This window comes from Brevibacillus brevis (assembly GCF_031583145.1).
Classification (GTDB): Bacteria; Bacillota; Bacilli; order Brevibacillales; family Brevibacillaceae; genus Brevibacillus; species Brevibacillus brevis_E.
The window spans coordinates 4498187-4555434 of record NZ_CP134050.1; the positions used below are offsets into that span (position 1 = coordinate 4498187).

Consider the following 57248-nt stretch of genomic DNA (forward strand, 5'->3'; position numbering starts at 1 on the left):
TCCTCCTTTCTGCGGTAATACTTCGTGGAACGCTGATTCTCATGCTGCCTGTAGTAATACAAAGCCTCAGGCAAATTCTCAATGTTCGCTCTGGCGTTCAAGCTTTTGGCAATAAATTCGTAATCCTCCGCACCCTCGATCCGCCTGGTCGGACCCCCGATCTGGTCGAACAGCCGCGCCCGGAACAGAATCGTCCCGTGACAGACGCAATGTCCTCCGTTTCCGTACACTTTTCGAATGTCGCTGCCGTATTTGATCCAGGTGGACAGCTCTCGCTTCGTAGGCGTCTCGGAAGGAAACGCGTAGTAATTAGTGCCGACCAGCTCGATCTGCGGATTTTCCTGCAAAAATGCGACCTGCCTCTCCAAGCGGCGGACATGCGAGTAATCATCCGAATCCTGGACGGCGATGTACTCGCCTCTTGCCAGATAAAACCCGACATTGATCGCACCTGCAAAACCGATATTGCGGGGCAGGACATGGAGAATGACCTGATTTTGTCCCTCCGTTAATGACGCTTGATGGCGCCTGAGCCACTCGTTTACGATCGCGACGGAATCATCGGTGGAAGCATCGTCGATGAAGATCAGCTCCCACTTCCGATACGTTTGGGCCAGAATGCTGTCCAAGCATTCGAGCAGGTAATCGGCGCGATTATAGTTGGTGACCACTACGCTCACCAAGCCTGCTTCTCGATTTCCTTTCATTTGTTCTCACTGCTTTCTTTTCCGTTTTGTTTGGCATTGATCTGCTCGGCCAGCCATTGCAGTGCCTCAATGTGGTCACCCAGGATCTGCTCGACGGCGGGTGAGAGGCCCGACTGGTCGAGATGTTTCTGTGGCCGAAACCGGTTCATCGCAAAGCTGTCTACCTGATGGGCCACCTGCAGGGATAGTCCCGCAAACACAGCAGCCGCTTGCGCTTTTGGCGGGCAGGCGAGCAGAGGCCATCCGAGCGGCGCGAACGATTCCCGGCGCATCGCATATGGGACGGCCAGGATGGATGCGCTGCCCAGATCCTGGCGATCTGCCGCGAGATTCAGTGCCAGTCTGGCAGCTGAAACGACATCGTCGGCACGCTGGGCTTGCAGATTGACAGATGGATCGTTCAAAGCGACATCGGTACCCTGCTGGCAAGCAAGGACGAACGGAAACAAATCCATCGCCGGGATGACGAAATCCGCATCCACGAACAGCAGGATGTCTCCATGGGCCAGACTTGCCCCCAGAGCCCGTCCCGTATCGACTCCCAGCGGCGAAGCCAGTTCGATGGTCGTCGCCCCACTCTCCCTTGCGATTTGTGCCGTTCGGTCACGGGAACCGTTGGCCACGACAATGATTTCCGCGGGCTCCAAAAGAAGCGTCTCTTCGATGACGGACCCGATCGTACGCTCCTCATTGCACGCGGGAATGATGACGGATAGTCGTTGCCCCTCGTACAGAGAAGAGGGGCTCAGCGGCCTGACCTCCGTGCATTTCCACGGAGCCAGACCGCCAGATTCGTCTCTTCCCCCGGCAATGTCCCTCCTCCTGCCGCCATCGCTAAGCCCTCCTCTCGATGGAAGGCTGGCGATGGCGGATAGCTGCTCAGATATGACGACACGATCCCAGTCAGACAACTGGGACACCGAAGCGCTAGCAAGCTGCGGCTGAAACGGCCGGCTGTCCGACACTGGCTGCACATACTCGGCACGAATCTGCATTCCGCTTTTCAGCAGTTTGAGAAAAGCTCTCCCCGGGTGCGTCAGTTCATCGATGCCGATCTTGTGCACGGCCTGTCGCGTCAGCGCAAAAGGGGTGTCAAGCAAGCTTGCTGCCCCCAGCTCCCGGCGTCTGCACACTTCGTTGAGCAAGCGCGCGAATACCTGGACGGGCCTAGCCCGTCTTTTGACCGCGTCAACCACTCTCGGAGCCTCACGCGGGAGCACAGCCTGAACATTCTCGTACAGCACCGGAAACAAAAACCGCTGCAAGCCAGATGCAGAATAGTAGCGATCCTCGCCGAGAAACAGGAGAATCTCTCCCTTCGCCTGCATCGCTCCGGCAGTCTGTCCCGAAAAAGGGGGTTGCTCGCGATCCCCTGCGATGACACGGCAAAGGGGTGATCGGGCTGCCCGGGGCAGAGACGGAAGCAGCCGTGGCGACACAACCAGAAGGATCTCCAGCGGTCGCAAATTCCGGCACTGGGCAATCAATCCAGGCAAATGATTGGTGGTGAAAGTAGCGGGGATAATCACGGACAATGCTCGCGGACGCCGCTCTCCCCTCCGTACATTCACGGTCAGACAACCCTTACATACGTGATACGGTCGAGTGGGTACACGATGGTTTGCCCGCCCCCGTACCCGGACGATCCCGTCGACAGAAGGGTAGCCGTGCTGTCCGATACCTGAACCAGTACCCCTGTATCGACCTGCATACCTGTGACAATCTCTACGGTCTCTCCTTGAAGCGAACGCAGTTTATCCCGAAAGTCCATGAAAATTCCTCCTTATGTCGTGTGCACAAAATTGATCTGCGTAAACGGAATTACAACGCGAGTACCGGCAGACTCCGCGATTTGCGCGTAATCTGCGCCGACCTCCTGCAGGATGCCGGAGACGTTCCCCGCATCCGTTCCGATGACCACAGGCTGATTGATGTAGCGAAGCAGTACCTTGCGGATTTCCGGTTCTGCCGGACAATCAGAATCTTGCGGCGGATTCGGTCGATCACTCCCCCGCACGAGCTTTTTCAGTCCTTCAAAATACGCTTTCAGCTCTTTCTCATTGACGATGAGCCACATGCTTGTCACTCTCCCTCTTTCTACCTATCCAGTGGATGATCTCCACTCGTACAAGGTATACGAGCGGCAGCAAAGGTGATACAAGTCATTTGCGCATTTTCGCAGGAATTGGTGCATCTCTCCGAGCGTTTTTGTCCCAAAAAGGAAAAAACCCGGCGATAGCCGAGCCTTTCGATGCGGGATCGTTCGGAGTCTCCTTACTCCCCTTTCATTTTGCTTCCGGCCTCCGTCAGCCGGTACTGGCCTCGTCCAGTTGGACTTTTTTCAGCCAGCCCTTTGCGGATCAATGCCTTGAGCGGTTGATTGACGTACAGCGAGTGAAAGCGCCGGGCCTTCTCCATGGGCCCGATCGGCAGTTTTCCGGCGATGACAGTCGGCGTCCTCCACTCTTCTTTGGACAGTGCCAGCAGCACATTCCACTGTTTTTCGGTCAAGGAATGCCTGGTTGATATTGTTTGCGCTTCGTCCGCCGCTTCCGGCCTGCAGCGGAAGTAGAGCCTGCCCCTTTCCTTTTTCTGCTCGCACCAGCTACCTTCATACAGCAGCAGCGCTTTCGCCAGCGACGAACGCGGGCTGGCGTAGTGCGTCTCGCAATGGGCGAGGATTTCACCCAACGTCCTCCACTCTTGCTCCCGGCTCAAAAACCTCCGAATGTGGTTCATCGTGATCCGGTAAGGGGTGATGTAGCCTCCACCGCTCTGTCCGCCCTTCACTTCGGCCGACTGGTGGTAGGCCGTGAGGGAGTCCTTGAGGTGCGGCAGGGTACGACGAACGAGCTGCGGCAGTTTGTCGGGCCACACGCTCCCTTGTTTGCTCACGGTCAGCACACCGATCCCGTAATCTTTCAGCACCATGGACACAAACTTCTTGTACGACTGGGGTCTGTACGGAATGGCGATCCAGATGTAGTGAGCGTAGCCGCGCCATCGGAGCGCCTGCTCGATCAAGTCCAGGCTGAGGGATTGCTTCATTTCCACGACCCCGACTAGAGGCCCGCTCGTCACGACGACATCGGCGCGACCCCCGAGATGCCGGCACTCCACTTCCGGATAGACCGTGAATCCCCGCTCCTCCATCCACGCCTTGACCGGCTCGTACATGTCCTCTTCTCTCATACGTTTTTCTTCCCCACCTGTCACAATACGTTTCTCCCTATCACTTTACCACGTCCCGATCAAGCAGACGATGAGGCTGTCGCGATCGGACACGCTCCTCGTCTCCTTTCCCTGTGCGGTCGTTTCGCGTACAATAAACGAGATGAGCAAGATGACGTTTCGAAATGGGAGGTAACCTACGTGGAAGAGAAAAAAGAAGCGCTTGTCCCGGAACTGGAGGAGCTGCTGTACAAATTTACGGAGCTGCTGACGGGAGAGGCAACACCCGAGCGCGTGGAGATGGTGAAAGTGTGGTGCCTGTACACCCACATGAGCAAGGCGATGCCGCCGCTTGTACAGCACTGGGCCAGCGAGCCGCAGCACCAGGACGCACGCAATCAGATCAGGGAAATCATCGAGCAGATCAAATCGTGGAATCAGGCGAAGAACCAGAAGCATTGATGTTGCCGACGAAAAGGAGCCTTTCGCTTGTACGCAAGCAGAAGGCTCCTGTTTGATTTTTTCCCGCCAAAGCCGAAGCCCGACATCCGGGAGACAGTCAGGAAGGCGAGTGGTTTTTTTCCTCCATAAAATGGATGTTATAGATTTCCTTGATCTCTTTTTCATGCAGCAATTCCGAAACCGTAACAAATCGATACCCTCGCTTTTGCAATTCAGGCAGAATCCGTTTCAAGGCTCGGACAGTTTGGCTCCGGTTGCCTCCGTGGTCGTGGAGCAGCACGATATCGCCCCGTCGAGCGGAATGTACTACCTTGTTCACGATCTTGGATACTCCCGGACGTTTCCAATCCTGTGTATCTTGGTGAAAGGACCAGAGAACAGTGGTATAACCCGCCTGCCTTGCCCCTGTGACCAGAACCGGATCAAGGTACCCGCCTGGTGGCCGGAACAGCCGTGGAGGTTGCTTTCCCGTCGCAGCAACGATGGCCTGCTCCGTACGGATGAGCTCTTTCACAATTTGCTGAGCCCCCAGAGCCGACATTTTCGGGTGCCCATACGTATGATTGCCGAGTTCGTGCCCTTCCAGAACTTGCCGTTTTGCGATCTGTGGGTATTTTTTCACTTGCGTCCCGGTCACGAAGAAGGTCGCCCTGGCCTGGTATTCCTTGAGCAGATCCAGGATTTTCGGAGTGTAATTCGGATTGGGACCGTCGTCAAATGTCAGCGCGATCACTTTGCGGTCGGTGCGGACATCCCAGACAACCCCTTGTTTCTCGTAGGAGCGTCGATTGATCGGCGATTCGTTTGCTTTCCCCGGATAAGAACAAACCGTGACGACTGCGACCAAAGCGATTAGCATCAACAGATTTGTTCTGCCCATAGTCTCACCCTAGGTTCCTGTAGTAGTGAAGCACTCATGCCTGACCGTATTTTTTACCGGAATGCCCCCTATCATCCGTCATTTTGGCAACTCATCACCCAGCCAGGTGAAGCGTTGAAGACGTCGTGCGGTTTTTCCCGGGTTTCTTGTGCCATACTCTTGATATTCCGGACGAATCACTGGGGGAAGCTCGCATGAGAGGGAAACGCATCAGTTCGCCTGCAAAGCGGTATCTGTTTCAAGCCTCATTGCTCCTGTTTCTTTTCGTTTTCATTTTTGAACGGTTTGCGGACGAGATGATCGAGCAAGATTTGTACCAATTCGACTCCGGCATCATCCATTGGGTACAGGGATCGATTACACCACCGCTCACCGGCTTGATGAAGTTCTTTACCTTTCTCGGCTCAACAACCGCCATGATATTCCTCGTCATTCTTACCGTGGCAATCATGATTTGGCGAAAGAAGCGATGGGAAGCTCTGTTCTTCGTCATTGCCACAGGGGGAGGAGCTCTTTTCAACCAGTTGCTGAAATGGATCTTCCAACGTCAAAGGCCTACGCTGCATCGCATCATCGAGGAAACCGGATACAGTTTTCCAAGCGGGCACTCGATGGTTTCCTTTATCTGTTACGGGATGCTGTGGATGTTTCTCTTTCTGTTTTTCCGTGCGGTATGGCCCAAAGTGATGCTTACGTTGCTGGCCGTCGCCCTGATCCTTCTGATCGGCATCAGCCGGATTTATCTGGGCGTTCATTATCCCAGCGACGTGCTCGCCGGTTTTGCCGCAGGAGGGGCGTGGCTCGTGATCTGTTTGATGGGGCTCAGGCTTGTCCTCGAATACAGAAGAGCAAATCCCCAAGAGGACCCGCTCCCTCCTGTTCATTGACGTACCAAAAAAGCGTGCTCCCCGATGGAGGGGACGCACGCCTCTTCGTTATGTTTTCTCGCGTATCCGGTCATACGTGTCGCTCATCGATTCCACCATCTTTTCAGGGTGATGGGACTGACACGTGCGGGTATTCGGAAGTCCTGCTTCTAGCGAACGAGCGCACCACCGGAAATCTTCACGGCTTCACCGACGATGTTGCCTGCTGCATCCGAAAGCAGGAATGCGATGGTATTGGCCACCTCTTCCGGCTGGGTGATGCGGCCGGATGGTATGCTCGCGTTTACCTGCTGCCATCGCTGCTCCAAGCTGACGTTCCCCGCTGCGGCAGTGGCACTGACCACGTCATGCCCCATGTTGGTATCTACGAAACCGGGACAGACGGCATTGACCCGGATTCCATGCCCAATCGCCTCCAGTGCAAGCGCATGCGTGAATCCAATCAGCGCAAATTTGCTTGCGGAGTAAGAAATAGTTCCAGGCAATCCCCTCATACCCGAGAGCGAAGAGACCGTAACAATGCTCCCGTGCCCCGACGCTTTCATGCCTTCATAAACGAGTTGGGTCAAGAGAACCGTGCTCGTGAAGTTAATGCCTATCAACGAATCCATGCTCTCTTGAGTCAGCTCTTCCATCGGCTCGTACTGAAAGGCTCCTGCATTGTTGACCAGAAAGGAAATGGGGCCTCCTTGCCGCACAGCTCCCTCTACCAGTTTCCTCCGTTCGCTTTGATGGGTCAAATCAGCGCGTATCACGTGGACCGTCGACTCCGGAAATTGCTGACGGATTTCTTTGCTCACCGATTCCAGCCTCGATTCATTGCGTCCGCTCAAAGTGATAGCCGCTCCCATGCTCGCCAGCAATTTGGCAGTTGCCGATCCGATGCCACCCGTCGCCCCGGTGATGAGCGCATGCTTCCCTCGAAATGCCGTATTCGAAAAAATCGTCATGGATTGCTCTCCCTTCTACTCCATTTCCGCTAACGCCCGCAAGGCCAGATTGCGGATCACGTTTTCATCCATCGGCGGATTGTGCAATCCAGCACGTACATCGCGATACATCCGCTCCAGCGGCAAAGAACGGGACAGGCTGGCCCCGCCCACGATCCGCATTGCCTTGTCCACGATTGAAATCGCATGGTTCGTCGCCACGTATTTCACCAACCCCAGCTCTGGAATCAGCTTCAGCCGCCCTGCCGGATCGGTATCCCAGCGGTCGGCTATGGCATACATCAGATGACGGGCAACCAGCAGCTCCGATTCCAGGAGGCCAATTTGCTGCTGGACCGTCGGCAGATCGGCGATGGGAGACGGCAGACTGGCAGGATGGTACTGTTTGGCAAAGGAGACGGCGAAATCGCGCGCAGCATGCGCAATCCCCAAATAACAGGCAGGGATATGGAGAAGCCATGCGCTGGCATCACCGGACTCTTTCGGTTTTTGTCCTGCCGCATAGGAACGGATCAAGGCATCGTCCGGAACAAAAGCATTTTCCAAAATCACATCATGACTTCCTGTTGCTCGCATCCCTAGCGTGTTCCATGTCTCCTCGATACGGATGCGATCCGAGGAACGAACCAGAAACTCCCCTATCTGTCCGCTTTCCGCCATGCTGGCCGAGACCAGAAACGTATCGAGGACCGGACTCAGTGTGCTGAAGGTCTTTCTGCCGGAGATGAGCCAGCCTCCGTCCGTTCTCACCGCTGTCGTCTGCGGTATTCCGCCGCGACTCGGACTGCCTGACGACCGCTCTGTCGAGAAATGGTTCAAGAGTGTTCCCTTTTCCACCACCTCTAGGCAAAACGATCGGAACAGTTCCTCAGGCCATGAACGAATCGTCCGGTAGTGCAGCACAAGGCCCATGTGCCAGCCGATCGACAAAGCGGTAGAACCGTCACCGCGTCCCAGTTGCTCTTGGATTAAAAGCAGTTCGTAGAGGGATATCTCGTCACCCCCATACTCGCGGGGGACTGTCAGCTTTACGTACCCCGAGTCCTTCAAATCCTTGAAATTCTCAAAAGGAAAGCTGCCATCCCGATCATGCAGAGGAGCCCTCTTGGCAAAACGCGCTGCCAGTTCAGCTGCTCTATCCACCAATTGCGCTTCCCTTTCGTTGCGAACAAATAAATCATCCCTTTTTTGTATCGTCACATTGTGCCACCTCCTATCTTTTCTTTCCAGCTGCCTGACCTCTCTAGCTGCGTACTTTTGCTCCGAGATAAGCATCCATCAGATTGCCGTTTTGACGAAGCTCCTCCGGGGTTCCCTGCATGACCACCTGCCCGGATTGAATAATATAAGCGCGATGGACATGGCGAAGTGCCAACTCCACGTTTTGTTCGACCAAGAGGATCGTCACGCCATTCTCGTGAATCTCACGGATCAAGCGGAACACGCTTTGCACCATCAGCGGCGCCAAACCCAGCGAGGGCTCATCGAGGATGAGAAAGCTGGGACGTGACATGAGCGCCCGGCCCAAGGCAAGCATTTGCTGCTCGCCCCCGCTCATCAGCCCGGCCCGCTGTTTTTTCCGCTCCCGCAAAATCGGAAAGAGTTGGTAGACTCTCTCAAAATCCGCAGACAAATCCTGGTTCCTATGACGATATCCGCCCAGATGCAGGTTTTCTTCGACAGTGAGATCCCCGAAGACTCTGCGTCCTTCGGGGACGTGGCTAATGCCAATATGCGGAATGCGATCCGGTGCGGTCCTCGTGATGTCCTGACCATGAAACAGGATCTGGCCTTGCCGCGAAGGAACGAGTCCGGATATGCTTTTCATCATGGTAGATTTGCCCGCCCCATTGGCACCGATCAGACCGACAATCTCCCCTTGGTTCACGGTCAGATTGACTCCTCGCACGACATCGCCCGATTCATAGGCGACATGCAAATTTCGCAGTTCAAGCATGGACCTCACCTCCCAGATAAGCTTCCCGGACCAAATCGCTTTGTCGCACTTCATCAGGCGTCCCGTCAAACAGCAATTTGCCATAGTCCAGCACATAGATATGCTCGCACAAGCGCATGATGACATCCATGTCATGCTCGATCAAAAAGACCGTCAGCTGATGCCTTTCCCATACCTGTTCGATCAGGTCGACCAGTTCGTGGCTCTCCTGCGGATTCATCCCCGCTGCCGGTTCATCGAGAAAGAGAATCTGCGGATCTGTCGCGAGGGCGCGCACGATTTCCAGGCGACGTTGATCGCCGTACGAGAGGTGCACCGCCTGACGATCCCGCTGCTCATACAGGGAGAAATCGCGCAATAGCTCGCTGGCCCTCTCCTTTATCCTCTTTTCCGCTGCGCGGTAACGGGATGAACCAAAGATACTCGTCAACAAACCGGTGTCCGCTTGACGATGCAGCCCAGCCATGACGTTTTCCATGACAGTCATCCCTTTGAAAAGGCGAATGTTTTGAAAGGTTCGCGCCACACCGCTGAGTGAAAAATCTTCCGGTTTTTTGCCGGTGAGAGGCTGTCCATTGATCTCAATCGTCCCTTTGGTCGGCTGAATCGCGCCGCTCAGCAAATTGAACAGCGTTGACTTTCCTGCGCCATTGGGACCGATCAGTCCGATGCGCTCTCCTTTTTTCAGCGTGAGAGAGACCTCGTCGACCGCACGAACCCCGCCATAATATTTGCTGATCTGGGACGCTCTCAAAATGATGTCACGTTCCATACCTATATCCCCTCTCGTCGGTGGTTACGCCCTTATCAGGATGCCTTTTTGCCAAGAATCCCTTGCGGACGAAGCAGCAGGATCAGCACCAAAATGACACCGTACAGAAGCATCCGATAATCGGACAGGTCGCGCAGCAGCTCCGGCAGCGTAGAAAGGATAAAGGCGCCGAGCACCGGTCCCATCAGCGTAGACATGCCGCCAACCACGACCATCGCCAAAACCATGAAGGATTCCATCGGACTAAAGGTATCGTAGTTGATAAACGCCATGTAATGAGCAAAGAGGCTTCCAGCCAAACCAGCCAGGCCCGCAGAGAGCGTGAAGCCGAGCACCTTGTAACGCACCACCCGAATCCCGATAGTGGACGCCGCCACTTCGTCTTCGCGAATATAGTTGAATGCCCGCCCGATTGGTGATCGGTACAGACGGGAAAGTCCGAGCAAAACCAGCACCAGGAGAACCAGCACAAAATAATACATCTTCACGTCGCTATCCAGTTCCGCGCCAAACAGGGAAGGGAACGGTACGCCGGGGACGCCATTGGGCCCATTCGTGACGCTCTCCCAGTTCAGCATGATGACTTGCACGACAATTCCGAAGGCGAGCGTCCCCACGGACAAATAGTGCCCTTTTAATTTGAGGATGGGGATCGAGAACAAAAAGCCGATCAAGGCCGTCAGCAAAATAGCCGAGACAAGCCCTCCCAAAAACGGAAGCTCGACGCGAGTCGTCAAGAGAGCTGAAGTATACGCCCCGATCCCGAAGAAAGCGGCATGGCCAGCCGAGACCAGCTTGATTTGTCCGACGAGCATCCCCAGGCTAAGCGCCAAAATCGAAAAGATGCAGGAAATGACCCCGATACGGATCACATACGAGCTGGTAATCACGAAAGGCAGCAAAAGAAAGAGCAGCAGCAGAAGAGCAAGCGCGAGTTTTTTCTTCATAGTTTCTCCTCCACCGACTTCCCGAGAATTCCATTGGGACGAATCAACAGCACACCGATAAGAATCGTCATCGCAATCGCATCTTGATAGGCTACATTCACATACCCTGCGGTAAAGACCTCCAGCACGCCCAGAATCAGTCCGCCAAGGACAGCTCCGGTCATATTGCCTAAGCCGCCCAGCATGGAAGCAGCGAATGCCTTGAGCCCCATCGAAAATCCGAAAGACGGATAGATCGCACCGTACAGAGCGCCCACCAATACGGTCGCTGCCCCTGCAAGCGCGGACCCTACCGCAAAGGTAATCAGAATGATCATGGTCGGCCTGATTCCCATCATGCTGGCGGTTTCCGGATCGATCGCCGTCGCCCGAACCGCACGGCCAGTCCTTGTTTTATACAGCCAGTAGTTAAACAAAAAAACGATGACGACGCACGCAAGCAAAATGACGATGCGCACCCCGCTCATTTGGATCGAGCCCAGCTTGAAGTCGCCGATTCCGCTCTCCAAATGGTAGTTGATTTGCCCTGGCCCCCAGATGAGGATCGCCAGGTTTTGCAGGATCAATGACATTCCGATTCCGCTGATCAAAGGGATAATCTCGTTTGATTTGCGGTACGGACGAAATGCCACTCGTTCCACCCCCATCCCGATAACGGCCGCAATCGCCATCCCGAGCAGGATGGCGATTGGCAGCGGCAGGGACCCGAAACCGAATACAGCAACGGAAATCACGAGATAACCGGAAAACATGAACACATCGCCGTGCGACATATGAAACAGGCGGAGTACGCCGAAAATGAGCGTAAAGCCTAAAGCGATGAGGGCGTAAACCCCTCCGAGCGCAAGCCCGTTTATCAGCTGTTCAAGCACAATCATCTGTAACGCCCCAATCTGCCGTGCGGGCTCTTATTTCGCGATGACAAACTTGCCGTTTTCCACTACCAGGTTGTAGTACGGTTTGTTGATGTCATCCCGTTTGTCGTCAAATTTGATTTCGCCCGTGACAACAGGCAATCCATTGATTTTGGCCATCGCATCGCGGATGCCCTGGCGGGTTGGGCCGCCGTTCTTTATCCCTTCGAGAACAGCCGTGGTGGCATCATACGCAAGTGCATTGAAATAGCCGCCATCGTGAGCATACTTCTGTTTGAAATCGGCAACAAACTTTTTCACGCGCTCGTTATCCGCTTCCGGATAGAACAGGGAGTCCAAGCGAACACCTTCCACCACATCTTTCGCTTGCAGGAAACCGTCGGATGCGAATGGAGACGCGCCCATGAATTCTGCCTGGATGCCCATTTCCTTCGCTTGCTTGATGATGAGGACGCCTTCGTTGTACAGGCTGCCCAGGTAAATCAGATCAGGGTTCAAGCCCTTCACTTTTGTCAGAGCCGCTGTGTAGTCAATGCTTTGTCCAGGCGGGTACGACTCATAGCCGACCACGTTTGCCCCGAATTCCTCCGCGTATTTTTTAAAGCTGGTCGCATTTGATTTGCCCCAATCCGAATTTACATAGAGCACTGCAATGTTTTTGTGCTTCAGCTTGTTGACTGCGTAATCCGCGAGGTTTTTCCCTTCGAGATCCTGGGTGGTGGAGCTGCGGAAAATCCACTCGTTCTCTTTCTTCGTGATATCAGGGTGCGATGCCGTCGGCGTGATCATCGGCACCTTGCTGCGGTTGTAAATCGGGATCCCGGCAAAGGTAGCAGAACTGCTCCAATGTCCGATCACCGCCACGACACTTTCATCCGATGAAAGCTTTTGGGCTACGTTTGCCGCTTCCTTGGGGTCGTTTTTGTCATCGCCCAGGACAATCTTGACTTTCCGGCCCTCATATCCGCCTTTTTCATTGAACTGTGAAACAGCCAGCTCAGCACCTTCTTGGAAGGCTTTGCCGTATTCGGCGCCGTCACCGCTCATGGGACCCGCAACGGCAATGACAATGTCGCCTTTATCGCTGCTGCCTCCCTGTCCGCTTCCGGTATCGCTTGCTGCTTTCTGTGAGCCGCATCCTGCCAGCACCAGCAGAGACAATGCGACGAGTGCAGACGATGCAAAAGGCCATTTCTTTTTCATTGGTTTCTCCCCCAGATGGTTGTAAATAGTTTGATGGTTGGATTAAATTCGTCGGCTTACTGCGTGCTGTATAGCGCTCTGCCCACCGCTATTTTTTGTCCCGCATCATTTTCCACCACAATGTCGCTGATGCCCAGCGTACGGCCATTTTTGACGATGGTTGCCGTCGCGATGAGGTCCTCCTTGCGCCCCGGACGCAAGTAATCGACCCGCAAATCCACCGTCGGAAGTCCTCTTCCATGTACGCTGATGAGGGCAAAGTCACCGGCAATATCGATCAGTGAGGCAATCACGCCGCCGTGGATATAGCTGTCCGCCTCATCTCCCAAGAGCTCTTCGCGGAATGGCAGCCTGAGCTTGACATACCCTTCCTCCACTGCCTCCAGTGAAAGTTGGAGAAATTGATGGTAACGCGGACGCTGCAAGATCTGGAGAAATCGTTCACGATCCACTGACATGGCGGTCCCCCCTTTCTTCTGCGATCATCTCTACGAGTGCTGCCTTGTTGATCTTGCCTGTGCCATTGAGCGGCATTTCGTCGAGAAACACCACTTGGCGGGGATGGCTGTATGCCGGACCGTTCCGGATGTAATACTCTTTAACGGACTGTTCCGTTAAAGTAGACAGTCGTACCGTTTTTACAAAGGCGACCGGCACCTTCCCTTTCATCTCATGGGCAATGGCCACTACGCATACGTCCTCAATTTCGGGGTGGCGCAGCAAAATGTTTTCGATTTCCTTGGGGTACGCGTTTTCCCCGCCGATGATCATCATGTCGTCTTTGCGGCCCACGATGTAGCCGTATCCATCCTCGTCCAATCGCACCAGATCGCCGGTTTTCAGCCAGCCATCCTCTGAAATGCGCTCCCTGGACAACTGAGGCAAATTCCAATACCCTTTCGCTACCCCAGGGTTTTTGACCCAGAGCTCTCCCACTTCGCCGGCTGGCAGCACCCGGTTAGACCCATCCGTGCTGACGACCCTGACTTCGCTATCCGGAAGCGGCAACCCGGCGGAGCCTTGCTTGTGGATGCCCCATCTCGGCGATACAAGTACCTGTGGTCCGCCCTCCGTCAAGCCGTATGCCTCCAGGATCGCGACACCCAATCGCTCCCGCAGCTCGGATACGAGCTCAGGTGGCACTTCCGAGGAACCGCAAATGATGAAACGCAGGGACGATAAATCGTAACGCGGCTCTTCCTTTACATGGGCGAGCAGCATCTTGTACATGGCCGGAACGCCTGTCGTATAAGTGCATCGGTGTTGATGAATTGCGGCCGCCACCTCCGCCGGTTCAAATCGAGGGAGAATCACCATGGACGCCCCGGCCATCAGGACTGGTTTCACCGCGTTGATCATGGCGTTTTTGTGGTACATCGGCACGGCTACCAGTGCACGGTCATCCCGGTCCAGCATGATCACTTTGCGATTGGTATCGGCATTCCACCATTGCCCGCCGTGTGTCAGCATGCAGCCCTTGGGGTTCCCCGTCGAACCGGATGTGTAAATCAACAGGCACAGATCGTCGCTTGCCATTGGTACGATCGAAAGCGAGACGGGCATGTGTGCCACCAATCGGTCATAGCTGTGAGCAAAGGGAAACGACCGGGTATCGCTAGCTGCAAACAAATGATCGAGCGCTGTCGCATCCGTCAATTCTGCCGCTTTTTCCGCCATCGTCTCATGGAATACGAGGACCTTTGCTCCGCTATCACGCAGAATATAGGTCAAAGCTTCATTTCCCAGCTTGATGTTCAACGGCAATGGCACAGCGCCGATTCGCATCAAGCCGAAGCAGATTTCCAGGTAGCGAATATCGTTTGGGAACAGAATCGCGACACGATCTCCCTTTCGGACGCCATATCGCTGAAACAGCTGTCCCGCTTGATTCATTCGTTGATCAAGCTGGCGGTAGGTCAATTCGATCCCTTCCGAAATGACTGCTGTCTTGTCAGGGGACAAAAGCATGGCCTCGTACGTCAGTTCTCCAAAGTTTCCAGAAGGGGTACTCACGGCGTGACAATCACCTTCCCAAAGATTTCACGCTCTTCGATGACGCGATGCGCTTCCCGAATCTCTTCCAAAGGAAGGATGCGGTCGATTACAGGGATCAGTTTTTTGGAGCGTACGAGGGAGAGCAGCTGTTCCAAATCGCTTCTTTCCCACCCGTTAGAGCCCAGAAGCGCCAGCTCACGGACCCATACGTAGCGCAGGTCGGTCGCTGCTTCAAATCCGGTGGTCGCCCCGCACGTCAGGACGCGACCGCCCTTTTTCGTCGCCAGTATGCTTTTGGGCCATGTGTCTTTTCCGGTGTAATCGACGACCACGTCGACCCCTTTCTTGCCGCTGATCCGCCACGCTTCCTTCGAGAAATCTTCTTTGTTGTAGTTGATCACGTAATCCGCGCCGAGCTGCTTCAATTTCTCCAGCTTTTCATCCGAGCCCGCCGCTGCAATCACCGTCGCGCCGGCCAGTTTGGCGATCTGTACGGCAGCCGTTCCAACCCCGCCGCTGGCGCCCAGAATCAAAACGGTTTCATTCAGCTTGATCTGTCCTCTCGTGATTAGCATCCGCCATGCCGTGCCGTACGCGATCGGCAAAGCCGCAGCCTCTTCAAAGGAGACGTCTTCCGGCAGCGGGATGCAATTGACCGCAGGAACTTTGACATATTCAGCCAAGCCGCCGGTAAAGTCCTCACCCAATGCCTGGCCGTGCACGAGCGGGTCGATCAGCACGCGGTCGCCTACCTTCACATTCGTCACATCGGCCCCGACCTCTGCGATCACGCCGGATACGTCACCGCCAGAAATATGCGGCAATTCGAGATGCCTGCCCGGAATGCCCCGTCGAACAAAAATATCCAAGTGATTGAGCCCGCATGCTTTCACGGAAATAATCACTTCGCCTGACGCCGGCTCTGGCTTTGGATACTCTCCTACCTGCAAGTTGCTGCGATCTCCGTGCTGTACAATCAGCGCTGCTTTCATTCTCCATGTCCCCTCTCGTCATTCGCTATCGATTTGCATTCATAGGTGGCTCCAAACAAGTGGATGCTGCGGTCTCGGGTAGACCCGATCGCTTCAAGAGCGAATGGTGTTTCTCCCTGTGTATCGAGAATCTCCGTCACTGCTCCATTACCTGTCGGACTGCAAAACACCAGATTTCCCCCTGGCAGCTGAAGCGTTTTGCATGCCGCATGCAAGCTCTCATCGTGATATGTCTCACCAGCCTCCAAGCCAAACCAGTTGCTCCATTGCTGCACACAGCGGTCAAGATCTTTCACAGCAAACTTCACCGCCCCAAGAGAAAGCTGCCCAATCGAATGCGGCGCAATGACGCCGCGCTCTTGTAAATCCATCCGTCTCTCTGCATCCGATTCCCCCCATTGGATGAAAAAGGGAAGCGAAAGCGCAGAATCTTCTGACTCGACAAACAGCATCGACCATTCCAGATGCTTGCCATCCGGACGAACGCGGCTGCCTAGAAATGGTCCGATCACGTGAAGCCCCCGCTCCTTCAGTTGGCTGGCAGTACGCACAATATCTTTTGTCCGCAAAGCGATCCGGGCAAACCCCTCCTGATTCGGCAGACGCCTCGCGCTATCGCGAACAAGCAGGTTTTCCTGCTCCGCTTCCGCCAGCGTCCGATTAAAAATGCCTAGAAACTCGATATAGCTCAAATCAAAGTAACAAAGTGAGTTGTAGGTCCCCCAGTTGGCATGCCGCCCGCCCTCAAGCGCATGAAGACCATGTGCCCGAAAATGTGCAGCCGCTTCAACAGGATCTTGAACCAGATGAACAATATGGTCAAAAGCGAGTTCCATTCCGTCACCTCCCGTTTCTTTTTTCATCAGTCCGCTAATTACTTATAAATCCTACCCGATTAATAGGTTTTCGTCAATTCAAATCAAATCTTCTTTTGCAATCTTTTGTCATATTCCGATATTTTTCTATTAAATTTGCAGATTCTTGTCGAATTAACACGGGTTAAAAGCCCCGAAAAAAAAAAAAAGCAGCGGCATCTGCGAACTCAACATAAAGTCCCAGACACCGCTGAAAGGCAGCTCAGATCAACTGATTATTTCATATGGTTGGCTATACTTGAACGACGGCAGGCGTCTCTTCTATGTATCTACCTTTCGCCTGCTGCTTTTCCTCGGCAATGGTAGCAGCTTTTCCACAAAGGGAAAGGACGTGTAACATGCAAAGGAGCTCAAAATCCAAGCCGCTTTTTCAGCTCCTTGACGACGTTGCGGCTCACGGGAATTTCCGTGCGCCGATTGTCCTGCATGACCAGGTGGATCGATCCCTTGAACCACGGTACGAGCTCAGCGGTTTTCGAAAGGTTGACGATATAAGCCCGATGGGTCCGAAAGAAGTGCTTGGGCGACAAGCGGCTCTCCAGCTCCTGCAGCGTGAAGGAGGTCGCATACTTTTCGCCCGCGGTATAAATGCTGGCATAGCGGCCATCCAACGTGGCGTATACGATGTCACCCGGGTCGATCAGCATGATCTTGCCGTTTTTCTCCACGGGGATCCGGCGCGGCTGCTGGTCCTCCAGGAAGTTTTGCAGGAGCGCTTGCAGCTGTTCCTCGAGAAGGGGAGCCGCCTGCGGTGGATCGGCGGCCCGGAGCAGTTTTCGCACGCGGTTCACCGTTTTTTCCAGACGGGTCTCGCTGAACGGCTTGACGATGTAATCGATGGCATCGGTCTCATAGGCGCGAACGGCGTGAATTTCGTACGCGCTGGCAAAAATGATGACCGGCGGCTTCACCATCGATTCCAAGAGCTCCTGGCCGACGTCCACGCCGTCCCGGTCCTGCAGGTGGATGTCCAGAAAAACGGCATCCGGCATGAGCTGCAGCACCGAGTCAATCGCTTCCTCCCCGCTTCCTGCCTCTCCGATCACCGACACGTCGGGAAATTGCTCCAGCAAATACCGCAGCTCCAGACGGGCAGGCGCTTCATCATCCACGATGAACACTTTTAGCATCGGCATTCACTCCTACTGGCAATGTGATGACACAGGTCGTTCCTTCGCCCGGTACGCTTTCGATGACAATTCCGTACGGTTGGCCGTATACCGATTGCAGACGGCTCTTCACATTGGACAAGCCGATCCCGGACAGCCGCCTCTTGCCTTCAGTCCGATCCTGTGCGGGGACAAAAGGATCCTTGTCCATCCCCACGCCGTCGTCCGCGACCGTCAGCTCCAGCGTTCGTCCATCCGTGCGCCTGGCCCTGATCGCGACCGTTCCCCCCTCGCGTTTCGGCAAAAGCCCGTGCTTGACGGCATTCTCGACCAATGGCTGCAGGATCAAGCCCGGTACGACAAACCGCTCCACCCCGGCTTCGATGTCGTACTTCACCTGCAGCTTTTCTCCGAAGCGCGCGCGCTCGATCGCCAGGTACGCCTCGATGTGCTCGAGCTCCTCCGCCAGGCTCACGTAGCCGCCGGAGTCGTGCAGGTTGCGGCGGAAGTACTCCCCCAGGTGGATGAGCAGCTCGCGCGCTTGCTCGGGACGGAAGCGAATGAACGAGACGATCGTATTTAGGGCGTTGAACAAAAAGTGCGGGTTGATCTGCGCATGCAATGCCTTGATCTCCGCGTCCGCCAGCAGCCGTGACTGCTTCTCCAGCTCCGCCAGCTCGAGCTGTGTCGAGATGAGGTTGCCGAGTCCTCGGACGAGCTCCAGATCGACGGCGGACAGCTTGCGGGAGCGATCCTGGTACAGCTTCAGGACCCCGGCGACCTCGCGCCTGCGCATCAGCGGCACGAGGATGGCATAGCGCAAGGGGCAGTTGGACTCCTTGCAGCCGATTTCGTCCCGGCTCTTGGCGATCATCAGCTCACGGGTGTCCAGCACCGCTTGCGTCGCTTTGGTCGTGATCCCCTCGCCCACCACATGATGGGACGAGCCCGCTCCGACATGGGCCAGGACGGTCTTCGTATCCGTGATCGCCACGGCTGCCACGCGCGTCGTGCGCAAGATTTCTTCCGCGACCTTCCGCGCCGAATCAAAGGTCAGGCCTTCCCGCAAATACGAGAGAGTCTTGTCCGCGACCTGCATCGTCCTCTGTGCCTGCAGTGCGCCGATCCGGTCCTCCTCTTTTTTGACTAAATCGATAATGATGACCAGGATGGCGATCCCGAGCGAATTCACGACGGACATCGGGATGCTGATGAACTGCACGAGCGCCAGCGCATCGGCGTAAGGGCGGGCGACCAGCAAAATGATTCCCATCTGCATCCACTCTGCGAAAAATCCGACGCACAGAGCGGTCCTCCAGCCGATTTCCTGCTGGCGGTTGCGCTGAAACTGGTAGATCAAGCCCGCGATCAAGCCTTCGCTGATCGTGGAAATAGCGCACGCCAGATCCGTAAAGCCCCCGAGAGAATAGCGGTGGATGCCCGCAACAAGGCCGGTCAAAAGGCCGACCCACGGCCCTGCCAGGAGACCCGCCACCACTGTGCCGATGACCCGCGAGTTGGCGATGGCATCCTGGTACCAGATGCCGTTGTAGGTACCCAAAATGGAAATCGCGGAGAAGATCAGCACCATGACGGCCTTTTCCCTCCACGTAGCCTGCTGGTTCAAAATGCTGCGAAAAGCGCGGACGCGCGTAAACAACAAGGCAGCGACGATAAGGACAGCCGTCCGCTCCGCCAGCGGCATCATCAAGCCTAGATCCACGGGTCTTCCCCCCTGCTGTAAAAGCGTTTTCTTTTCCTTATTATGGGCGGTAGCGAAAGTTCCGGTCAACACTTGCCTGAAAATTGAAACACCCATCCCAAAGAAAAAAGCGAATGGCCTGCACCATCGCTTTTCCGCTTACAAGACTCGATTTAAAAACTCTCGGGTACGCTCTTCCTTCGGCTGGTTGAAGATCTCCTGCGGCGGCGCCAGCTCGATGATCCTCCCCTGATTCATGAACGCGACGAAGTCCGCTACATCCCGGGCGAAGCCCATCTCATGCGTCACGATGATCATGGTCATCCCTTCCTTGGCGAGCTGCTTCATCGTCTCCAGCACCTCTCCCACCAGCTCGGGATCGAGAGCGGAAGTAGGCTCGTCAAACAGCATGACGTCCGGTTTCATCGCCAGCGACCGCGCAATCGCGACCCGCTGCTTCTGGCCCCCGGAGAGGCTGGCGGGGTAGACTCCCGCTTTGTCTTCCAGCCCTACCTTTCGCAACAGCTGGATGGCCTCGCTTTGCAGCTCCTCTTTATTCGGCTTCCGTACCACCAGCGGGGCCTCCATGATGTTCTCCAGAACGGTTTTGTGGGGAAACAGGTTGAAGTGCTGAAACACCATGCCTACCTTCTGGCGCACACGGGTCAGGTCGTCCTTCTTCGGATCGATCGCCCTCCCTTCGAGGAAGATCTCTCCCCCGTCCTTGATTTCCAAAAAATTGATGCACCGGATGAGCGTGCTTTTCCCCGATCCGCTGGCGCCGATCAGCACGGCCACTTCGCCCTTGTTCACTGTCAGGCTTACGTCCTTCAGCACCTCCTGGTTCCCGAAGCTTTTCCTCAGATTTTGCACGCGAATCATTTCCTGCTTCATCGTACGCCCCTCCCCTCTTTCTAGTCCCCTTTGGCCATGCGGCGCTCCATCCTCTCGACGACATACGTAAAGAGCATCACGATCACCAAATAATAGAGAGCCACGATCAAAAAGAACGTCATCTCATCGAACGTCTCCGCGGACAGGCGGCGTGCCATGGAGAACAGTTCATCCATGGCGATAAAAGCGGCAAGCGACGACTCCTTGAGCGACAAGATGAATTGGTTGCCAAGCGGCGGCACCGACCTCTTCAGCGCTTGAGGCAAAATGATGCGGCGCATCGTCTGTGCGGAAGACATCCCGAGAGAAAGACCCGCTTCCATTTGCCCCTTGTCGATGGATTGGATCGCTCCGCGGAAAATCTCGGCGATGTACGCCCCGCTGTGCACGGCCAAGGCAAGCGCGGCCGACCAAAACTGGCCGAGGTCGATCACTTTGTAAAAACCGAAATAGAGCACAAAGATTTGTACGATCAAGGGAGTCCCCCGAATGACAGTGATGTACAAATTGGCCAGGAAGCTCCCGCCCGGAAGCTTGGAGACCTTCAACAGCGCCACGAGCAGACCGATCACCGTCCCGGCCACGACGGACGCGATGGTAAGCTGAAAGGTCAGGAGCAACGGCTTCATGAACAACGGCAGGGTGCGAAACAACTCTTCTATGACGTGAGCAATGCTGGGCACTCTATGCCCCCCTCGCTTGTAGTGGTATCAGCCTGCCCAGCCCCGATCATGCTCGGCAGGCCGTGGTCGTGTGGTTTCCGGCGCTAGTCCTTTTTGCTGATATCGCGGTTGAAGTATTTTTGGCTGAGCGTAAGGTACGTCCCGTCTTCATGGATTTGCTTGAGCGCTTCATTGATCTTGGCCAAAAGCTCCGTGTTTCCTTTGCGGACCGCAATGCCGTGCTGCACCTCAGTCAGCGCCGCGCCGCTTTTTTTGATTTTCAGGCCTTGCTGAATCGCGATTTCGCCGACGACGCTGTCCGTGATCACGACGTCGTGCTTTCCCTGCTCCAGCGCACGCAGGGCCGTCACATCGCTGTCGTAGGTCTTGATGTTGTCCGTGTATTCGCGTGCCATCTTTTCGTGGGTCGTACCCAGGGCTACCGCCACTTCCTTGCCTTTCAGCTGCTCCAGTGTTTCAATCGAGCCGTCCGGGCGGGTAAAGAGCTGCCCGCCCGACAGGTAGTAGGGGTCGGCGAAATCCACCTGCTGTCTGCGCTCTTCCGTGATGGCATGACTGGCAATGGCAGCGTCGTATCGGCCTTCTTTTACGCCTGCGATAATGCCGGAGAAGGGAGACGTCACCGGTTTCGGCTGAAGATTCAGACGTTTCGCGATCTCATTGCCGATCTCGATGTCAAAGCCCGTCAGTTGCCCGTCCTTGAAATAGCTGAACGGCTGGTATTCACCGGACGCGGCAAAAGTGAACACGCCTGCTTCCTTGGTCATTGCGGCAGCGTTCCCCGCAGGAGCGTCCCCCTGTCCGGCGCTTCCTCCCGCAGGCGCCGACTGGGCACATCCCGTCGCAAAAAGCGCTACCGACAATAGCAACATCCAAATAGACCCTACTGTTTTTTTCATCTCGATTCCCCCTTGTTTTCCCGATAGAGCAAGCCTTGCAACCGCTTGTCATTCACAATGGTTTTGTTCCTATCCACCTCCTTCCACGCCCGGACAGCTAGTCCGGCAATTGAAGATGCTCGGATATTTGCAGAGTGGCCCCCGTCTTTGCGATGACGTCCTCCAGCGTATACGGGTACATGACTTCGGTTAGCACGAGGCCTCCCGCTGTCGTCCGGATCACCGCCCTCTCGGTAATGATCATATCGGCGCATCTCCTGGCTGTGAGAGGCAGCGTGCATTCGGTCACAATTTTGGGTTCCCCCGCTTCGTTCAGATGGCTCATCAAGACGATCACTTTCCTGGCACAATACGCGAGCTCCAGACCTCCTCCGATTCCGTAGATGCGCTTCCCCGGCACGATCCAGTTGGCGAGATCCCCTCGGCGGCTCACCTGCAGGCTGCCGAGGAACGCGACATCCAGCTTTCCCCTGCGGATGATGCCATACGCGACGGACGTATCGAAAAGCGAAGCCCCCGGTACGAGCGAGACAGGGGCGCCGCCAGCGTTCGTGAGGTGGGCGTCCTCCTCCCCTTTGACGGGGGTAGGCCCCAGACCGAGAATGCCGTTGACCGAGTGGAACATGACACCCCACTCGGACGGAATAAAATCAGCGACCAGTTCGGGGATCCCGATGCCGAGATTCACGGTCATGCCTGGCTCGACTTCCTTCGCGGCGCGGCGCGCGATCATATACCGCTCGTCCATGCCAAGTCCCATCACCCCTCACCTCCAGCGCTCTTTACGACGTAATCCACGAAAACGCCCGGTGTCGCAATGTGCTCCGGGTCCAGTTCGCCCACAGGAACGATTTCCTCCGCTTCGACGATCGTCATGTCGGCGGCCATGGCGACCAGCGGATTCAGGTTTCGGGCCGACTTTTCGTACTGCAGATTGCCGTAGGTGTCCGCCCGTCTGGCATAGACGATGCCGATTTGCGCTGTAATCGCAGGCTCCACGAGATAGCGCCTTTCCCCTGCCTGGATGACCATGCTATCTCCTTCCGTTTCCCTTGGCCGGTATTCTTCTACAAGAATGCCGGCCAAGCCGACCCCGCCCGATCGAATTTTTTCTGCCAGGATGCCTTGTGGGTAGAAGGTCACATCGAGCTGACCGGCCATCATCCGTCTACCTGCTTCGGGATTCGAGCCCATATGGGTGGTCACCAGCTTTTTGACGCTTCCCGAGTTGATGAGCCGGCCGATGCCCCAGTCGGGAAAACCGGCGTCGTTTCCGATGAGCGTCAGATCCTGGACTCCTTTTTGCAAGAGAAAGTCGATCAAGAGAAGGGGCGATCCGACTCCTCCGAAGCCGCCGTACAAGATTTCGCTTCCGTCCCGTACATGCTGCATCGCCGTTTCTAACGAGACCCATTTTGATAGCATCGTTGCCAATCCTGTTCTCTCACTTTGTCTGTTTTTTTCGTTCTGTCGATTACCAAAAGCAAAATCCGTGCCACTGATGAAAGCGTCGATTTGCCAGTAGCCGCTCCTCCAAAGCAGCAGTGTGAATCGAATCCGATTCGACCGAATGCGGAGCTTGCCAAACAGGACCGGCTTTTCGGCCGATTCGATCCCGATTCACTTGTTGACGATAGCGATTCACTTTACAATGGGAGGAATATTTTTACATCCAATGAAAAATGGAGGGTAGAGGAAATGGAAAAGGATGCCCAAATCATCGCCTATTTCAAGACAAGCCAGCTGATTGCCATCTTCAATACGCTGGCCGACGGGATTTACATCTCAGATGCGCAAGGCACGACACTTTGGCTCAACGACGCGAGCGAAAACTTGTGCGGCTTTCCGAAAGCGGAGCTCATCGGCCGCAATGTCGCCGACTTGGAAGCCATGGGGGTGTACAAGCCTTCTGTTACTCGCCTGGTCATGGAGACGGGAAAACCGACTACCACCATCCAGCTCGTCAACAAGAAAGGAAAATTTCTCGTGACGGGCCATATCATCCCGGATGAGGAAGGCAAACCGGAGCTGATCGTCGCTCACTCCCGCGACATTACGGAAGCGGCCCGTGCAAGCTCGCAGCTGGAGGAAACCGTGTCGCTCCTGCAGCGATACAGCGAAGAGCTCCGGCTCATAAAGCGCGAAGCCCATCAAAGCCTCTCGCATGCGCTGATCGGCAGCAGCCGTTCCTTTCTCGCGCTTTTGGAGCTCGTCAAAAAAGTCGCGGTCGTCGATACCACGGTGCTCATTACGGGGGAGACCGGGGTAGGAAAGAGCTTTCTCGCCGAGCATATTCACCAGCTAAGCGACCGATGTGGGGGGCCCTTTGTCCACGTCAACTGCAGCGCCATCCCCGAAACGCTCATCGAATCCGAGCTGTTCGGCTACCACAAAGGGGCGTTCACAGGTGCCAGCCATTCCGGGAAGATGGGGCTCGTCAAAATGGCGGACAAGGGGACGCTTTTCCTCGACGAAATCAGCGACCTTCCTTACCACCTGCAATCCAAGCTGCTGCTGCTCTTGCAAAACAAAACATTCATGCCCATCGGAGGGACGAAGACCTATACAGCCGACGTCCGGATCATTGCGGCCACCAACGCCAGCCTGCTCGAGCTCGTCAAAATCGGAAAATTCAGGCACGACCTGTATTACCGCCTCAACGTCCTGCCCATTCACGTACCGCCGATGCGGGAGCGAAAGGAAGACATTTTCCCGCTCGCGCACCATTACTTGCAGACCTTTAACGCCAAACACCGCCAAAGGCGCCGCTTCAGTACGGAAGCCCTCGACGCCCTGCATCATTACGACTGGCCCGGGAACGTCCGGGAGCTGGAAAATATGGTCGAGCGCATCGTCATTACCGCCAAAGAGGATGAGATTCAGATCGCGGATTTGCCGGAGGAGCTCAGGGGCATTCACGACCTGGGGGAGAGCCCGTGGCCGCTGCCAGGAAAAGGTTCTTTGATAGAACGGATGGAAATCATTGAGCAAGAGATCATTCTCAAGGCTCTGCATACGCATAAAAGCACCCGCAAAGCCGCGTCCGCGCTCGGCATCACGCAATCGCTGCTGATGCGCCGGATCAAAAAGTACGGAATTAAGCTCGACGGCCGCTCTGCGGAGTCGTGATCCCTGCCACTCCCCACACCAAAACAAACCCATCAACCGCTTCCGCAGCCGATGGGTTTGCCTCTCGTTACCCTATTGATTTACAAGTTTCCCCGACGCGCCTGCTCCCGCTCCAGCGCCTCGAACAGCGCCTTGAAGTTGCCGTTGCCAAAGCCGCGCGCCCCTTTGCGCTGGATGATTTCCACGAACAGCGTCGGACGGTCGACGATCGGCTTGCTGAACAGCTGCAGCAGGTATCCCTCGTCGTCGCGGTCCACCAGGACGCCCAGTTTTTTCAGCGCCTCGATGTCTTCATCAATCTCCCCTACCCGCTCTTTCAAATCTTCGTAGTACGTATCCGGCACGGAGAGGAAGTCCACGCCGTTTGCTTGCAGCTTGCTCACAGTGCTGATGATGTCCCCCGTCAAAATCGCGATGTGCTGCACGCCCGGCCCGTGGTAGAACTCGAGAAACTCCTGGATTTGCGATTTGCGCCGCCCTTCCGCCGGCTCGTTGATCGGAAACTTGATCCGGCCCGTACCGCTCTGCATGACCTTGGACATCAAGGCGGAGTACTCGGTGGAGATGTCGTCGTCGCTAAAGTTTTGCACGGCAGTGAAGCCCATCACCTTCTGGTAGTAGGACACCCATTCATCCATTACTTCCACGTTGCCGACGATGTGGTCGATGCCAATCATTCCCGTTCCCTCGCTCTTGACCGGCGATGCAAAAGCGGTGAAGCCGGGGAGGAACGGTCCGTTGTAGCTCTTCCGCTCGATGAAGGAATGAACGTTGTCTCCGTACGTACCGATGACGGCCTTCTTGACGGTCCCATGCTCATCCGCGTACTCTGTCGGCTCCATAATCGGAATGGCTCCGCGGGATACGGCTTCCCGGTATGCCTGCTCGCAGTCGTCAACCCGCAGCGCGACATCCTTGACGCCATCCCCGTGCTTCTTCACGAATTCGGCGATCGGGCTGTCCGGCGTGAGCGCCCCGCTGATCACAAATGTCATGTGATTTTGCTTGAGAACATAGGAGACTTTTTCCCGCGATCCTGTTTCCAGCCCTGCGTAGGCGACAGGTTCGAAGCCAAATGCCTTGGCGAAGTAGTGCATCGTCTGCTTCGCGTTTCCTACGTAAAATTCCAGGTAGTCCCAGTCCTGAATCGGGAAGAAATCGGTGTTGCCCATTGTTACCCCTCCGTTTTTCACAAATGGAATTGTCCCTTTTTTTGGATGATTGGGATTATTTTGTCGTTACCTTGAGAGTACATTGGAAACGCTTACTCGTGCAAGAACACGGAATAACGCGAAAACGCACAGACGCTTTCATTGGATAAAGTACGCAATCGAGCGTTTGCTTGGTACAATATGGATACCCAAACGGGCAAGAAAGGGGCAGTCCAACCATGAGCGAATGGAGTACAAAAGCTGCGGAGCAATGGGACCAATTTGCTTCAGACTGGCATTCGAACAGCGATACTATGTGGGAAAAAGGAAGTCGGCGTACCATCCTGCCTTTTTTTGAGCGCCAAGTGTCGCCTGCAGACGGTCCCATTCTCGATGCAGGCTGTGCGGATGGCTACGCAAGCTGCAAGCTGGCCACCCTTGGATACAACGTTGAAGGGGTAGACATTGCCGGGGAAATGATTCGCCTTGCCAATGACCGGGCAAAACAGGCCGGGTTGGCTATTCCCTTCCAGACCGGGGATATCAGCCGATTGCCTTTTGCGGATGACACGTTCGCCGGCGTCCTGTCCATCAACGTAGTCGAATTCACTCCGTCTCCACTGAAGGCGATTCGCGAGCTTCGGCGTGTGCTTATACCCGGAGGAGTTCTTGTGCTCGGCATCCTGGGGCCGACGGCTGGTCCCCGCGCTCACAGCTACCGCCGTTTGTACGACGAACAGACGATCCAAAACACGATGATGCCATGGGAAGCCAAACAGCTCGCTACGGAAAACGGCTTTCAGCTTCTGGAGGAAGAGCCTGTCTACAAGGAAGGCGTGACACCTGACATCGCGGGCCGCCTTCGGGTGGAGCTGCGCGAGGCTGTCAGCTTTTTGACCGTGTTTGCTCTCCAAAAAGTCGAAGCCTGACCGCTCACCCGCCAGGCCGAGCGCAGGATCGCAATCCGGAAGAAAATTTTCCCTTTTTATAGCAAAATATGCAAAACATGTATTCGAACCTCCCTTTCGGAAAAACAGGCGGCCGCATGATAGAGTGCTGCCTCCCACACAAGAAAAGGGCAGCCTTCTCGTCATCGTATGACGTGAGACTGCCCTTTTTGGCGCACTTCGATTTAATTCGCCGGAAGATACGCTACATTGTTTTGTTTCATCCAGGCCAGTTTGCTCTCAATCAGCCTGGTGATCGTCGGCTCCTCGATGCCGTGCAGAAGGACGTAGAGTCGCTGTGTTTCCAGCAGGTCATTGTAGGTCAGGTACGGGTAATCCGCCCTCCCGAAGCTGCCGTCCGGGAAATAGGCGTAGTGCAGGTCGCCGTTGGCCAAGATCCATTTGCTTCCCAGATTGATGACCCCCGCAAGCATGATGTCTGCCAGGTCCTTATCAGTAGGATTGCCAAATTGCAAATAGCTGGCATACAGGAAGTTGATTTCGGCGAGCTGGTGATTGAGGGACACATGGGTCTGCGCATCCCGGCCGACGGAGGCGTAGTCTGCCACCAGCCACCCTGGCGTGAGTCCTTCCACGACGTAGTGATTGCCCACGGCATGCTGCTGGAAAAAAGCAGCGTATTTTTGTGCCGAACCGCAAAAGTCCGCTTCCTGGTATTGCACGCAGCCTTTGAGCATCAGATCCGCCGCGCCTGTATTGAAACGCGTATCGTAAAAGCCTTCGGGAATTCCGTAGTCTCCGCTCAGCCATTGAGAACGGGGCAATGACTTCCAGTACCCTGTCTGTTCTTGCTGTTTCAGGCTCGCCTTCAGCATCACATAGCCCATATTGTGCGCCGCGTCGCTCCCTCCTGTGTAGAGGAATGAGCGCAGTACATAGTTTTCCGGAATGCGCCAGTAGGAGGTTTCGGTGTACGGCTCATAGGTCGAAGGGCTTTTGTAGTAGTAGCCGTCGTACAGCCACTTGGCATTGTCCGTCACATCCAGCGTGAGCCAAATTTTGTCCAGGGACTCTTTTCCCCAGGCCACGAGCGGCTCAGCCGATTCCAGCGCCCACATCTCGCTGACATGGCCGGCTCTCACGGGCAAATCGATTTGCAATTCGTAGCCGTAGGCCGACCTTTTCACGTAGACGGACGGGGCCAGCTCCCGTTTTTCGTCAATCGTCCCTCTTCCGACAGGAACGTAGACGATCGGTTTTCCCAGCCAAATCGTCTTGCCGGCGGTCTCGATAAAACCGGAGGCTGGCGGCAATGCCTGGACGTCACGCAGGTTCACGGAAGCCCAATACGGCTGCCGCGACTCCGACAACGCCCGATAGCGAAAGGTGACATCCTGCCCTTTGATGGGAACGGTGATCCGGTACGGCTTCTCGGTTTGTTTCGCTGTAATTTGGTGGATCCAATAAAAATCGCCGTCGCCAAACGTGTATTGCTGCTTCTTGTGAATCCCGCCTTTCACCGAATCGGTGCTCTCCTTCTCGATCGGCTTTGTCCAAGGGTTCGGGCTGGCAATCGCGTCGATATCTCCCGAAAATAGAGCGGTGACTGCGGCGATAAACAAGATGAGAATAATGCGTCCTCGCTTGATCATGTCATCCCCCTGTTCATCGATTCTTTTCTTGCGGATGTGCCCCAGACCCAAAAACGTCCTTCACCTGTATGACTGGGGTGAAGGACGTTTTGTTACAGCCGCCATGCTAATTATAGTAATTTTCTAACAATTTTACCGTTTTGTAACCATTTCTCTTCGCTGATCCTTTATAATGGTTGGATTTTGATCGTGTCACTGCCCTATTCCGCTTCAAGGATGAGCGAACGCGTTTTAGAGAAAGGTTGTCCATGGTGGATCAGGATCAAGGTCGGAGAAGCTTATGTGTCCCGATTCAGCAAAAAAAGCGGCTCCCTTTGTCAGGAAAGAGCCGCTTATCATTTTATAAAACCTGCATATTGGCAGCCCGGCTCCCCCGGCAATCACGCACATGCTCGTGGCTTTGCGTCGCCCCATTTCAATGGGTTTGCCCGTTCATTGCGAAATCTGACATGAATTTCCATCCATAGAAATGACGTCGTTTTCCGTACTTCAGACCAAACATGCATGGAGCATCGAATGAAAGTTTTCTATAAGTCCCTGTTTTACACGGGTTAGGTGACTACTCGGCCAACACTTTCTTCACTTCTTCGCAGCTTGCTTGCAAGAGTCTGTGAACTTCCCGGGTTTCCCTCACGTGGCTGGTAAGGCCCGCGTCCAACTCGTTCAACAGCCGGATGGCTTCGTTCACCTGTCCGGATACTTCATCGGCGAATTGTTTTTGGTGTTCGATGATCGTCCCTACCGCGGAGACTTCTTTGTTCACTTCGTGGAAGGCGTTTACAATGCCCTCCATCTTGGAAGAGGCATCCTGACTGATGGCCAGGCCGTTCTTGATGGCCGCACTGCTTTTTTCGCTGTTGGCCAGCGCTTCTTTCGTCTCTTCCTGAATTTTGCCGATCAGCTCGGCGATCGACTTGGTCGAGTTGGCCGTCATCTCAGCCAGCTTGCGCACCTCGTCTGCCACGACTGCAAAGCCTCTTCCCTGTTCCCCGGCGCGTGCCGCTTCGATCGCGGCATTGAGCGCCAGCAGATTGGTCTGGTTGGCGATGTCGCTAATGACCTTGACGATGCTCGTAATTTCCGACGAGCGATCCTCCAGCCGGCTCATGGAACGGGATGTACGGACAGAATCCTCGTCCAGCAGACTCATCACTTCCACGACTTCCGTAATCGCGGATTTGCCGGCTTCCGCCCTCTCCATCGATTGCCGGCAGATAGCCGACAGGCGGTCCCCTGTTACGTGGAGCTGATTCGCCGATTCATCGTCACTTTCGTTGATGCGCTTGATATTTTCGACCACGATTTTCATCTGGGCTGCCAGATAGGCGAGTTTGTCATGCTGGTCGTTCACTTCGCCGTTTTGAGCGAGGAGCGCTCCCATCTGCTCATAGATGGCGAGCAATTCCTCCCGTTGCTGTTCATGGCTGTTTTCCTCGGCCGCTGGCACGGCCACTGCTGTCGCTGCTGTCTCTTGCTGTGCCGATCCTCTGTCCTTTTTCCAAAACATGTCTCCACTCTCCTTTGGCGTGATCCATTAATCTTCGCGACGGGCAAACGCTCGTGATTCGATGATGCCTGGATGCTGTTTTGCCAATGTCAGCAGGTTTTCCAAAAAGTAATAGTGCCCCTCCAGCAGCTCCACGTCTTTTCGCTCAAACTTCTTCGCCTGCAAGTACTGCTGCATTTCCAGGGCGTAGCGTTCCAGCTTGTTGTGGAAGTCGTTGGCTCTCAGCATTTGTTCCACTTCGGGGTATTCCGACCGCAATCGGCCTATTTCACTGTATACCCTGCTGCCTTCCAAAATCGTCTGGTAGGCGATTCGCTCCAGGGAAGCGCCCGTAGCTGCCTCCTGTTGCGCACGGTCCTCGCGCAAAGCGGACAAGTACGTGATAAAATGGTAGACAGTCAGGAACAAAGGGCCTAAAAATAAGATGATCCCTGCTTTGTAGACATGCTGATTGGACAAGTTGCTGATGAGCAGGAACAGGTGAAACAGAATCGCTCCCAGCCAAACGTAGATAATGACCTGGTGATTGATCTTCCCTGCCTTTTGGCCACGCGAAAAGACAAAGGTAAGACCCAGCAGGTAAAAGGCGAGCAAGGTAAAGCTGGCGGAAAACAGCGCCATCTCCATTTCCTGCAGCCAATCTGCGTCGACGGGAATCTCGATCAATAATTCAAAAGCGAGCACCAGCAGTGAGAAAAGCAACCCCATGATCCAAAACCGGCTGACTTCCGAGTCGTTCCTCCGCCGGGAGCGGTAGCGTTCCGCACGGGATCCCTTCATATATGCTCTCACCTCATTCTCTAAGATTCGCCATGATTCTCTCTTTTCCTCTCCCAATCGGCCATTTTTTGACAACGGAGGCTACCATGATACGACCATTACCTTCTGCCTTTACAGAACGCATGCAAATGCTGCTGAAAAACGAATACGACGCGTTTGCCGCCTCGTACGAACAACCGGTTTCCCACGGATTGCGCGTCAATCCCTTGAAGATCGCCAGGGAGCGATTTCTTGAGATCACGCCGTTTCCGCTGACCCCTGTGCCTTGGTGCAAAAACGGCTTCCGCTATCCGGAAGGCGCGCGGCCTGGCAAGCATCCTTACCACTCCGCCGGCTTGTACTACCTGCAGGAGCCAAGTGCCATGTCGGCTGCGGAGTGCCTGGAAGCGCAGCCCGGCGAGACGATTCTGGACTTGTGCGCGGCCCCTGGTGGCAAGTCGACGCAGCTCGCCGCAGCCTTGCAAGGACAGGGCCTCCTCGTTGCCAACGAGATCCATCCGGTGCGCGCCCGGGCGTTGTCCGAAAATCTGGAGCGATGCGGCGTGCGAAACGCAATCGTCACCAACGAAACGCCTGAGCGGCTCATGGAGAGATTTCCGCAGTTTTTTGACCGGATCCTCGTCGATGCGCCCTGCTCCGGCGAAGGGATGTTCCGCAAGCTGCCGGAAGCCATCGACGAATGGTCGCCGGAAAAAGTGAACGAGTGCCATCGGATGCAAATCGAGATCCTGGACGCAGCCGCCGCCATGTTGAAGCCGGGCGGGACGCTGGTGTACTCCACCTGCACGTTCGCTCCGCTGGAAAACGAGCAATCCATGGTAGATTTTCTCGAACGGCATCCGGAGTTTGCCCTCACTGTGCTGCCAAACCGCGCGCACTTCTCCAGCGGCATCCCGCAGTGGGGGACGCCGGAGACACCGGACTTGACGCAAACGGCTCGGCTGTGGCCCCATCTCCTCGACGGTGAAGGACACTTTCTCGCCAGACTGCAAAAAAGCGATGAGGCAAAAGACATCGACTCCCCCAAAAGAAAAAAGGAAAAGCGCACCGCTAAATCCGTACCCGCCGGGCGCAAGGAAGCGATAGCAGCATGGCGCAGCTTTGCCGACGATGCCCTGCCCCGCTTTTCCCTGCCTACCGACAACGATGCAGCCTTCGTTCTGTTCGGCGAGCAGCTCTACTTTACACCCGCCCCGGTGGTGGATGTAGAAGGAATCAAGGTATTGCGCGTCGGTCTGCACCTCGGCACCGTCAAAAAGAACCGCTTGGAGCCGAGCCATGCCCTGGCGCTGGCGTTGACTGCCGAGGAAGCTGCCAGAACCGCTTCCTATTCGGCGGACGATCCCGATTTGCTCCGGTATTTAAAGGGGGAAGCCCTCAGCCGGGAAGGGGCGAACGGCTGGACACTTGTAACGGTAGACGGTTATTCCATCGGCTGGGGCAAACAGACGGATGGTCAATTGAAAAATCATTACCCCAAAGGATTGCGCTGGCTGTAGTTTATGCAAAAGAAGCCCACGGACAGCGGAGAGGCGGGCTGCCTTCCGATTTCGTGGGCTTATTCTTTCGTTTTTGGCTCAGTGCGCGTGCTATCTCCCTCTACGGGACTGGTTGTCGACGACTGTTAGGGAGCCGTTTTTGATATAGCGCAAGATTTTGGACACGGAGATGCCGGTTGCATTGGCAATTTGCATCGCATTCGAATTCGGGAAGCTCCTCACATAATTGCGAATCATCCGGTATTCGTCCCGATCGTTTTCCCCGCATACCTTGCACGTGTAATCATACGGGCTCATTTCACTTCCGCACTTCAGGCATCTGTCCGTCATCACTGTTTCTCCTTACACCATGTACTTGGCTGTTTTGCGCGCGAAGGGGTCACTCCTCTCTATATTACCCACATTTCCCCAAGGGGAAAACCACCTTTCACGACGACCACGCATTCCACAGCAGAATCAAGGCGAACCCGATGAGTGCCACCCCCACAAGGATATTCAACCGTTTCAGCCAGACAGGCTCAAGCCATCTCGAAACATACGTCCCTAGCGCGCTGACGGCCGTCAGAAATGTCAGCGTAGCCAGTATGCAGCCCGTGGCGAAAGCGAGCAAGGTTCCTTTGTCCGCAAGGGCCCGGGAAGAAAGCAAGGAGCCGAATACGCCTGCCCAGAACAGAATGGTCAGCGGATTGGCCAGCGTCAAGACGATCCCGTGAGCAAAGCTTTCCCGGGCTCTCGCTGCTGCGGCGCTTTCCTTTTCCCACGAACGAGCGGAGCAGGTTCCGTAGCTGGCTGCCGCTGCCTGCGCGATGGGTGTCACTGCCCTGGAGCGAATGCTGCCGATTCCAAACCAGAGCAAGACAAGTGCTCCGCCGGCCATCACGATTGGTTTGACCCACCCCACCTGCAGCAGGACGCCGAGCCCCAGAATCGCTCCCGCCATATAGCAAGCATCCATTAATGCGACACCCAGGGCCACCCAGCACGCCTGCCAAAAGCCAAAGACCAGGGATCGCTGCAGCACCGCGATGCAGACCGGACCGACGGACAGTTGAAGCAGCATTCCAAAGAGCCAGCCGTTTACGAGCGCCATCCGTTCACATCTCCTCTTTCATCGTCGAGAGGACGATCATCGTGTTGGTCTTGGCCACGCCCTCGATCTGCTTGATGGTCTGCGAGATCAGCTGTTCCAGCTCTCTGGTGCCGGGGAGCGCCACTTTCAGCAGGTAGTCGTACGATCCTGCCATGTGGTGGCATTCCAGCACGCTGTCGGTCGCGAGAATCCTTTCGCGAAAGCCAACGATATGTTCCGGCCGTTCCAACTCCACCATGATAAAGGCGAGCAAATGCAGTCCGGTCTGCTCCCGATTGAGCCGAACCGTAAAGCGCTCGATCATCCCCGAATCCTCCAGCTTGCGGATCCGTTCCGCGACAGCCGGCACCGACAAGTGCACCCGCTTGCTGATTTCCGAGCTGGTCATTCTCCCGTTTTGCTTCAGCAGCCGCAAAATTTCTTCGTCCACCCGGTCCATCCGCTTCCCTCCTTTTCTTTCCATTATACGGAAGCGTAAAGTATTTAGGGAAATTCTACCGAGCAACCGTAAAAATATAAGAAATTTGCTGCACTTCTTATATTTTTTATGTAACCCTCCCGCTACTGCCCGCTCCTCCTAAACTTTTTACGCATGCAAAAAACCGCCCGCATCCTCACTGGATGCGGACGGTCTTCTCTTGGTGCCTGCATGAGCCTAGCCTCTCGATTTGCCCTTTCCCGCAGACGGACGGGACGGCCTTCCTCCCTGACCCTTGCCAGGTTTGCCTGCTCCGCCTTGGCCTGCTTTGTTGGCCGGATTTGCCTTGCCGGTTTTGCGGGCGGCGATCGCCTCGGCGCGCTGGCGGTTTTTCTCGTATTTCGTCTGCAATTCATCCAGCTCGCGGGCCAGCTTCTTTTTGTAGCCTGGTTTGACCTTCGTCTTTTTCTTCAAGGCTTCACGGACAGGAGCGAACTCTTTGTCTTTTTCTTTCTTTTGTTCTTTCTGCTGCTGTTCGCGCAGTTGGATGAAGTGGGCTTCCCGCTCCTCGGCGCGCTGGCGGCGGCCTGCGTCCAGATGGCGGCCGGCTTGCAAAATCCGTTCCTCGATGGAAGCCTTGGTCGCCTTGGCGAAACGTCCCATCAGGTTCTTTTGGCGCGGGGAGATGAGCGAAATCGCCTTCCCTGTCTGCCCTGCTCGTCCCGTCCGTCCGACGCGGTGAATGTAGCTCTCCACGTCATTCGGCAGGTCGTAGTTGATCACGTGCGTCACGCCTTCTACATCCAAACCGCGGGCCGCAATGTCCGTCGCGATCAAGTATTGGAAACGAATATCGCGGAACTGCCTCATGAGCTGTTCCCGCTTGTTTTGGGACAAATCGCCGTACAGCGCCTGGGCCGCTAAACCGTTTTCCTGCAGGCGGGCCGTCAATTGCTGGACGCGCACCTGCGTGTTGGCGAAAATGATGGTCAAAAACGGCTGCTCTTGCTCCAGCACGTCGACGAGCGCATCAGTCTTGTCGCTCTGGTTGACGACGTAATAAAACTGCTCGATGCGCTCTACCGTTTTTTGTTTTCCTTCGATCTTGATGTGCGGCGGCTGTTTCATGAAACGATGCGCCAGTTTTTTCACCAGATCCGGCATAGTCGCCGAAAACAGCAGCACTTGACGCTGCGTGGGAGTATGGACGATCACTTGCTCGACGTCCTCGAGGAAGCCCATCTCCATCATTTTGTCCGCTTCATCCAAAACCAGGGTAGAGATGCGGCCGAAGTGCAGGGATCCACGCTTCATATGGTCCAGTACGCGACCTGGGGTGCCGACTACGATATGGACGGTTTCCTTCAGCTTGCTGAGCTGCCTGTCGATATCCGTACCACCGTGCAGCGAGAGGACATTGACATTCAGGTGCTTGCCGAGCTTCTCGACTTCCTTGGCAATTTGAATCGACAGCTCGCGGGTCGGCGTCAGGATCAGGGCTTGAATGTCCCGTTTTCCCTCTTCCAGACGCTGGAGGATCGGGAGCATGAACGCAGCGGTTTTCCCGGTCCCGGTCTGCGCTTGTCCGATCACATCCTTGCCTTCCAGAATGAGCGGAATCGCTTCTTCCTGAATGGCGGTTGGTTCTTTATAGTACAGGTCTTGAATCCCTTGCATCAGCTCCGGTCGAAACCCAAAAGACGCAAACGATTTTGCCATGGTATCCACTTCCTTTCACATCACAAGCGGCCTTCTTCGCTGTACCTCGAACTGCATGGACAGCAGGTGGCGAATATGGGCCTTTCCTCAGGCGATGTTCCGTCGCGCCTGAAATCCTATCCTACCTATACTAAAGGACTCGTTGTAAAAAAACAACTGAACTCTCCGTGTTTGTAAAAAGTCCGCGGGTAGAGCTTCGTTGTCCTCCCTCTGCTCGCTCGAACTTTTGTGCCGGGGGCGGAAAAACGGGAAAACGCTCCAGGTTAGTAGGGACACTGCGTAGGGGCTTCTCTGGCCGGCTCCTCTCCAAAAGGGGAACGGCGGCCAAAGTTGTCGTCTCAATGAGGCTTCTCATGGGTGGCCGCTCAGGCGTGTTCCCCTTTTTCCGCTCCGCCTGGGTCGTGTCCCTAATACCTTCGCTTTTTTCCCCTTTTTCCTGGACAGCAGGGGTGCTTGGACGAGCTTTTTCAGCTTTGTTTAAAAGCACTTTTTGCAAAATCATGTGTAGGTATCGCTTTGTTGTCTTCTCCCTTTTCGTTCAGACCTCAGTGCCGGGGGCGGAAAAACGGGAAAACGCTCCAGGTTAGTAGGGACACTGCGTAGGGGCTTATCTGGCCGGCTCCTCTCCAAAAGGGGAACGGCGGCCAAAGTTGTCGTCTCAGAGAAGCCGCTCATGGGTGGCCGCTCAGGCGTGTTCCCCTTTTTCCTGGACAGCTGGGGTGCTTGGACGAGCTTTTTCAGCTTTGTTTTAAAGCACTTTTTGCAAAATCATGTGTAGGTATCGCTTTGTTGTCTTCTCCCTTTTCGTTCAGACCTCAGTGCCGGGGGCGGAAAAAGGCGAAAACGCTCCAGGTTGGTAGGGCCACTGCGTAGGGGCTTCTCTGGCCGGCTCCTCTCCAAAAGGGGAACGGCGGCCAAAGTTGTCGTCTCTAGGAAGCTTCTCATGGGTGGCCGCTCGGGCGTGTTCCCCTTTTTCCTGGACAGCTGTGGGTTTGTCGCGCTTTATCAGCTTTGTTTCAGGGCCTTTTTATTAAGGATTTCCAACTTTGGCTTTGTTGTCTCTTGACTCGTCTGGGCTTCTTTCCACTTCGCCAGCTGGTATTTATTGCAAGCATGAAAATCTCTTGCAAATGGAAAAGTGACTACAGGAGTCCGATTTCTGGAATACGATCGGGGTCGCTCAGAATGATACGGGGAGGAAGCAGGATGGCAACGGAGCAAACGATTCTTCTGCAAGAAATATCGAATCTACGATCAAGGCAGGCGCAATGGAATCCGTACGGTTGGTACAAAGAAATGCGGGAGAACCAGCCTGTCTATTACGATGCCGAACAGGATGTCTGGAACGTGTTTTTATACGACCATGCCAAACGTGTGTTGTTTGATCATGAATACTTCTCCAACAAAAAGGAACGCAGCTTCATCCCCATTCCCAGGATCATGGACAACCGGAGCAACGTCAATTTTGTCGATCCGCCGGAGCACCGAAATCGACGGGCGCTGCTGGCCAAAGCCTTCACTCCGCGCACCTTGGAAGCGTGGGAGCCGCGTATTCAAACCATCGTGGACGAATTGCTCACAGAGATGGAAGGACACTCCACCGTTGACATCGTAGAGAAGCTGGCCATCCCGCTCCCGGTTACGGTCATTGCGGAATTGCTCGGTGTTCCGACAAAGGATCGTGTGAAGATAAAAACCTGGTCGGACATTCTCTTTCTTCCCTATGCGAAAGAAACTTTTGAGGACACGGCTGCAAAAAAGGGGCAGGCTATGCAGGAGTTTCACGAATACCTGTATCCGATCGTGGTGGACAAACGGAAGCATCCCGCCGATGACATCCTCTCCGATTTGACGAAAGCCGAGCTCGAGGGGGAACGATTGACGGATCAAGAAGTGGTCATGTCCGCCATCGGGTTGCTCGGCGCGGGAAATGAAACGACCACGACCCTGATTTCCAATACGTTTTATTGCATGCTGTTTGACAAGCCGGCAGTATATCAGGAGCTGCGATCTGACCTGTTCTTGGTTCCCAAGCTGATCGAGGAAGTGCTGCGATTCCGCTTCCCTTCTACGAATGATCGCAAGGTGGTACAGGATACCAACATTTTCGGGCCGGAAATGAAGAAAGGGCAAATGATCATGGTGTGGACGGGGGCAGCCAACCGGGATGAGACTCATTTTCCCCACGGGGAGGAATTCGATATCCATCGCCCCGGGAATCAGCACCATCTCACATTTGGCGCGGGCCCCCATTTCTGTTTGGGCGCCCCGCTCGCTCGCATGGAAGCAAACATCGCGATGACGTCCTTTGTGAAACGGTTTGCGGATATTCGTCCGGTGGAAGGCTTTGATGTTCTCGAGCACTTGACCGATTCGCCGATGGGGCAAACCTTGAAGAGCTTGCCTATTTGGGTCGAGCATCAGCGATAGCGGCAATTCGTTCGGCTTGGAAAAAGCCCCTCTCTAGTTATACCAGCAAAGATGTGGCCTCGGATTTTCACGGGGTCGCTTTTTGTTCGTCGATCATCAAGTTCTGGACAGGCCGCTGTTTTTAAATCGGCAGCTTGTTCCCATCTGATCACCAATCTGTTCGTTTCCCATCTTTGAAAAATTCTCCGTTGGGTCCATCTGGTCCAATCATCGCTAACCAAACAATAGACTCGGCGGCTTGCCTGGGGGTTTTTGGAGCTGAGGGTCCCCCCATATCTGTACGTACCCATCCCGGATCGACCGCATTTATTTTGATGTCACCAGCGATTTCTGCAGCTACCAATCGTGTCAATCCATTCAGCGCAAGCTTCGACAACTTATAAGCGCCTACTCCTGGATATGACATTTCCCTCATCGCCCCATATTCGGAGGAAACATTAACGATTCTTCCATAGCCTTGCTTTTCCATGAGAGGAAGAAAGTAACGGATCACATGGTAAGCCCCGAAGAAATTCGTTGCCATCGTTTTCTCCAATATGGATGGTTCCTGATTCATTAACGTTTCATTTCCATCCACATACACGCCAGCATTATTGATCAATACGTCTACTCTTCCAAACCGCTCATTTACGGTAATCGACGCTTGGCGTATGCTTTTTGGATCGTCTACATCCATCCCTACAAACGAAACGTCAAGATTTGATTCCGCAAGGGTTTGCGCAGCTCTTCGCCCCATTTCCGGATCCCGGCTTGCCAAAATCACATGAAACCCATTCAAAGCCAATTGTTTGACCAGTTCATATCCAATTCCCCGATTCCCGCCGGTGACAAGGGCAACCTTTTGATCCATCGACATCTTGCAACCTCCTTTTTGGGTGATACAGAAATTTGTTTTTCAGGACGATACATATAGGTTCTGAGTAGGATCGTCACGAAACTTGGGAGCAATGATGAGCTTAGGACGCACTCAAATATTGATTCATATTCGCCATGATTCCCCAGCAATATTCCCCAAATGAAAGTAAACTGACCGGTAAGGAATAACAGGATGTAAACAGCACCCTCTTGCGATTGATCCCGGAAAACAATAGCGGCATTGTTGGTCCAGATACAGCAATTGTAAGAGCAAAAAGGCTCACCTGCCATCCCGCTTTTGCTATGCTGACGTGATAGTGGTCAGCTAAGGAAGGCAATCACCCAATAACCCCCATTTCGATAAGTAAGATGCCAAAGACACCGATGGTTACTGTGAAAAATCAGCAAGTTATTTCGGTTCGCCATTAAATGGATCTCCTACTTTTCGTGACGTATCATTTTGTAGTTGCGTAAAGGAGAGCTTTCGAATGAAAAGGCTGTCAGGTCTTCCCGACAGCCTTCGCCTTAGAAAATATATCGTCACTACTATTATTTTCACCTTGTAATGATTACCCAAGTTGACTTGTTGGCCCAATTGTAAATTCATTCACGTTCGTATCTTCCGGCTGGTCTATTGCGAAGGCAACAATATTGGCGACTCGATCAGGTGAAATCCCATATTGTTCGTACAACGCAGTCATACCTGCCGAGACATTCTTATCCGTAATCGTCCCCTACAATTCCGTGTTGATCGCTGCCGGATAAATCGTTGCTGTTCGGATGTTCGTACCTGCTTGGGCAGATTCCATACACAAGACTTCCATTAAATCGCGAACAGCCCACTTTGTTGCGCCATAAACCGCACCCCCTGGGTAAGCTTTAAGCCCAGCTACTGAAGAAGTCGTGATGATATGTCCGGACTTTTGCGATATGAATGTTGGCAATACTGCAGCGATACCATTCAATACGCCTTTTATATTAACGTCCACCATACTGTTCCACTCGTCCGTTTTTAATTCGGAAAGAGGTGAATTAGGCATCACCAAAAGCGTCTTTCGCTACTTCTTCAAATTCTCGGTAAAGAATGCTTCCAACTTGTCAAACGGAATCACATCCGTCTTGTCGTACAAATCAACGTGTCCTGCATGTGGTACGATGTACAGCTCCTTTGGTTCTGCAGCCGATTCGTAAGCATCTTCACTAAAGTATCGTGAGTGAGCATGCTCGCCCACGATGAACAAAATCGGTCGCGGCGAGATCGATTTCATGTACGCAAGCAAGGGAAAGTTCATAAATGACATCGTGCTTGTCACGGTAAATTGGGTAATGGAGTTTGGGTGGTACCCACGAGGCGTAGAATAAAATTCGCCAAATTCACGACCGATGGGGTCAGTTTGATCATCAAATCCAATAGGTGCGCCTCGATCGGTCAGCGCTGGCGGATTGCCCTCAAATTCGGCGTAGCGTTGCTCGGCAACCGCATCGAGTATTCGGTTGCGATCTTCTTCGGTGAACGAGTCCTTAAAACCGTTGCGTGTCGAACGGGAAATATCGTACATGCTGACCGTAGCGATCGCTTTGATGCGCCGATCAACCTGCGCTGCACTGATTGCAAAACTACCGCTGCCGCACAGACCGATTACACCCATTTGATTTCGGTCTACAAATGGTCGCGTACCGACATAATCAACAGCTGCGCTGAAGTCTTCTACGAACAGGTCAGGCGAAGAAAGGTGGCGCGGCTCTCCGCTGCTGTATCCGTTGTACGATGGGTCAAATGCAAGAGCCACAAAGCCACGCTCTGCCATGTTTTGAGCATAGATACCGGAGCCCTGCTCTTTCACACCACCATAAGGCGCACCCACAATAACGGCTGCGTGTTTCTTGGACTCATCAAAATCTTTTGGCAAATAGAGATCTGCCGCAATTGTTATCCCAAACCTGGTTTTGTATGAAACGGATTTCCTGGTTACCTTATCGCTCAACCGAAAAATATAATTATCTATTGGTGACATATTTTTACTCCTCTCAAATTGTTTTTTATAAACCCAGCTTCTTGTGTATAATACACATTAGTCTATTAAGAAACACATATGTATTATCCCAATTCAAAGCCTGGCTTACAATGACCAGATTGCTTGAATTCGTGGATTAATACACACGCAGCAAAAAAATGTGTATTTATTTTAAAGAAACGGGGTTTCCAAATGTCAAAAGTGGATCGACGAATCATCAAAACGCAAGAAGCGATAAAAAAAGCGGTGATTGAATTGATGACTGAAAAAAACTTTGATCAAATTACGATACAAGACATCGCCGATAAAGCAGATGTAAGCCGAAAAACCATTTACCTTCATTACGTAGACAAATTCGACCTATTGGATAAGCTCATGGAAGAATCCATAAACAATCTCCGAAAAGTAAGCGAAACCGCTTGTGAAATGGAGTGGAGGCCGGCAACTCAGATCTGCTTTGAATACCTGGAAAGTCATTATTCATTTTTTTCGACGATGCTGGCCAATCAGGGAACGCCGTATTTTCGCAGTCGATTCCTGGAGTATCAAATCGAAGCGTTCAAGAATGAACTTCGCAAAACAAAAGCAAGAATGAACGAGGTCAGTGAGGAGGTGATTGTTCATTTTGTGGCATCGGCTTACGTAGGGGTAGTGGAATGGTGGATCGCAAACGGAATGCCCTATCCTCCAAATGTCATGGCAGATCAAGTGGGAACGTTGTTTGAAGTGATTTATGAATCTTGACAGCAGTCCGCCATGCCTTTTGGCGGAGCCGCGGTACCCAAAGGGCACAAGTCTCGCTAGCTCACCGTGTTCGAAGTCTCGCTATGTTGCCCTTATACTGAATGGCAATTTTATCAATTCCTATCGGTACAAAAAAGCGGGCATGCCCCTTGAGGGCACACCCGCTTTCCTTCCATTCCTGTTACTTTGCCAATTCATAGATGGCCTGAGCGTAGATCGCCGTAGCCTTGATCAAATCATCGACCAAAATGTATTCGTCCCGTTGGTGGGCGCTGTCCGGGCGTCCGGGGAACAGGGGACCGAATGCGACGCCTACGTCCAGCGAGCGGCCGTACGTCGCACCGCCGATGGCGATGATGCCGGCCTCTTCTCCGGTCTGCTCCGCGTAGACGCGTTGCAAGGTCGTCACCAGCGGATGGTTCGGATCGACGCGGTGAGGAGTCAAATGCTCGACCACTTCCAGAACAAACGCCGCTTTGGCGGCATGTGCGGAAAGGACGGATGACCACTCGTCAAACGTGACCGAATGCGGATAGCGAATGTTGAGGCGGAAGATCGCATCGCCCTCGGCGTCGTACTCCAGCACGCCGGTGTTGAGGGTCAGGGGTCCCATTTCTTCGTCGTGACGAGCAATCCCCAGCGCCTCTCCGTAATGCTGGCGGTACAGGTATCGGTCCGCGAAACGAACATAGCTCGTGGCGCGAGTATCCAGTGTGAGCGCATGCAGGAAGTGAATCAGCTCCGTTCCAGCGTTCACGCCTTTTCCCGGATCCATCCCATGTACGGATTTCCCTTCCATTTGCAGAACGAGGCGGCCATCCGTTTCCTGAACCGAACCGGTTAGTTGATGATCCTCCAGATGCTGACGGTATCGCTGGGCGATCGTCTGAGCGTCCAGCCCTTGCGGCACGAGGACCGCTTCCGCTTTGTCCGGCACCATGTTCATGCGCAGGCCCGCCTGCAGCCGGACGAGTTTCGCCTGTACGCCGTCCGCTTCCGGCAGCGCTTTCGCTGCGAAAGCAGCTGGTGTTTGGCACAGCGTCAGATCGGTAAGTCCCTTCTCCGCGTAGATAAGCGGAAAGTCCGCATCGGGAGTGAAGCCCATCGTCGGCATTTCTTCCGTTTGAAAATAGGTTTTGACGCACTGCCAGTTCGATTCCTCGTCCGTGCCGAAAATGAAGCGTACGCGCTTGGACAAGGGAAGTCCCAGCTCCTTCACGATTTTGGCGGCAAAAATGGCGGCCATCGTGGGGCCTTTGTCGTCAATGGCACCGCGCGCCACCAGCTTGCCCTCCACGATCTCGGCTGCATAGGGCGGCGTACTCCAGCCGTCGCCCTCCGGAACGACATCCACGTGGCTGAGAATCCCGATCAGCTCGTCGCCCTCGCCGAATTCGGCATGCGCTGCATAACCCCCTACGTCTTTGATGGTCATGCCCGCCTCTTCGCACACCCCGAGTGCAAAATCCAACGCCTGCCTTATACCCTCGCCAAACGGGGCCCCTTCCCTCGCCGTTGACGGATCGAGCACGCTTTTGATTTGCAAAAAGGACTGTGTCGTCTTGATCAGATCCTCTTTGCGCTTGAGCGTTTCTTCCAGCCAATTAATGGTTGTCATCGTCGTGTTCTTCCCCTTCGCTTTTGCTCATATTCTCCATCCCGGCATCGATGTCGAGGTCCAGCTCTACCAACGACAGCAGAGAGTCCATCGGCACTTCTTTTTTCGTAAATTCGGCCTGCGCCTCTTTGATCTCTTCGCGAATGTTGTTCATTTCGCTGTCCAGCTTGTAGGAAGCCTTGGCTGCTTCGAACAGCCGCTGGCGGATGTTGGATGGGATGATGCCTTCGTATTTGTAGTTCAAGGAATGCTCGATGGTCGCCCAAAAATTCATCCCGAGCGTACGTATTTGAATCTCTACCGGAATGGTCACCTGTCCGCCCGCCATCATGATCGGATACTCCACAGCCAAATGGTAGCCGCGGTACCCGCTCTCCTTCGGTGTCGACACGTAATCCTTTTCCAGGTAGACGCGCATGTCGCCGCGCTTGCGAATCATTTCTACGACAGCGGGAATGTCATCGATGAACTGGCAAATGACACGTACTCCTGCGATGTCGCGAATTTCCCAGCAGATGTTTTCATCGATCGGAAATTGCAGGCGGTTGGCCTTGTTATAAATGCTCGGGATGGATTTGACCCTCCCGACGGCGAACTCGATAGGTGAATGCTCCTTGCGCTTGCGGAGCTCGTTACGGATATTTTTAATTTTGACTTTGATTTCTTCGACAGCTTGCTCGAACGGCAGCAGATATAGTTCCCAGTCTAGTTTGTGCACGCTTACGTCCCTCCGGCCTGAAACTCTCCATCGTCCTTATCATTCAACATTTTGGTCCATATATCCTTCCCCAGCCGAAAAAGAGACGGGCAGAGACCAGCTTTTCAGCCAATCTCCGCCCGTCTTACTCTTCGGCCAAGACAAACGCAGCCAAGGATCCGCGCAATTCGTCCGCAAGCGCCGCCAACTGGTCAGCGGAGCGTACGATCAGCTCCATGGACGCGCTCTGCTCCTCTACAGCCGCCGAGATGGTCTGCACACCTGCCGCAGCTTGGGCGGACGCAGCCGACACTTCCTCGGCGACAGCCACTACCTGCCTGGCTTCAGGGGCCATCCGTGTAAACGCTTGTCTGACGCTCTCCATTTCCTGCGAGACCCGGAGGATGTTTTGCTCGATTCGCTGGAACATTTCGCCCGACTGCCGCGCCGTTCGCAAACCGTGCGCGGTGGTCTGCGCTCCTTCAGCCATCCGCGCCACGGCAGCGGACGTGTCCTTTTGCACATCGCCAAGCATGCTCGCGATCTGGAGAGCAGCTTCATTCGTCCCCTCGGACAGCTTTCGCACTTCTCCGGCTACGACGGCGAAGCCCTTCCCGTGTTCTCCCGCCCGCGCCGCCTCGATGGCGGCATTCAGCGCGAGCAGATTCGTCTGCCTGGCGATTTCACTGATGACAGAGATGATCCGGGAAATGTCCTGCGAGCGTTTCTCCAGCGCGAAAATGACGTCTGTAGCCGACTCTACCGATTGATTGATCGCCTCCATACTGTCGATGACAGCCGTCACGGCTTGCCTGCCCTCTTCGGCATGGCGCTTCATCTCGCGGGAAGAGAGCGAGACCTGCTCTACGTTTTCCGTCACTCCCGCCACATCGTTCGTGAGGTCCACTGCCAGCTGCAATGTCTGGCCCATCTTGCCCATTTGATTATCGGCAGAGGCTGCTACGTGATCTACCACCTGCACGATTTGCTGGCTGGAGGAAGCGATCTCGCTCGTATTGCCGTGAATTTCCCGCACAGCTTCGGAGACGGAAGCCGACGCCTGCCTGACCTGCTGCAAAATCCCGAGCAGCTGGTCCCGCATGGAGAGGAGGGACCTGGCCAGCTCCCCGATCTCATCCCGGCGCCGCAGCAGCCAGGACGGCACGGGGCTGGCGAAATCGCCTTGTCCGATTCGCCCCGCCACTTCGAGCATTCCGCGGAACGAGCGGCGGAGCCAACCGGCGGTGTACAGGGAAATGGCTACGATGACTGCCAGGACGATGCCGTTGAAGACGATCATGGCATTCATGATGCGGCTCGGCCCGCGGAGGATTTCCGTCATATCCATTTCGGCGAGAATGGCCCACGTCTTCTTGCCCACTTTGACCTGATCGTACGAGACGAGCACCTGCTGCCCCCGATAGTCCAGACTTTCTGCCGTTCCTTTAAACTGCTGGGTCAGGAGGACCTGATCCACGATCGGTGTGTCCACCTTCTGCACCAGAATCGTCTCCTGGTCATCGCCCAGTTGGGAGCGCATGACCTTGTCCGCTCCCACCAAATATATTTTTCCCGTGTCGCCCAGCCCTTCCCGCATGCTGAGCTGCCGGGAAATGTAGTCCAGCGACACTTCCACGGCCAGCTGTCCGATGATGAAGCCGTTGTCGAAAATTGGCGTCGCGATGAACACGCCCGGCGCATTTCCCGACGGCTCATACCGGCTCAAGTCAGACATTTCCGTACTTTGGGCTTTGAAAGCCTTTTGTACGGTCTGACCCAGCACGGAATCCGCGTACATGCCCATCACGAGGTTTGTGCCCAAGTCTTTTTGCGGTTTGATCTCGTAGATTACCTCGCCCTTGTCGTTCAAGAGGTACGCATTCGCAAATCCGTATCGCGCCACTTCCATCTTCAATTCCTTGGTGTACGTCAATTCCGCTTCCTGGTACGCAGGCGATTCGCGCCCCTGCTCCCAGACTCCGCGAAAGGCGGACAGCGAAGCGATGACCGCTCTCGACGCCGCCAGCGTATCGACGTTGCGGGTACGCTCCCGGAAGTAATTTTCCACCTGTTCCTTGCGGCTGTCGCGCAGCGCTTCCAATGTTGCCTTGCTGCTACTCATCAGTTCTCTTTTCGACTCGTGATAGGCAAATACGCCTGCCGCCGTCAGCGGCACAATCCCAGCCAACAAAAGCACAATCAGTACGCGCGCCCCTAACTTCATGGTAAAGCCCCCCAATAGGAAATCTCTTCTGGTAGAAAATTCTCTATATTTCTATAATTTATATGAATATAGTACCAGAAAAGAAAAAAGGAAGGCTATACCAAAGTCTTATTCCGTTTCAAAAATCATCGCGATTTCGTCGCACATCGGCAGCTTGGAACAGTTGATGCAGTCTTTCCAAGTCTTTTGCGGCAGCGTCTCCTTGGCAACGACCCAGAATCCGCACTTTTCAAAGAATTCTTTCTGGTAGGTCAGGGCCAACACGCGTTTGATTCCCAGGTTCTTGCACTCATTGACCAGATGGAGGACGAGGTGCTTGCCGACTCCCATTCCCTTCGCCTTCTCGGAGATGGCCAGAGAGCGGATTTCCGCAAGGTCTTCCCACAAAATATGCAGGCCCGCCACGCCTACGACCGTGTCCCCGTCATGCGCGACGATAAACGACTGGAGATGCTCCAGAAAAGATAGCTTGGTCCGCGGCAGCATCAGCCCCTGTTGTGCATATTCATTAACGATCTCCAACATGGCATCGACGTCTTTGGTTGTCGCCTGACGCACAGTCAGCGCTTTTGCAACACTCATTGTACACTCCTCCACCCCATGCTCTACCGGCTTGGTACGATATTAATAATTATTCATTATGATATATAAATATACAATCGACTTTCTCAGAAGTCTATCCCTTTTTTGCGGAATTCCGCTTGCGGCTAAAGCAGGTTCCATTCATGTACTCGGTACAATTGTGCTATAATCAAGCTTATTACACGAGGGGGTGTCGGCTTTTTGACTACCAGACGCGAACGAAAGAAGCGGGAAACGCGGGAAAAAATCTTCAATTCCGCCATCAAGCTGTTCAAGCAGCACGGCTTTGAGGCAACGACCATCGATATGATCTCCGAAGAAGCGGACGTCGCCCGCGGCACCATCTTTTTGCATTTCACCTCCAAAGAGGCCATCCTCGCCAACTGGGGCTACGAACGGCTGCACGAAATCGAAGAGCGCCGGGAGGAATGGGACTACGGAGACGACTGCAAGGCGAAGGTGTTGCGGATTTATAAAATCATGAATGAAGTGACGGTCACGAACTTCGATTTCATCAAAGTCGTCGTGGAGTCGTCGATGAAGCATCGGAAAGTGCTCGAAAACGAAAAGAACATGTACTTCGAGCTCCGCCAGCTGTTTGCGGACCTCATCGAGGAAGCGCAAGATAAAAAGCAGCTCAAGAGCAAGTTCAATCCGCTCGTGGCTGCCAATATGCTGGAGAATATTTACTACAACGCCTTGTACGACTGGGTTCGCAGCGAGGGCGCCTGGGCATTGGAAGAAATCATGGAGGAGAAAGTCTCCATCGTATTCGAAGGGCTGGTCGAGGAATCATCCTAGCGGCCAGCCCTTCTTCTGTGAATGGTCTTATTCGAAATACGCCCACTTGTACTGGACGTTCCCCAGCCCGGAAATGACGACGCCTTTCAGATTCGGATTTTTGGCGTACACCGTCGATTTGAAGTAGAACGGAATGACCGGCATCTCATCCACGAGAATCTTCTCGGCGTTTCGCAAGATCTCTTTCCGCTTTTGCGCATCCCCTTCCCTGGAGGAAGCCGTCAGCAGGTCGGCATACTCTTTCTTCTCCCAGTTCGTATGGTTGTTGCCTTCCTTGGTGCGGAAAATCTCCAGGAAGTTGATCGGGTCATTGAAATCCCCTGTCCAGCCCATCCGTGCTACCTGGAACTTTCCGTTTTTCACGTTCTCGTAATAGACATTCCACTCCTGATTTTCCAGCTTGACGTGGACGCCCAGATTTTTTTGCCACATGTCCTGGACTGCCTGCGCGATTTTGGCCTGCGCCTCCTCCGTATTGTACGAAAGCGTAATCGGCGGCAGCTTGTCAACGCTGGCATAGCCTTCTTCCTTCATTCCTTCTGCCAAAAGCTGCTTGGCCATCGCGACATCGTTGTCCGCGAACAAGCCCTGCTCATTTTCCGGGAACATCGTCGGCGGAACCACTGCCGTCGCCACCAGCTCTCCCCCCTGCGTCACGTTCTCCACCAAGTCTTTGCGGCTGATTGCGTAGGCGAATGCCTGGCGTATTTTTTTGTTGTTGAAAGGCTTTTGCGCCGTATTGAATTCATACCAGTACGTGCCTGCCTTCGGCGTGATTTCCAGCAGTCCCTTTTCTTTCAGGGACTCCATCGCATCGAGCGGCAGATTGCCCGTCGGCGCCCCTGCCCAGTCCAGATCGCCGTTTTCTAGCATGGACAACTCGGTATTCGCGTCGTTGATCATGTTCATCTCGATTTTGGCCAGCTTGACGGACTTGGCATCCCAGTACTGATCGTTCTTTTCCAGCACGAGCTTGTTCTTGTGTTCCCACGAGGCCAGCTTGAACGGCCCGTTGGAGGTATAGTTGGGACCGGCTTCCTTGGCCCAGTCGGGATGCTCCTTCGCCTCCTTCGCATTCACCGGGAAGTACGTGTAAAAGGCTGTCAGCTCGAGGAAGAAAGGGGTCGGGTTCTCCAGCTGCACGACCAGCGTATGGTCATCCGGTGCCTTCACCCCGATCTCTTCCGGCTTCGCCTTGCCGTTGAACGCGGCTTCCGCATTTTTCACATAGAAAAGCTGGTAGGCGTACTCGGAGCCGTTTTTCGCGTCCAGCGTCCATTTCCACGCGTTTTCAAAATCTTGGGCCGTCACCGGATCGCCATTGGACCATTTCGCACCTTCGCGAATTTTGAAGGTATACGTCAACAGATCATCGGAAGCCTGAATACTCTCTGCCATCGCCGGCTGCGGCACTCCGTTCTCGTCGATTCGGGTCAATCCCTCAAACGTTTGGAAAATGACGTTGGACGACCAAACATCCGTGATCAATCCAGGATGGAGCGACAGCGGCTCCGTAAAGTTGTTCAGCCGCAGCACCTGCCCAGACCCCTTGGTATCGGATGCGGGCTCAGCAGGCTGCGTGCCTGGGGCCGGCGTCGATGGCTCTGTCGGTTTCGCTGCTTCCTGCGTCTGTGCACAGGCTGCCAGGGATAGGGTCAGGCCGATCGCCAGCACGGCTTTTAGCAAGCGCTGCCCTCCCGTTATTCGTGTAAAGTTCATTTGGGTTCTCCTTCCCGAGCGAGCTGCATCTGCTTCTGCAATTGTTTCAGCTCATGAAGCTCTGCCTTGATTTGGTATAGCTCGGCCCGCGTCTCCAGCTTGAATGCCTTGATCTCGCTGCGGATGCAAGCCAGCTCGTGAAACAGCTTTTCCCATGATTCCTGCTCCTTGTCCATGTTCGCCTCCTTTCCCGATTACAGCTCGACAGGGAGATAAATGATGACCCGCGTCCCTTTTCCCAGCTCGCTTTCAAAATGGATGGTGCCGTTCATGGCGTCGATGATCCGGCAGGTCACCATCAGACCCAGCCCCGTCCCTTTTTCCTTCGTCGAATAAAAGGGCAGCCCGATCTGCCGGATCTGGTCCGGAGAGATGCCCTCGCCTTCGTCGCTGATCACGATCACGACGAAAACCCCTTCTTTTCGGGTGCTCACCCGCAGGCTTCCCCCCTTCGGCATCGCCTCGATTCCGTTTTTCATCAAATTCATCAAGGCTTGCTTCAGCTTGACGGAGTTGCTCTGGACGTACAGCTCTCCTTCTGATTCGAGAACGATCTCCACGCCGTTCATCACGGCGTAGGATGACATCAGGGCGGTAATTTCCGATGCGGTATTCCCAATCTCCACCCGCGTCATGTTATCCCCATGAGGCTTGGCCAGGTTGAGGTAGTCGGAGATGATCCACTCCGCCCGGTCCAGCTCGGTCAAAACGAGCTTTATGTATTCGTTGTTCTTCGGGTTGGTCTCTTCCCGCAGCAGCTGTACGAAGCCGCGTACGACCGTCAGCGGATTGCGCACTTCATGGGCGACGCTGGCCGCAAGCTCGCTGATCAGATTGAGCTTTTCCGATCGCTCGATCTGGAGCCGGATGATGTACGATTCGCGGATGAACTCGATCAGGTAAACGATCCCGACGATCGTGAATACGTAAATGATCGATATACTCAAGATCGGACCCAATCGTTCATCGATCGATTCCAGCCCGAGCCCTTGTCGAAGCAGCATGATGACAGTCGCCGTGTCCGCCACCAGCTCCTTGACTACCCCGATGATGAAAATGATCGCCAGCTTTTTATGCAGCTCGTATCCGTACCAGCGCTTCACCAACAGGAACGGAAGAATCGCGTAGACCGAAAACGCCACGATGGCCACGGAAATGCCGTCGCCGCCCAAGTAGATCCGGTAGAGGATCATCACGGCCGATGCGACCACCCCCGGCAGGTAGCCACCGTACAGGATCGTGATGATCAGCGGAATGGAGCGCAGATCGAATCGCATGCCGCCGTCGACATGGATGGGAAAGCTCATGCAAAACACAACGCTGAGCGAGCTGAGCAACATCACGAGCGACGTTTTCAGCCCCAGCTTGACCGACTTCGTCTGATCCAGCCAGACGTTTTTGTACAGAAGGACGGGGACGATAATAAACAATAATTGCAGCAGGATGTCTTTGATGATAAGCATGGTCATCGATTCCTCTGTTCGGCATGAATATTTCGACTTTTCTTACAGGATAACACCGAGTCCCAGCATAATGGAAGGAACTTTTTCAAACATCTGCCAGCCGGGAGGTTTTCCTTGCGATGCCCCCCACATTTCCCTATGATGAAGGTAGCTTGTTTGAAGACCTTGGAGGTAATGACAACCACATGCGAAATGGGATCAAACGCGAAGATGTCGAGCTGCTCGCTCCAGCCGGCAACTGGGACTGCCTGAAGGCGGCCGTCGCCAACGGAGCGAATGCTATTTTTTTCGGAGTAGAAAAGTTCAACGCGCGTGCCCGTGCCGAGAACTTCCATATGGCGGAACTGCCCGAAATCATGTCGTATTTGCACATGTACGGTGTGAAGGGCTTTTTGACGTTCAACATTCTGGTGTTTGAAAACGAACTGGAGGATGCCAGGGAGCTGATCGACGCCTGTATCCACGCCGGGGTCGACGCCGTCATCGTGCAGGACCTCGGACTCGTCAAGCTGATCCGGGAGATTTCTCCGGACTTCCCGATCCACGGATCAACGCAGATGACGATCACATCGCCCGAAGCCGTCGAGTTCACCAAGCCTTTTGACATCGAGCGCGTGGTGCTGGGCCGGGAAAACTCACTGAAAGAAATCAGGAAGATCGGAGAAAAGGCCAAGCTGCCGATGGAAGTGTTCGTCCATGGAGCACTGTGCGTCTCCTACTCGGGCCAATGCCTGACCTCGGAGATGTGGGGCGGACGCTCCGCCAACCGCGGAGAATGCGCCCAGGCGTGCCGCTTGCCGTACGACCTGATGGTGGACGGCGTGCAAAAAGACATGGGCAACATCGCCTACGTGCTCTCCCCGAAGGATCTGGCCGCGATTGACCTGATGCCGGAGCTGATCGAGGCCGGGGTCACGTCCTTCAAGATCGAGGGACGTCTGAAATCGCCCGAGTACGTAGCCAACGTAGTCAGCAAGTACCGCGCTGCGATCGACCGCTATTTCGACGGCGTGGACACGCCGCCTGCGCAGGAGGAGATCCGCGAGCTGCAGCAAAGCTTTTCCCGCGGCTTCACCCACGGATTTTTGGAAGGCACAAACAACAAAAAGCTGGTGGACGGCTCCTTCCCGAAAAGTCGCGGCGTCTTCCTCGGTACGGTCAAGAAGCTGCTGCCGAACGCGGTCTTGGTCGACATCGAAGCGCCAGTCAAGCGCGGGGACGGAATCGTGTTCGACGCCGGCGATCCGACGCAGAAGGAAGAAGGTGGACGCATCTACGACATCCTCATCCGCAATAAAAAAGTGGACGGGGAGGTATCCAAAGGCCTCTACGAGATCGTCATGGGACGAAACGACGTCAATCTGAAGCGTCTGCACGTCGGTGACCGCGTCTGGAAAACGAGCGATCCGGAGCTGGACAAACGGCTGCGCAAGACGTTCGAGACCGAAAAGCCGTACCGTACCTTCCCTCTCGCCGTGCACGCAAGCGGCAAGCTCGGGGAAAAACTGCACGTCACCTGGGTCGACAAACTTGCGAACCATGCCGTGACCATTGCGTCCGACATCAATCTGGAGACAGCGTTGAAGCGTCCGCTGACCCATGAGCTGCTGCACGATCAGCTCGGGCGCTTGGGCGGCACCATCTTCACGCTCGATGCGGCCGATTTGACGGTCGATCTGGACGGAGGGCTGATCCTGCCTGTCAGCGAGCTGAACCGGATGCGCCGGGAAGCTGTGGAGCAGCTCGTCTTCCTGCGCTCCAAGCCGCCTGTCTACCAGCATCGGGACGTAAACGTATACGCCGATGTACCTGCCAGACAGCCGGTGGAAAAGCCGCTTCTGACTGCCTTGTGCCGCTCGCTTGAGCAGCTGGAGGCTGCTGCGCAGACCGATGTGGATTTTCTGTACGCGGACTTCGAGTTCGTCAAGCAGTATCCGGAAGGCGTCAAGCTGGCGCACAAATACGGCAAGCGCATCGGCATCGCGACCATGCGCATCCACATGCCGGATGAAAACGGCGTACTGGCGCTGATTGCCAAAAGCAAGCCGGATGCCATTCTCGTCCGGAACACCGGGGCGCTCTATTACTACCTGTCCCGGAAGGATGAGATCGACATCCCGCTGATCGGCGACTTTTCTTTGAACGTGGCGAACCACAAAGCCGCCGAGCTGTTCCTGGAAGCCGGCCTGACCCGTGTAACGCCGTCGTACGACCTGAACATCCAGCAAATGATCGACCTGCTCTCCCGCTCCGACGCGGCCCAAATGGAGCTGGTCATCCATCAGCACATGCCGATGTTCCATACCGAGCACTGCGTATACTGCACCTTCCTGAGCGAAGGGACCGACCATACGAACTGCGGTACGCCTTGCGAGACGTCCCGCGTCTCTCTCAAGGACCGCGTCGGCTTCTCCCACCCGGTTCGCGTGGATACGGGATGCCGCAATACGGTGTACAACGCCATCGACCAGTCCGGTGCCGAGTATTTGCAGGAATTCCGCTCGCTGCATGTGGGCAGCTACCGGATCGAATTCCTCGAGGAAGAGCCGGAGCGCGTGAAGGAAGTCATCAGCCTGTACCGCCAGGCTCTGCGCGGGGAAGTAAGCGGCACGCATGTATGGCGTACCTTGAAAGCGACCAACCAGCTGGGCGTCACACGCGGCCAGCTGACGAAATAAACCAAACGGAAGCGAGAGGAGACAGAAGCAATGGCTGACCTGACAAAACCGACAGCCGAAAATCTGGCTGTCCTGATCGAGGGCATCAAGTCCAAGCTGAACATGGCCAACACGGCGGTCATGCGCCCGGAGGACTTCGATCTGGCACACTACGAAGACCTGCTGTACCTGTACAACATGGTGCAAAAGAAAACCAACTTCGGCATCAATGAAATGACCGCGATCGTGGAAGAGCTCGGCGCCATGCGCAAGCAAGGCTAGGGCACGAGGCCGAAGTCGCCGGAATGAAAAAGCGCCGTTCCTTAGGAGGACGGCGCTTTTTGCTTTTGCTGTCATTTCTCGCAGTCAAGAAGGCTGCATGGCGCCTCCCTTTTCCCGTACCTTGTTGCCCTCACGTCCCCGCGGATTGGTGCCCAGGAAAAACGCGAGAACGAAGGCGATGATGGCAAATGCGGTCGCGAGCATGAATGCATCGCTCGTACCCATCGCCACCCCCTGCATCTTCGCTACCGCCAGCTGGGCCTGATCGGCCGGATTGATCGCATGCTGGTTGATGATGTCCACCGTATGTGCGGCGCTTTTGGTGCTCATAATCGTCACGAACAGCGAAGTCCCCAGGGCGCCGCCGATCGCGTTGATCGTATTGGACATTGCAGTCCCATGCGGATTCAACCGGAGCGGCAAGGAATTCAATCCGGATGTCATGACCGGCATCATCAGCATGGATAAGCCCAGCATCCTGACCGTATAAAGCGTGAGCAGATAGCTGTAGCTCGTGGACAGGCTGAGCTTCGTAAAGCCAAAGGTCGTCACGATCGTGATCACGAGGCCGGTCAAGGCCAGGTAGCGTGCGCCAAACCGGTCAAACAGCCTTCCCGTAATCGGAGACATGATGCCCATGATAATGCTGCCCGGGAGCATCAGCAGACCGGATTGCACCGGGCTGAAGTGGAGGATGTCCTGCACGTAGACAGGCAGCAGGATCATTCCGGAATAGAGAGTCATGTTGACCAAGAGGCTGATGAGGATCGCGAGCGTGTAAGCCGGTGTCTTGAAAATGCGGAACTCGAGCATGGCATGGTCGATCCGCAGCTGTCTCATGACAAACGACACCAGGCAGATGACCCCGACCAGAAGCATGATGATGACTTCGACACTTCCCCAGCCCTTCGAACCGGCCGTGCTGAATCCGTACAGGAGTCCGCCGAAGCCGATGGTGGACAAAATCACTCCCCATACATCCAGCCTGGGGTTCTTCGTTTCCGTGACGTTTTTCAGGACGAAGGATGAAACGATGAGAACGATGACGGCGATCGGCAGGACGATGAAAAACAAGAGGCGCCACGAGTAGTGCTCCACTACCCAGCCGGAAAGCGTCGGCCCAATGGCGGGAGCGAACACCATCGCAATCCCGACTACCCCCATGGCCGATCCTCTTTTTTCCCTCGGGAACATGTTGAAAATGACGTTTGTCATCAGCGGCATGACAATTCCGGCCCCGCTCGCCTGAATCACCCTTCCGACCAGCATGAAAGCGAAGTAAGGCGCAATGCCGCAAATGAGTGTGCCCACCGAAAACAGGCACATCGAGGTCAGGAACAGCTGCCGCGTCGTAAATTTTTCCATGAGGAAAGCCGTCGTGGGAATCAGCACGCCGTTGACCAGCATGTAGATCGTAATCACCCACTGCGCTGTGGAGGTGGTGATGTGAAACTGGTCCATCAGCTTGGGCAAAGCCGTATTCAATAGCGTTTGATTCAACAAGGCGGCGATCGCGCCTGCGATGATCACGCCGAGAATCGTTCCTCTATGAACGTTTTGGTTCTCTGCCTGGTTGTCGCTAGCCATTCGTCAGACCTCCTTCATTTCCCTTACCGGAATCTGTCTTTCGAAAGTAGTATGCGACCCAATCGCCGTCGCCATTCGATCGCGTTTTGGACCGTGCCCTTCCTCTCCCCAAACAAAAAACCTTTCGCCCATCATAGGCGAAAGGTTTTTCGGGAGTGACTCCCTTATGAATTCTCGTATTTTTTCAACACGATGACAGCGTTGTGGCCTCCGAAGCCAAACGAGTTGGAGATGCCGATGCGGGCATCCGCCTCTCTCGCCTGATTCGGCACGTAATCGAGATCGCAGAGCGGATCCGCCTCTTCCAGGTTGATCGTCGGCGGGATGACTCCTTCCTGCAAGGTTTTGATCAATGCGACAGCCTCTGCACCGCCGGCGGCTCCCAGCATATGGCCGGTCATCGATTTGTTGGCCGTCACGGGTATGCGAGCGGCCGCCTCCCCAAACAACCGCTTGATCGCGACGGTTTCGGAGCGGTCGCCTATCTCCGTACTCGTCGCGTGTGCGCTGATCACGTCGACTTCCTCTGGTTGGATGCCGGCTTCCTGCAAGGCCCACTTCATGGCCAGGTAAGGACCGTAGCCCTCCGGATGCGTCGCAACCATATGGTAAGCATCCGAGCTGGCGCCGTAGCCGATGACCTCGGCATAAATCCGGGCATCGCGGCGCAAGGCATGGGACAGCGACTCCAGGACGACGATACCCGCCCCTTCCGCCATGACAAACCCGTCCCGCTGCGCATCGAAAGGCCGACTTGCACGCTGCGGATCGTCGTTTCGCGTAGACAGTGCGGTGGCGTTGCCAAAGCTGGCCAAAGAGACATCCGTGATCGCCGCCTCGGTCCCGCCTGCGATCACGACGTCGGCGATGCCCATCTTGATCAGCCGGAACGCTTCTCCGATCGAGGTATTCCCGATCGAGCAAGCTGTCACAGGCGCCATCGTCGGACCGTGCGCGCCGTACCGGATACTGATCATCGCGGAAGCCATGTTCGGAATCATCATCGGAACCAAAAGCGGACTGACGCGATCCGGTCCCCTCTGCTTCAAGACAGCCGTCTGTTCGAGCAAGGACTGCACTCCGCCGGTGCCGGAACCGACGTACACACCGAGCCTCTCGCCATTCACCTTGTCCGAGGATAAGCCAGCATCCTCCCAGGCTTGCTCCGCGGCCGCCAGCGCGAATTGGCAGAAGCGGTCCATCCGCCGCGCCTCCTTGCGCCCGAATCGTCCGTCCGCATCGAAGTCGCGTACGCTTCCGGCGATTTTGGTTTTAAAGTTCGTCGTATCAAATGTATCGATCAACGTAATGCCTGATTGTCCTTTGACCAAGCCATCCCAAAACGGATCGACCTGATTTCCAAGCGGGGAGATTACGCCCAACCCTGTAATCACTACTTTTTCCATGGTGATCCTCCTCTTGCAATCTGATAAAACCATCTTTGCACAGCAATTATCCTATTACAAGTTGTTGTTTATCCTAGTATAATGAATACCAGCATGATGCGCAAACAGCCCTGAAGCAAGGAGGTGCTCCATGAACCATCAAACGAGATTACAAGAGTTGTCTGCCTTTTTGAAAGCGCAACGGGCCAAAATCTTGCCCCAATCCGTCGGCCTCACTCCCGGAACCCGCAGGCGCACTCCCGGCTTGCGCAGAGAGGAAGTCGCCCAACTGGCTGGAGTCAGTCCTACCTGGTACACCTGGCTGGAGCAAGGGAGGGACATCAAGGTATCCCCTTCCGTGTTGGACGCGGTCGCG

At 54.8% G+C, this 57248-nt stretch carries 54 protein-coding genes, 2 pseudogenes and 1 riboswitch (2 of these 57 running past the window's edge); of the genes and pseudogenes, 11 read left to right on the forward strand and 45 right to left on the reverse strand.

The genetic code is table 11. The annotated features are described in order from the left end of the window. From RGB73_RS22440 to RGB73_RS22460, 5 genes are all read right to left on the reverse strand, one after another. On the reverse strand, positions 1-707 hold the 5' portion of the coding sequence (locus RGB73_RS22440; RefSeq protein WP_310764940.1) for a glycosyltransferase family 2 protein. It extends 10 nt beyond the left edge of the window; only the first 707 of its 717 coding nucleotides appear in the window; it begins with the start codon at positions 705-707; its stop codon lies beyond the left edge, outside the window. Beyond that, on the reverse strand, positions 704-2278 hold the full coding sequence (locus RGB73_RS22445; protein ID WP_310764941.1) for a glycosyltransferase: 1575 nt from the start codon (positions 2276-2278) through the stop codon (positions 704-706). Before RGB73_RS22445 ends, RGB73_RS22440 begins: the two co-directional genes overlap by 4 nt. Positions 2279-2280: 2 nt before the next feature. Continuing rightward, positions 2281-2478 carry a hypothetical protein gene (locus RGB73_RS22450; protein ID WP_310764942.1) on the reverse strand — a complete coding sequence of 66 codons (198 nt, stop codon included), beginning with the start codon at positions 2476-2478 and terminating at the stop codon, positions 2281-2283. A gap of 12 nt (positions 2479-2490) precedes the next feature. After that, positions 2491-2784: a DUF2642 domain-containing protein gene (locus RGB73_RS22455; protein WP_310764943.1), complete on the reverse strand. Its 294-nt coding sequence runs from the start codon at positions 2782-2784 to the stop codon at positions 2491-2493. Positions 2785-2981: 197 nt separating this feature from the next. Further along, a complete protein-coding gene (locus tag RGB73_RS22460; RefSeq protein WP_310764944.1) occupies positions 2982-3899 on the reverse strand; it encodes a hypothetical protein in 918 nt (305 codons plus the stop codon). A 180-nt stretch (positions 3900-4079) separates the two neighbouring features. Here RGB73_RS22460 and RGB73_RS22465 point away from each other — a divergent pair, with 180 nt between their 5' ends. Then, positions 4080-4340: a DUF2573 family protein gene (locus RGB73_RS22465; RefSeq protein ID WP_310764945.1), complete on the forward strand. Its 261-nt coding sequence runs from the start codon at positions 4080-4082 to the stop codon at positions 4338-4340. A gap of 97 nt (positions 4341-4437) precedes the next feature. Here RGB73_RS22465 and RGB73_RS22470 read toward each other — a convergent pair whose 3' ends face one another. After that, positions 4438-5220: a polysaccharide deacetylase family protein gene (locus tag RGB73_RS22470; RefSeq protein ID WP_310764946.1), complete on the reverse strand. Its 783-nt coding sequence runs from the start codon at positions 5218-5220 to the stop codon at positions 4438-4440. Between the two features lie 194 nt (positions 5221-5414). Between RGB73_RS22470 and RGB73_RS22475 the strand changes: the two genes are divergently transcribed. Next, on the forward strand, positions 5415-6107 hold the full coding sequence (locus RGB73_RS22475; protein ID WP_310764947.1) for a phosphatase PAP2 family protein: 693 nt from the start codon (positions 5415-5417) through the stop codon (positions 6105-6107). 149 nt (positions 6108-6256) lie between these two features. Here the strand turns inward: RGB73_RS22475 and RGB73_RS22480 are convergent, their stop codons facing one another. From RGB73_RS22480 to RGB73_RS22565, 18 genes are all read right to left on the reverse strand, one after another. Further along, positions 6257-7057 carry an SDR family NAD(P)-dependent oxidoreductase gene (locus RGB73_RS22480; protein WP_310764948.1) on the reverse strand — a complete coding sequence of 267 codons (801 nt, stop codon included), beginning with the start codon at positions 7055-7057 and terminating at the stop codon, positions 6257-6259. Between the two features lie 15 nt (positions 7058-7072). Further along, entirely contained in the window at positions 7073-8257 is a 1185-nt protein-coding gene (locus RGB73_RS22485; RefSeq protein WP_396136125.1) for an acyl-CoA dehydrogenase family protein, read from the reverse strand. Positions 8258-8300: 43 nt separating this feature from the next. Continuing rightward, positions 8301-9014: an ABC transporter ATP-binding protein gene (locus tag RGB73_RS22490; RefSeq protein ID WP_310764949.1), complete on the reverse strand. Its 714-nt coding sequence runs from the start codon at positions 9012-9014 to the stop codon at positions 8301-8303. Next, positions 9007-9786 (reverse strand): ABC transporter ATP-binding protein, encoded by a 780-nt coding sequence (locus RGB73_RS22495; RefSeq protein ID WP_310764950.1) that lies wholly within the window; start codon positions 9784-9786, stop codon positions 9007-9009. Before RGB73_RS22495 ends, RGB73_RS22490 begins: the two co-directional genes overlap by 8 nt. 35 nt (positions 9787-9821) lie before the next feature. After that, entirely contained in the window at positions 9822-10733 is a 912-nt protein-coding gene (locus tag RGB73_RS22500; protein ID WP_310764951.1) for a branched-chain amino acid ABC transporter permease, read from the reverse strand. Continuing rightward, the gene (locus tag RGB73_RS22505; RefSeq protein WP_310764952.1) at positions 10730-11611 is read right to left on the reverse strand and encodes a branched-chain amino acid ABC transporter permease; all 882 of its coding nucleotides are present in this window, start codon (positions 11609-11611) and stop codon (positions 10730-10732) included. The genes RGB73_RS22500 and RGB73_RS22505 overlap by 4 nt, the downstream gene beginning before the upstream one ends. Before the next feature lie 30 nt (positions 11612-11641). Then, positions 11642-12811: an ABC transporter substrate-binding protein gene (locus RGB73_RS22510; RefSeq protein ID WP_310764953.1), complete on the reverse strand. Its 1170-nt coding sequence runs from the start codon at positions 12809-12811 to the stop codon at positions 11642-11644. 56 nt (positions 12812-12867) lie between these two features. Beyond that, entirely contained in the window at positions 12868-13269 is a 402-nt protein-coding gene (locus RGB73_RS22515; protein WP_310764954.1) for a PaaI family thioesterase, read from the reverse strand. Continuing rightward, the gene (locus RGB73_RS22520; RefSeq protein ID WP_310764955.1) at positions 13253-14824 is read right to left on the reverse strand and encodes a class I adenylate-forming enzyme family protein; all 1572 of its coding nucleotides are present in this window, start codon (positions 14822-14824) and stop codon (positions 13253-13255) included. Before RGB73_RS22520 ends, RGB73_RS22515 begins: the two co-directional genes overlap by 17 nt. Further along, complete coding sequence (locus tag RGB73_RS22525) at positions 14821-15798, reverse strand: zinc-binding dehydrogenase (RefSeq protein WP_310764956.1); 978 nt, start codon at positions 15796-15798, stop codon at positions 14821-14823. The genes RGB73_RS22520 and RGB73_RS22525 overlap by 4 nt, the downstream gene beginning before the upstream one ends. Continuing rightward, positions 15795-16634 carry a VOC family protein gene (locus RGB73_RS22530; RefSeq protein ID WP_310764957.1) on the reverse strand — a complete coding sequence of 280 codons (840 nt, stop codon included), beginning with the start codon at positions 16632-16634 and terminating at the stop codon, positions 15795-15797. Before RGB73_RS22530 ends, RGB73_RS22525 begins: the two co-directional genes overlap by 4 nt. A 389-nt stretch (positions 16635-17023) precedes the next feature. Then, positions 17024-17803, reverse strand: coding sequence for a LytR/AlgR family response regulator transcription factor (locus tag RGB73_RS22535; protein ID WP_310764958.1), 780 nt, complete (start codon positions 17801-17803; stop codon positions 17024-17026). After that, positions 17778-19490: a LytS/YhcK type 5TM receptor domain-containing protein gene (locus RGB73_RS22540; protein ID WP_396136229.1), complete on the reverse strand. Its 1713-nt coding sequence runs from the start codon at positions 19488-19490 to the stop codon at positions 17778-17780. Before RGB73_RS22540 ends, RGB73_RS22535 begins: the two co-directional genes overlap by 26 nt. A gap of 153 nt (positions 19491-19643) precedes the next feature. Continuing rightward, positions 19644-20366, reverse strand: a complete 723-nt coding sequence (locus RGB73_RS22545) for an amino acid ABC transporter ATP-binding protein (protein WP_396136230.1) — start codon at positions 20364-20366, stop codon at positions 19644-19646. A gap of 32 nt (positions 20367-20398) precedes the next feature. Continuing rightward, positions 20399-21061 carry an amino acid ABC transporter permease gene (locus RGB73_RS22550; RefSeq protein ID WP_310764961.1) on the reverse strand — a complete coding sequence of 221 codons (663 nt, stop codon included), beginning with the start codon at positions 21059-21061 and terminating at the stop codon, positions 20399-20401. An 83-nt stretch (positions 21062-21144) separates the two neighbouring features. Next, positions 21145-21960, reverse strand: a complete 816-nt coding sequence (locus RGB73_RS22555; RefSeq protein WP_310764962.1) for a transporter substrate-binding domain-containing protein — start codon at positions 21958-21960, stop codon at positions 21145-21147. Between the two features lie 97 nt (positions 21961-22057). Beyond that, positions 22058-22720, reverse strand: coding sequence for a 3-oxoacid CoA-transferase subunit B (locus RGB73_RS22560; protein ID WP_310764963.1), 663 nt, complete (start codon positions 22718-22720; stop codon positions 22058-22060). Beyond that, positions 22720-23385, reverse strand: coding sequence for a CoA transferase subunit A (locus RGB73_RS22565; protein WP_310764964.1), 666 nt, complete (start codon positions 23383-23385; stop codon positions 22720-22722). The genes RGB73_RS22560 and RGB73_RS22565 overlap by 1 nt, the downstream gene beginning before the upstream one ends. Positions 23386-23658: 273 nt before the next feature. On the opposite strand from RGB73_RS22565, the gene RGB73_RS22570 reads away from it, so the two are divergent. After that, entirely contained in the window at positions 23659-25089 is a 1431-nt protein-coding gene (locus RGB73_RS22570; protein WP_310764965.1) for a sigma-54 interaction domain-containing protein, read from the forward strand. Positions 25090-25169: 80 nt separating this feature from the next. On the opposite strand, the gene hppD is transcribed toward RGB73_RS22570, so the two are convergent. Further along, positions 25170-26261, reverse strand: a complete 1092-nt coding sequence (gene hppD / locus RGB73_RS22575; protein ID WP_310764966.1) for a 4-hydroxyphenylpyruvate dioxygenase — start codon at positions 26259-26261, stop codon at positions 25170-25172. Positions 26262-26479: 218 nt separating this feature from the next. Here hppD and RGB73_RS22580 point away from each other — a divergent pair, with 218 nt between their 5' ends. Then, positions 26480-27169: a class I SAM-dependent methyltransferase gene (locus tag RGB73_RS22580; protein ID WP_310764967.1), complete on the forward strand. Its 690-nt coding sequence runs from the start codon at positions 26480-26482 to the stop codon at positions 27167-27169. A 203-nt stretch (positions 27170-27372) separates the two neighbouring features. On the opposite strand, the gene RGB73_RS22585 is transcribed toward RGB73_RS22580, so the two are convergent. The 3 genes from RGB73_RS22585 to RGB73_RS22595 all read right to left on the reverse strand — a co-directional run bounded on the left by RGB73_RS22585 (position 27373) and on the right by RGB73_RS22595 (position 31087). After that, positions 27373-28800, reverse strand: a complete 1428-nt coding sequence (locus RGB73_RS22585; RefSeq protein WP_310764968.1) for a hypothetical protein — start codon at positions 28798-28800, stop codon at positions 27373-27375. Between the two features lie 355 nt (positions 28801-29155). Then, positions 29156-29239, reverse strand: a riboswitch (cyclic di-GMP riboswitch). Positions 29240-29359: 120 nt separating this feature from the next. After that, positions 29360-30307 (reverse strand): methyl-accepting chemotaxis protein, encoded by a 948-nt coding sequence (locus RGB73_RS22590; RefSeq protein WP_310764969.1) that lies wholly within the window; start codon positions 30305-30307, stop codon positions 29360-29362. 27 nt (positions 30308-30334) lie between these two features. Beyond that, positions 30335-31087 carry a hypothetical protein gene (locus tag RGB73_RS22595; RefSeq protein WP_310764971.1) on the reverse strand — a complete coding sequence of 251 codons (753 nt, stop codon included), beginning with the start codon at positions 31085-31087 and terminating at the stop codon, positions 30335-30337. An 86-nt stretch (positions 31088-31173) separates the two neighbouring features. Here RGB73_RS22595 and RGB73_RS22600 point away from each other — a divergent pair, with 86 nt between their 5' ends. Beyond that, complete coding sequence (locus RGB73_RS22600; protein WP_310764973.1) at positions 31174-32586, forward strand: RsmB/NOP family class I SAM-dependent RNA methyltransferase; 1413 nt, start codon at positions 31174-31176, stop codon at positions 32584-32586. A gap of 90 nt (positions 32587-32676) precedes the next feature. Here the strand turns inward: RGB73_RS22600 and RGB73_RS22605 are convergent, their stop codons facing one another. The 4 genes from RGB73_RS22605 to RGB73_RS22620 form a co-directional block, all read right to left on the reverse strand. Beyond that, positions 32677-32916: a hypothetical protein gene (locus RGB73_RS22605; RefSeq protein WP_310764974.1), complete on the reverse strand. Its 240-nt coding sequence runs from the start codon at positions 32914-32916 to the stop codon at positions 32677-32679. 97 nt (positions 32917-33013) lie between these two features. Continuing rightward, entirely contained in the window at positions 33014-33676 is a 663-nt protein-coding gene (locus RGB73_RS22610) for a LysE family translocator (RefSeq protein ID WP_310764975.1), read from the reverse strand. 4 nt (positions 33677-33680) lie between these two features. After that, positions 33681-34115, reverse strand: coding sequence for an Lrp/AsnC family transcriptional regulator (locus RGB73_RS22615; protein ID WP_310764976.1), 435 nt, complete (start codon positions 34113-34115; stop codon positions 33681-33683). A gap of 216 nt (positions 34116-34331) precedes the next feature. Beyond that, complete coding sequence (locus RGB73_RS22620) at positions 34332-35813, reverse strand: DEAD/DEAH box helicase (protein WP_310764977.1); 1482 nt, start codon at positions 35811-35813, stop codon at positions 34332-34334. 1206 nt (positions 35814-37019) lie between these two features. Here RGB73_RS22620 and RGB73_RS22625 point away from each other — a divergent pair. Beyond that, a complete protein-coding gene (locus tag RGB73_RS22625) occupies positions 37020-38243 on the forward strand; it encodes a cytochrome P450 (protein WP_310764978.1) in 1224 nt (407 codons plus the stop codon). A gap of 148 nt (positions 38244-38391) precedes the next feature. On the opposite strand, the gene RGB73_RS22630 is transcribed toward RGB73_RS22625, so the two are convergent. The 4 genes and pseudogenes from RGB73_RS22630 to RGB73_RS22645 all read right to left on the reverse strand — a co-directional run bounded on the left by RGB73_RS22630 (position 38392) and on the right by RGB73_RS22645 (position 41113). Then, positions 38392-39099, reverse strand: a complete 708-nt coding sequence (locus tag RGB73_RS22630; RefSeq protein ID WP_310764979.1) for an SDR family oxidoreductase — start codon at positions 39097-39099, stop codon at positions 38392-38394. A gap of 199 nt (positions 39100-39298) precedes the next feature. Then, a pseudogene (locus RGB73_RS22635) lies at positions 39299-39524 on the reverse strand (MFS transporter); the annotation flags it as partial. Positions 39525-39667: 143 nt separating this feature from the next. Further along, a pseudogene (locus RGB73_RS22640) lies at positions 39668-40141 on the reverse strand (SDR family oxidoreductase); the annotation flags it as partial. Between the two features lie 15 nt (positions 40142-40156). Beyond that, positions 40157-41113: an alpha/beta hydrolase gene (locus RGB73_RS22645; protein WP_310764980.1), complete on the reverse strand. Its 957-nt coding sequence runs from the start codon at positions 41111-41113 to the stop codon at positions 40157-40159. Positions 41114-41305: 192 nt separating this feature from the next. Here RGB73_RS22645 and RGB73_RS22650 point away from each other — a divergent pair, with 192 nt between their 5' ends. Next, the gene (locus RGB73_RS22650) at positions 41306-41857 is read left to right on the forward strand and encodes a TetR/AcrR family transcriptional regulator (RefSeq protein ID WP_310764981.1); all 552 of its coding nucleotides are present in this window, start codon (positions 41306-41308) and stop codon (positions 41855-41857) included. 181 nt (positions 41858-42038) lie between these two features. On the opposite strand, the gene pepV is transcribed toward RGB73_RS22650, so the two are convergent. From pepV to RGB73_RS22670, 4 genes are all read right to left on the reverse strand, one after another. Next, the gene (gene pepV, locus RGB73_RS22655) at positions 42039-43475 is read right to left on the reverse strand and encodes a dipeptidase PepV (RefSeq protein WP_310764982.1); all 1437 of its coding nucleotides are present in this window, start codon (positions 43473-43475) and stop codon (positions 42039-42041) included. Beyond that, positions 43462-44193: a GTP pyrophosphokinase gene (locus RGB73_RS22660; protein ID WP_310764983.1), complete on the reverse strand. Its 732-nt coding sequence runs from the start codon at positions 44191-44193 to the stop codon at positions 43462-43464. The genes pepV and RGB73_RS22660 overlap by 14 nt, the downstream gene beginning before the upstream one ends. A gap of 124 nt (positions 44194-44317) precedes the next feature. Next, the gene (locus RGB73_RS22665; RefSeq protein WP_310764984.1) at positions 44318-46396 is read right to left on the reverse strand and encodes a methyl-accepting chemotaxis protein; all 2079 of its coding nucleotides are present in this window, start codon (positions 46394-46396) and stop codon (positions 44318-44320) included. 108 nt (positions 46397-46504) lie between these two features. After that, the gene (locus RGB73_RS22670; RefSeq protein WP_310764985.1) at positions 46505-46978 is read right to left on the reverse strand and encodes an N-acetyltransferase; all 474 of its coding nucleotides are present in this window, start codon (positions 46976-46978) and stop codon (positions 46505-46507) included. A 201-nt stretch (positions 46979-47179) separates the two neighbouring features. Here RGB73_RS22670 and RGB73_RS22675 point away from each other — a divergent pair, with 201 nt between their 5' ends. Then, a complete protein-coding gene (locus RGB73_RS22675; RefSeq protein ID WP_310764986.1) occupies positions 47180-47779 on the forward strand; it encodes a TetR/AcrR family transcriptional regulator in 600 nt (199 codons plus the stop codon). A gap of 27 nt (positions 47780-47806) precedes the next feature. On the opposite strand, the gene RGB73_RS22680 is transcribed toward RGB73_RS22675, so the two are convergent. From RGB73_RS22680 to RGB73_RS22690, 3 genes are read right to left on the reverse strand one after another with little or no spacing between them, the layout of a single operon-like run. Continuing rightward, positions 47807-49498: a peptide ABC transporter substrate-binding protein gene (locus tag RGB73_RS22680; protein ID WP_310764987.1), complete on the reverse strand. Its 1692-nt coding sequence runs from the start codon at positions 49496-49498 to the stop codon at positions 47807-47809. Continuing rightward, complete coding sequence (locus RGB73_RS22685; RefSeq protein ID WP_310764988.1) at positions 49495-49674, reverse strand: hypothetical protein; 180 nt, start codon at positions 49672-49674, stop codon at positions 49495-49497. Before RGB73_RS22685 ends, RGB73_RS22680 begins: the two co-directional genes overlap by 4 nt. Before the next feature lie 18 nt (positions 49675-49692). After that, positions 49693-50961, reverse strand: coding sequence for an ATP-binding protein (locus RGB73_RS22690; RefSeq protein ID WP_310764989.1), 1269 nt, complete (start codon positions 50959-50961; stop codon positions 49693-49695). Between the two features lie 185 nt (positions 50962-51146). On the opposite strand from RGB73_RS22690, the gene RGB73_RS22695 reads away from it, so the two are divergent. Both RGB73_RS22695 and RGB73_RS22700 read left to right on the forward strand, forming a co-directional pair. Beyond that, complete coding sequence (locus RGB73_RS22695; protein WP_310764990.1) at positions 51147-53639, forward strand: U32 family peptidase; 2493 nt, start codon at positions 51147-51149, stop codon at positions 53637-53639. A 30-nt stretch (positions 53640-53669) separates the two neighbouring features. Then, a complete protein-coding gene (locus RGB73_RS22700) occupies positions 53670-53900 on the forward strand; it encodes a DUF1128 domain-containing protein (protein ID WP_310764991.1) in 231 nt (76 codons plus the stop codon). A gap of 84 nt (positions 53901-53984) precedes the next feature. Here RGB73_RS22700 and RGB73_RS22705 read toward each other — a convergent pair whose 3' ends face one another. Together RGB73_RS22705 and fabF are read right to left on the reverse strand one after the other, a co-directional pair. Beyond that, a complete protein-coding gene (locus RGB73_RS22705; RefSeq protein ID WP_310764992.1) occupies positions 53985-55487 on the reverse strand; it encodes a DHA2 family efflux MFS transporter permease subunit in 1503 nt (500 codons plus the stop codon). Between the two features lie 164 nt (positions 55488-55651). Beyond that, the gene (gene fabF, locus RGB73_RS22710) at positions 55652-56893 is read right to left on the reverse strand and encodes a beta-ketoacyl-ACP synthase II (protein ID WP_310764993.1); all 1242 of its coding nucleotides are present in this window, start codon (positions 56891-56893) and stop codon (positions 55652-55654) included. A gap of 130 nt (positions 56894-57023) precedes the next feature. Here fabF and RGB73_RS22715 point away from each other — a divergent pair, with 130 nt between their 5' ends. Continuing rightward, positions 57024-57248, forward strand: partial view of a helix-turn-helix transcriptional regulator gene (locus tag RGB73_RS22715; RefSeq protein WP_310764994.1) — the 5' end (the start) only. The gene runs 618 nt beyond the window's last position; only the first 225 of its 843 coding nucleotides appear in the window; the start codon lies at positions 57024-57026; its stop codon lies beyond the right edge, outside the window.

Excerpts from the sequence above, each read along its gene's own strand:
- RGB73_RS22500 (WP_310764951.1), bottom strand. The coding sequence starts at position 10,733 with ATGAAGAAAAAACTCGCGCTTGCTCTTCTGCTGCTGCTCTTTCTTTTG.
- RGB73_RS22600 (WP_310764973.1), top strand. The coding sequence starts at position 31,174 with ATGATACGACCATTACCTTCTGCCTTTACAGAACGCATGCAAATGCTG.
- RGB73_RS22455 (WP_310764943.1), bottom strand. The coding sequence starts at position 2,784 with ATGTGGCTCATCGTCAATGAGAAAGAGCTGAAAGCGTATTTTGAAGGA.
- RGB73_RS22650 (WP_310764981.1), top strand. The coding sequence starts at position 41,306 with ATGTCAAAAGTGGATCGACGAATCATCAAAACGCAAGAAGCGATAAAA.
- RGB73_RS22475 (WP_310764947.1), top strand. The coding sequence starts at position 5,415 with ATGAGAGGGAAACGCATCAGTTCGCCTGCAAAGCGGTATCTGTTTCAA.
- RGB73_RS22695 (WP_310764990.1), top strand. The coding sequence starts at position 51,147 with ATGCGAAATGGGATCAAACGCGAAGATGTCGAGCTGCTCGCTCCAGCC.
- RGB73_RS22630 (WP_310764979.1), bottom strand. The coding sequence starts at position 39,099 with ATGTCGATGGATCAAAAGGTTGCCCTTGTCACCGGCGGGAATCGGGGA.
- RGB73_RS22530 (WP_310764957.1), bottom strand. The coding sequence starts at position 16,634 with ATGGAACTCGCTTTTGACCATATTGTTCATCTGGTTCAAGATCCTGTT.
- RGB73_RS22665 (WP_310764984.1), bottom strand. The coding sequence starts at position 46,396 with ATGAAGTTAGGGGCGCGCGTACTGATTGTGCTTTTGTTGGCTGGGATT.
- RGB73_RS22610 (WP_310764975.1), bottom strand. The coding sequence starts at position 33,676 with ATGGCGCTCGTAAACGGCTGGCTCTTTGGAATGCTGCTTCAACTGTCC.
- RGB73_RS22460 (WP_310764944.1), bottom strand. The coding sequence starts at position 3,899 with ATGAGAGAAGAGGACATGTACGAGCCGGTCAAGGCGTGGATGGAGGAG.
- RGB73_RS22470 (WP_310764946.1), bottom strand. The coding sequence starts at position 5,220 with ATGGGCAGAACAAATCTGTTGATGCTAATCGCTTTGGTCGCAGTCGTC.
- RGB73_RS22700 (WP_310764991.1), top strand. The coding sequence starts at position 53,670 with ATGGCTGACCTGACAAAACCGACAGCCGAAAATCTGGCTGTCCTGATC.
- RGB73_RS22705 (WP_310764992.1), bottom strand. The coding sequence starts at position 55,487 with ATGGCTAGCGACAACCAGGCAGAGAACCAAAACGTTCATAGAGGAACG.
- RGB73_RS22555 (WP_310764962.1), bottom strand. The coding sequence starts at position 21,960 with ATGAAAAAAACAGTAGGGTCTATTTGGATGTTGCTATTGTCGGTAGCG.
- RGB73_RS22585 (WP_310764968.1), bottom strand. The coding sequence starts at position 28,800 with ATGATCAAGCGAGGACGCATTATTCTCATCTTGTTTATCGCCGCAGTC.
- RGB73_RS22620 (WP_310764977.1), bottom strand. The coding sequence starts at position 35,813 with ATGGCAAAATCGTTTGCGTCTTTTGGGTTTCGACCGGAGCTGATGCAA.
- RGB73_RS22535 (WP_310764958.1), bottom strand. The coding sequence starts at position 17,803 with ATGCTAAAAGTGTTCATCGTGGATGATGAAGCGCCTGCCCGTCTGGAG.
- RGB73_RS22570 (WP_310764965.1), top strand. The coding sequence starts at position 23,659 with ATGGAAAAGGATGCCCAAATCATCGCCTATTTCAAGACAAGCCAGCTG.
- RGB73_RS22495 (WP_310764950.1), bottom strand. The coding sequence starts at position 9,786 with ATGGAACGTGACATCATTTTGAGAGCGTCCCAGATCAGCAAATATTAT.
- RGB73_RS22480 (WP_310764948.1), bottom strand. The coding sequence starts at position 7,057 with ATGACGATTTTTTCGAATACGGCATTTCGAGGGAAGCATGCGCTCATC.
- RGB73_RS22590 (WP_310764969.1), bottom strand. The coding sequence starts at position 30,307 with ATGTTTTGGAAAAAGGACAGAGGATCGGCACAGCAAGAGACAGCAGCG.
- hppD (WP_310764966.1), bottom strand. The coding sequence starts at position 26,261 with ATGGGCAACACCGATTTCTTCCCGATTCAGGACTGGGACTACCTGGAA.
- RGB73_RS22515 (WP_310764954.1), bottom strand. The coding sequence starts at position 13,269 with ATGTCAGTGGATCGTGAACGATTTCTCCAGATCTTGCAGCGTCCGCGT.
- RGB73_RS22670 (WP_310764985.1), bottom strand. The coding sequence starts at position 46,978 with ATGAGTGTTGCAAAAGCGCTGACTGTGCGTCAGGCGACAACCAAAGAC.
- RGB73_RS22540 (WP_396136229.1), bottom strand. The coding sequence starts at position 19,490 with ATGATGCCGCTGGCGGAGCGGACGGCTGTCCTTATCGTCGCTGCCTTG.
- RGB73_RS22510 (WP_310764953.1), bottom strand. The coding sequence starts at position 12,811 with ATGAAAAAGAAATGGCCTTTTGCATCGTCTGCACTCGTCGCATTGTCT.
- RGB73_RS22615 (WP_310764976.1), bottom strand. The coding sequence starts at position 34,115 with ATGGACCGGGTGGACGAAGAAATTTTGCGGCTGCTGAAGCAAAACGGG.
- RGB73_RS22580 (WP_310764967.1), top strand. The coding sequence starts at position 26,480 with ATGAGCGAATGGAGTACAAAAGCTGCGGAGCAATGGGACCAATTTGCT.
- RGB73_RS22595 (WP_310764971.1), bottom strand. The coding sequence starts at position 31,087 with ATGAAGGGATCCCGTGCGGAACGCTACCGCTCCCGGCGGAGGAACGAC.
- pepV (WP_310764982.1), bottom strand. The coding sequence starts at position 43,475 with ATGACAACCATTAATTGGCTGGAAGAAACGCTCAAGCGCAAAGAGGAT.
- RGB73_RS22605 (WP_310764974.1), bottom strand. The coding sequence starts at position 32,916 with ATGACGGACAGATGCCTGAAGTGCGGAAGTGAAATGAGCCCGTATGAT.
- RGB73_RS22565 (WP_310764964.1), bottom strand. The coding sequence starts at position 23,385 with ATGCTATCAAAATGGGTCTCGTTAGAAACGGCGATGCAGCATGTACGG.
- RGB73_RS22450 (WP_310764942.1), bottom strand. The coding sequence starts at position 2,478 with ATGGACTTTCGGGATAAACTGCGTTCGCTTCAAGGAGAGACCGTAGAG.
- RGB73_RS22560 (WP_310764963.1), bottom strand. The coding sequence starts at position 22,720 with ATGGGACTTGGCATGGACGAGCGGTATATGATCGCGCGCCGCGCCGCG.
- RGB73_RS22625 (WP_310764978.1), top strand. The coding sequence starts at position 37,020 with ATGGCAACGGAGCAAACGATTCTTCTGCAAGAAATATCGAATCTACGA.
- RGB73_RS22685 (WP_310764988.1), bottom strand. The coding sequence starts at position 49,674 with ATGGACAAGGAGCAGGAATCATGGGAAAAGCTGTTTCACGAGCTGGCT.
- RGB73_RS22645 (WP_310764980.1), bottom strand. The coding sequence starts at position 41,113 with ATGTCACCAATAGATAATTATATTTTTCGGTTGAGCGATAAGGTAACC.
- RGB73_RS22525 (WP_310764956.1), bottom strand. The coding sequence starts at position 15,798 with ATGAAAGCAGCGCTGATTGTACAGCACGGAGATCGCAGCAACTTGCAG.
- fabF (WP_310764993.1), bottom strand. The coding sequence starts at position 56,893 with ATGGAAAAAGTAGTGATTACAGGGTTGGGCGTAATCTCCCCGCTTGGA.
- RGB73_RS22490 (WP_310764949.1), bottom strand. The coding sequence starts at position 9,014 with ATGCTTGAACTGCGAAATTTGCATGTCGCCTATGAATCGGGCGATGTC.
- RGB73_RS22505 (WP_310764952.1), bottom strand. The coding sequence starts at position 11,611 with ATGATTGTGCTTGAACAGCTGATAAACGGGCTTGCGCTCGGAGGGGTT.
- RGB73_RS22680 (WP_310764987.1), bottom strand. The coding sequence starts at position 49,498 with ATGAACTTTACACGAATAACGGGAGGGCAGCGCTTGCTAAAAGCCGTG.
- RGB73_RS22690 (WP_310764989.1), bottom strand. The coding sequence starts at position 50,961 with ATGCTTATCATCAAAGACATCCTGCTGCAATTATTGTTTATTATCGTC.
- RGB73_RS22545 (WP_396136230.1), bottom strand. The coding sequence starts at position 20,366 with ATGATTCGCGTGCAAAATCTGAGGAAAAGCTTCGGGAACCAGGAGGTG.